At 70.2% G+C, this 57,347-nt stretch carries 53 protein-coding genes and 3 tRNA genes (1 of these 56 running past the window's edge); 15 read left to right on the top strand and 41 right to left on the bottom strand.

The window, feature by feature from the left end; genetic code table 11:
- The 18 genes from rplB to rpsL form a co-directional block, all read right to left on the bottom strand.
- Positions 1-331 carry the start of a 50S ribosomal protein L2 gene (rplB, locus tag AC5WRL_RS21080; RefSeq protein WP_019433417.1) on the bottom strand. The gene continues 506 nt to the left of window position 1, outside the view, so only the first 331 of its 837 coding nucleotides appear in the window; its start codon is at positions 329-331; its stop codon lies off the left edge, out of view.
- Positions 332-368: 37 nt separating this feature from the next.
- On the bottom strand, positions 369-701 hold the full coding sequence (gene rplW / locus AC5WRL_RS21075) for a 50S ribosomal protein L23 (RefSeq protein ID WP_496090184.1): 333 nt from the start codon (positions 699-701) through the stop codon (positions 369-371).
- A complete protein-coding gene (rplD, locus tag AC5WRL_RS21070; RefSeq protein WP_390125883.1) occupies positions 701-1,366 on the bottom strand; it encodes a 50S ribosomal protein L4 in 666 nt (221 codons plus the stop codon). The genes rplW and rplD overlap by 1 nt, the downstream gene beginning before the upstream one ends.
- A 9-nt stretch (positions 1,367-1,375) precedes the next feature.
- Complete coding sequence (rplC, locus tag AC5WRL_RS21065; RefSeq protein WP_453855660.1) at positions 1,376-2,020, bottom strand: 50S ribosomal protein L3; 645 nt, start codon at positions 2,018-2,020, stop codon at positions 1,376-1,378.
- Positions 2,021-2,034: 14 nt separating this feature from the next.
- A complete protein-coding gene (rpsJ, locus tag AC5WRL_RS21060; protein ID WP_016473429.1) occupies positions 2,035-2,343 on the bottom strand; it encodes a 30S ribosomal protein S10 in 309 nt (102 codons plus the stop codon).
- Between the two features lie 343 nt (positions 2,344-2,686).
- The gene (locus tag AC5WRL_RS21055; protein WP_496090183.1) at positions 2,687-4,162 is read right to left on the bottom strand and encodes a sodium/solute symporter; all 1,476 of its coding nucleotides are present in this window, start codon (positions 4,160-4,162) and stop codon (positions 2,687-2,689) included.
- Positions 4,159-4,500, bottom strand: a complete 342-nt coding sequence (locus tag AC5WRL_RS21050) for a hypothetical protein (protein WP_496090182.1) — start codon at positions 4,498-4,500, stop codon at positions 4,159-4,161. The genes AC5WRL_RS21055 and AC5WRL_RS21050 overlap by 4 nt, the downstream gene beginning before the upstream one ends.
- Positions 4,497-5,219: a LytR/AlgR family response regulator transcription factor gene (locus AC5WRL_RS21045; protein ID WP_496090181.1), complete on the bottom strand. Its 723-nt coding sequence runs from the start codon at positions 5,217-5,219 to the stop codon at positions 4,497-4,499. The genes AC5WRL_RS21050 and AC5WRL_RS21045 overlap by 4 nt, the downstream gene beginning before the upstream one ends.
- Positions 5,216-6,211 (bottom strand): sensor histidine kinase, encoded by a 996-nt coding sequence (locus AC5WRL_RS21040; RefSeq protein WP_496090180.1) that lies wholly within the window; start codon positions 6,209-6,211, stop codon positions 5,216-5,218. Before AC5WRL_RS21040 ends, AC5WRL_RS21045 begins: the two co-directional genes overlap by 4 nt.
- Before the next feature lie 164 nt (positions 6,212-6,375).
- Positions 6,376-7,773 carry an ABC transporter substrate-binding protein gene (locus AC5WRL_RS21035; protein WP_496090179.1) on the bottom strand — a complete coding sequence of 466 codons (1,398 nt, stop codon included), beginning with the start codon at positions 7,771-7,773 and terminating at the stop codon, positions 6,376-6,378.
- A gap of 29 nt (positions 7,774-7,802) precedes the next feature.
- A complete protein-coding gene (locus AC5WRL_RS21030; protein WP_496090178.1) occupies positions 7,803-8,627 on the bottom strand; it encodes a carbohydrate ABC transporter permease in 825 nt (274 codons plus the stop codon).
- Complete coding sequence (locus AC5WRL_RS21025) at positions 8,624-9,580, bottom strand: carbohydrate ABC transporter permease (protein WP_496090177.1); 957 nt, start codon at positions 9,578-9,580, stop codon at positions 8,624-8,626. The genes AC5WRL_RS21030 and AC5WRL_RS21025 overlap by 4 nt, the downstream gene beginning before the upstream one ends.
- 222 nt (positions 9,581-9,802) lie before the next feature.
- Entirely contained in the window at positions 9,803-11,503 is a 1,701-nt protein-coding gene (locus AC5WRL_RS21020) for a monocarboxylic acid transporter (protein ID WP_496090176.1), read from the bottom strand.
- Positions 11,500-11,868 (bottom strand): DUF485 domain-containing protein, encoded by a 369-nt coding sequence (locus AC5WRL_RS21015; protein WP_496090175.1) that lies wholly within the window; start codon positions 11,866-11,868, stop codon positions 11,500-11,502. Before AC5WRL_RS21015 ends, AC5WRL_RS21020 begins: the two co-directional genes overlap by 4 nt.
- A 206-nt stretch (positions 11,869-12,074) precedes the next feature.
- A complete protein-coding gene (tuf, locus tag AC5WRL_RS21010; RefSeq protein ID WP_496090174.1) occupies positions 12,075-13,268 on the bottom strand; it encodes an elongation factor Tu in 1,194 nt (397 codons plus the stop codon).
- Positions 13,269-13,436: 168 nt separating this feature from the next.
- Positions 13,437-15,557 (bottom strand): elongation factor G, encoded by a 2,121-nt coding sequence (gene fusA, locus AC5WRL_RS21005; RefSeq protein WP_496090173.1) that lies wholly within the window; start codon positions 15,555-15,557, stop codon positions 13,437-13,439.
- A 36-nt stretch (positions 15,558-15,593) separates the two neighbouring features.
- Positions 15,594-16,064 (bottom strand): 30S ribosomal protein S7, encoded by a 471-nt coding sequence (rpsG, locus tag AC5WRL_RS21000; RefSeq protein ID WP_496090172.1) that lies wholly within the window; start codon positions 16,062-16,064, stop codon positions 15,594-15,596.
- Between the two features lie 3 nt (positions 16,065-16,067).
- On the bottom strand, positions 16,068-16,439 hold the full coding sequence (rpsL, locus tag AC5WRL_RS20995; RefSeq protein WP_026047363.1) for a 30S ribosomal protein S12: 372 nt from the start codon (positions 16,437-16,439) through the stop codon (positions 16,068-16,070).
- A gap of 344 nt (positions 16,440-16,783) precedes the next feature.
- Here rpsL and AC5WRL_RS20990 point away from each other — a divergent pair, with 344 nt between their 5' ends.
- The 6 genes from AC5WRL_RS20990 (at position 16,784) to AC5WRL_RS20965 (ending at position 23,387) form a co-directional block, all read left to right on the top strand.
- Positions 16,784-17,491 carry a Crp/Fnr family transcriptional regulator gene (locus AC5WRL_RS20990; RefSeq protein WP_496090171.1) on the top strand — a complete coding sequence of 236 codons (708 nt, stop codon included), beginning with the start codon at positions 16,784-16,786 and terminating at the stop codon, positions 17,489-17,491.
- Between the two features lie 119 nt (positions 17,492-17,610).
- On the top strand, positions 17,611-18,378 hold the full coding sequence (locus AC5WRL_RS20985; protein ID WP_496090170.1) for a nucleotidyl cyclase domain-containing protein: 768 nt from the start codon (positions 17,611-17,613) through the stop codon (positions 18,376-18,378).
- Complete coding sequence (locus tag AC5WRL_RS20980) at positions 18,375-20,522, top strand: hypothetical protein (protein ID WP_496090169.1); 2,148 nt, start codon at positions 18,375-18,377, stop codon at positions 20,520-20,522. The genes AC5WRL_RS20985 and AC5WRL_RS20980 overlap by 4 nt, the downstream gene beginning before the upstream one ends.
- Positions 20,519-21,553, top strand: a complete 1,035-nt coding sequence (locus AC5WRL_RS20975; RefSeq protein WP_496090168.1) for a hypothetical protein — start codon at positions 20,519-20,521, stop codon at positions 21,551-21,553. Before AC5WRL_RS20980 ends, AC5WRL_RS20975 begins: the two co-directional genes overlap by 4 nt.
- A gap of 5 nt (positions 21,554-21,558) precedes the next feature.
- Positions 21,559-22,047: a Pycsar system effector family protein gene (locus AC5WRL_RS20970; protein ID WP_496090167.1), complete on the top strand. Its 489-nt coding sequence runs from the start codon at positions 21,559-21,561 to the stop codon at positions 22,045-22,047.
- A gap of 350 nt (positions 22,048-22,397) precedes the next feature.
- Complete coding sequence (locus AC5WRL_RS20965; RefSeq protein WP_496090166.1) at positions 22,398-23,387, top strand: M48 family metalloprotease; 990 nt, start codon at positions 22,398-22,400, stop codon at positions 23,385-23,387.
- Positions 23,388-23,450: 63 nt separating this feature from the next.
- Here the strand turns inward: AC5WRL_RS20965 and AC5WRL_RS20960 are convergent, their stop codons facing one another.
- From AC5WRL_RS20960 to dctA, 8 genes are all read right to left on the bottom strand, one after another.
- Positions 23,451-27,350, bottom strand: coding sequence for a DNA-directed RNA polymerase subunit beta' (locus AC5WRL_RS20960; protein WP_496090292.1), 3,900 nt, complete (start codon positions 27,348-27,350; stop codon positions 23,451-23,453).
- 101 nt (positions 27,351-27,451) lie between these two features.
- Positions 27,452-30,937, bottom strand: a complete 3,486-nt coding sequence (gene rpoB / locus AC5WRL_RS20955; RefSeq protein WP_496090165.1) for a DNA-directed RNA polymerase subunit beta — start codon at positions 30,935-30,937, stop codon at positions 27,452-27,454.
- Positions 30,938-31,421: 484 nt separating this feature from the next.
- Entirely contained in the window at positions 31,422-31,814 is a 393-nt protein-coding gene (gene rplL, locus AC5WRL_RS20950; RefSeq protein ID WP_496090164.1) for a 50S ribosomal protein L7/L12, read from the bottom strand.
- Positions 31,815-31,903: 89 nt separating this feature from the next.
- Complete coding sequence (rplJ, locus tag AC5WRL_RS20945; protein ID WP_496090163.1) at positions 31,904-32,464, bottom strand: 50S ribosomal protein L10; 561 nt, start codon at positions 32,462-32,464, stop codon at positions 31,904-31,906.
- 255 nt (positions 32,465-32,719) lie between these two features.
- Positions 32,720-33,643 (bottom strand): SCO4651 family lipoprotein, encoded by a 924-nt coding sequence (locus tag AC5WRL_RS20940; protein WP_496090162.1) that lies wholly within the window; start codon positions 33,641-33,643, stop codon positions 32,720-32,722.
- 119 nt (positions 33,644-33,762) lie between these two features.
- Complete coding sequence (rplA, locus tag AC5WRL_RS20935; protein WP_496090161.1) at positions 33,763-34,479, bottom strand: 50S ribosomal protein L1; 717 nt, start codon at positions 34,477-34,479, stop codon at positions 33,763-33,765.
- 78 nt (positions 34,480-34,557) lie between these two features.
- Positions 34,558-34,992, bottom strand: coding sequence for a 50S ribosomal protein L11 (gene rplK, locus AC5WRL_RS20930; protein ID WP_055570301.1), 435 nt, complete (start codon positions 34,990-34,992; stop codon positions 34,558-34,560).
- 209 nt (positions 34,993-35,201) lie between these two features.
- Positions 35,202-36,620, bottom strand: a complete 1,419-nt coding sequence (gene dctA / locus AC5WRL_RS20925; protein ID WP_496090160.1) for a C4-dicarboxylate transporter DctA — start codon at positions 36,618-36,620, stop codon at positions 35,202-35,204.
- Positions 36,621-36,723: 103 nt separating this feature from the next.
- Here dctA and AC5WRL_RS20920 point away from each other — a divergent pair, with 103 nt between their 5' ends.
- On the top strand, positions 36,724-37,653 hold the full coding sequence (locus AC5WRL_RS20920; protein WP_496090159.1) for a TAXI family TRAP transporter solute-binding subunit: 930 nt from the start codon (positions 36,724-36,726) through the stop codon (positions 37,651-37,653).
- Positions 37,654-38,224: 571 nt separating this feature from the next.
- Here AC5WRL_RS20920 and AC5WRL_RS20915 read toward each other — a convergent pair.
- The 5 genes from AC5WRL_RS20915 to AC5WRL_RS20895 form a co-directional block, all read right to left on the bottom strand.
- Positions 38,225-39,622 (bottom strand): HAMP domain-containing sensor histidine kinase, encoded by a 1,398-nt coding sequence (locus AC5WRL_RS20915; RefSeq protein WP_496090158.1) that lies wholly within the window; start codon positions 39,620-39,622, stop codon positions 38,225-38,227.
- Between the two features lie 6 nt (positions 39,623-39,628).
- Positions 39,629-40,342 carry a response regulator transcription factor gene (locus AC5WRL_RS20910; RefSeq protein ID WP_496090157.1) on the bottom strand — a complete coding sequence of 238 codons (714 nt, stop codon included), beginning with the start codon at positions 40,340-40,342 and terminating at the stop codon, positions 39,629-39,631.
- Positions 40,343-40,417: 75 nt separating this feature from the next.
- Entirely contained in the window at positions 40,418-41,308 is an 891-nt protein-coding gene (gene nusG, locus AC5WRL_RS20905; RefSeq protein WP_496090156.1) for a transcription termination/antitermination protein NusG, read from the bottom strand.
- A gap of 86 nt (positions 41,309-41,394) precedes the next feature.
- Positions 41,395-41,658, bottom strand: coding sequence for a preprotein translocase subunit SecE (secE, locus tag AC5WRL_RS20900; RefSeq protein WP_496090291.1), 264 nt, complete (start codon positions 41,656-41,658; stop codon positions 41,395-41,397).
- Positions 41,659-41,769: 111 nt separating this feature from the next.
- A tRNA-Trp gene (locus tag AC5WRL_RS20895) sits at positions 41,770-41,842 on the bottom strand.
- A gap of 136 nt (positions 41,843-41,978) precedes the next feature.
- Between AC5WRL_RS20895 and AC5WRL_RS20890 the strand changes: the two genes are divergently transcribed.
- From AC5WRL_RS20890 to AC5WRL_RS20880, 3 genes are all read left to right on the top strand, one after another.
- A complete protein-coding gene (locus AC5WRL_RS20890; protein WP_496090155.1) occupies positions 41,979-43,223 on the top strand; it encodes a pyridoxal phosphate-dependent aminotransferase in 1,245 nt (414 codons plus the stop codon).
- Between the two features lie 69 nt (positions 43,224-43,292).
- The gene (locus AC5WRL_RS20885) at positions 43,293-44,312 is read left to right on the top strand and encodes an adenosine deaminase (protein WP_496090154.1); all 1,020 of its coding nucleotides are present in this window, start codon (positions 43,293-43,295) and stop codon (positions 44,310-44,312) included.
- On the top strand, positions 44,297-44,836 hold the full coding sequence (locus tag AC5WRL_RS20880; protein WP_496090153.1) for a nucleoside deaminase: 540 nt from the start codon (positions 44,297-44,299) through the stop codon (positions 44,834-44,836). Before AC5WRL_RS20885 ends, AC5WRL_RS20880 begins: the two co-directional genes overlap by 16 nt.
- Positions 44,837-45,113: 277 nt before the next feature.
- On the opposite strand, the gene AC5WRL_RS20875 is transcribed toward AC5WRL_RS20880, so the two are convergent.
- From AC5WRL_RS20875 to AC5WRL_RS20840, 8 genes are all read right to left on the bottom strand, one after another.
- Positions 45,114-46,193 (bottom strand): UDP-N-acetylmuramate dehydrogenase, encoded by a 1,080-nt coding sequence (locus tag AC5WRL_RS20875; RefSeq protein WP_496090152.1) that lies wholly within the window; start codon positions 46,191-46,193, stop codon positions 45,114-45,116.
- A gap of 21 nt (positions 46,194-46,214) precedes the next feature.
- On the bottom strand, positions 46,215-47,705 hold the full coding sequence (locus tag AC5WRL_RS20870) for a DHA2 family efflux MFS transporter permease subunit (protein ID WP_496090151.1): 1,491 nt from the start codon (positions 47,703-47,705) through the stop codon (positions 46,215-46,217).
- A gap of 80 nt (positions 47,706-47,785) precedes the next feature.
- Positions 47,786-48,361 (bottom strand): TetR/AcrR family transcriptional regulator, encoded by a 576-nt coding sequence (locus AC5WRL_RS20865; RefSeq protein ID WP_496090150.1) that lies wholly within the window; start codon positions 48,359-48,361, stop codon positions 47,786-47,788.
- A gap of 43 nt (positions 48,362-48,404) precedes the next feature.
- Positions 48,405-48,839 (bottom strand): MaoC family dehydratase, encoded by a 435-nt coding sequence (locus tag AC5WRL_RS20860; protein WP_496090149.1) that lies wholly within the window; start codon positions 48,837-48,839, stop codon positions 48,405-48,407.
- Entirely contained in the window at positions 48,836-49,309 is a 474-nt protein-coding gene (locus AC5WRL_RS20855; protein ID WP_496090148.1) for an FAS1-like dehydratase domain-containing protein, read from the bottom strand. Before AC5WRL_RS20855 ends, AC5WRL_RS20860 begins: the two co-directional genes overlap by 4 nt.
- 74 nt (positions 49,310-49,383) lie before the next feature.
- The gene (gene rpmG, locus AC5WRL_RS20850; RefSeq protein ID WP_004571794.1) at positions 49,384-49,548 is read right to left on the bottom strand and encodes a 50S ribosomal protein L33; all 165 of its coding nucleotides are present in this window, start codon (positions 49,546-49,548) and stop codon (positions 49,384-49,386) included.
- Between the two features lie 89 nt (positions 49,549-49,637).
- A tRNA-Met gene (locus tag AC5WRL_RS20845) sits at positions 49,638-49,710 on the bottom strand.
- 46 nt (positions 49,711-49,756) lie between these two features.
- Positions 49,757-49,829, bottom strand: a tRNA-Thr gene (locus tag AC5WRL_RS20840).
- 156 nt (positions 49,830-49,985) lie between these two features.
- Here AC5WRL_RS20840 and AC5WRL_RS20835 point away from each other — a divergent pair.
- The gene (locus AC5WRL_RS20835; protein ID WP_496090147.1) at positions 49,986-51,221 is read left to right on the top strand and encodes an amidohydrolase family protein; all 1,236 of its coding nucleotides are present in this window, start codon (positions 49,986-49,988) and stop codon (positions 51,219-51,221) included.
- 45 nt (positions 51,222-51,266) lie between these two features.
- Here the strand turns inward: AC5WRL_RS20835 and AC5WRL_RS20830 are convergent, their stop codons facing one another.
- Entirely contained in the window at positions 51,267-52,106 is an 840-nt protein-coding gene (locus AC5WRL_RS20830) for an alpha/beta fold hydrolase (protein WP_496090146.1), read from the bottom strand.
- 26 nt (positions 52,107-52,132) lie between these two features.
- Between AC5WRL_RS20830 and AC5WRL_RS20825 the strand changes: the two genes are divergently transcribed.
- From AC5WRL_RS20825 to AC5WRL_RS20810, 4 genes are all read left to right on the top strand, one after another.
- The gene (locus AC5WRL_RS20825) at positions 52,133-52,798 is read left to right on the top strand and encodes an NAD(P)H-binding protein (RefSeq protein ID WP_496090145.1); all 666 of its coding nucleotides are present in this window, start codon (positions 52,133-52,135) and stop codon (positions 52,796-52,798) included.
- Positions 52,799-53,081: 283 nt separating this feature from the next.
- Complete coding sequence (locus AC5WRL_RS20820) at positions 53,082-53,696, top strand: helix-turn-helix transcriptional regulator (RefSeq protein ID WP_496090144.1); 615 nt, start codon at positions 53,082-53,084, stop codon at positions 53,694-53,696.
- Positions 53,697-53,872: 176 nt separating this feature from the next.
- The gene (locus AC5WRL_RS20815; RefSeq protein ID WP_496090143.1) at positions 53,873-54,568 is read left to right on the top strand and encodes a Pvc16 family protein; all 696 of its coding nucleotides are present in this window, start codon (positions 53,873-53,875) and stop codon (positions 54,566-54,568) included.
- A gap of 23 nt (positions 54,569-54,591) precedes the next feature.
- Positions 54,592-56,622 carry an ATP-binding protein gene (locus AC5WRL_RS20810; protein WP_496090290.1) on the top strand — a complete coding sequence of 677 codons (2,031 nt, stop codon included), beginning with the start codon at positions 54,592-54,594 and terminating at the stop codon, positions 56,620-56,622.
- Between the two features lie 34 nt (positions 56,623-56,656).
- On the opposite strand, the gene AC5WRL_RS20805 is transcribed toward AC5WRL_RS20810, so the two are convergent.
- Positions 56,657-57,347, bottom strand: a 691-nt coding sequence (locus AC5WRL_RS20805; protein WP_496090142.1) for an RICIN domain-containing protein, incomplete at its 5' end; no start/stop codon positions are given.

The following is a 57,347-nucleotide window of genomic DNA, read 5'->3' as shown; positions in this document are numbered from 1 at the left end:
GGTGCGCGGGGGCGATGATGTACCGCTTCTCGCCGTCCGCGTAGTGCAGGAGGGCGATACGGGCGGTGCGGTTGGGGTCGTACTCGATGTGCGCGACCTTGGCCGGCACACCGTCCTTGTCGTGCCGACGGAAGTCGATCAGGCGGTAGGCACGCTTGTGGCCGCCACCCTGGTGGCGGACGGTCACACGACCGGCGTTGTTACGGCCGCCCTTGCTGTGCAGCGGGCGGACCAGCGACTTCTCCGGCGTGGACCGCGTGATCTCGACGAAGTCGGCGACACTGGCGCCACGACGGCCCGGAGTCGTCGGCTTGTACTTGCGGATTCCCATTTCTCAGTCCTCGTCCGATATCGGACGACTCGGCCTCCTAGGAGACCGGGCCGCCGAAGATGTCGATGCTGTCGCCCTCGGCGAGGGTCACGATGGCGCGCTTGGTGTTGGCGCGCTTGCCGTAACCGGTGCGGGTGCGCTTGCGCTTGCCCTGCCGGTTGATCGTGTTGACCCCGGTGACCTTGACCGAGAAGACCTCTTCGACGGCCTGCTTGATCTGGGTCTTGTTGGCGCGCGGGTCGACGATGAACGTGTACTTGTTCTCGTCGAGGAGCGCGTAGCTCTTCTCCGACACCACCGGCTTGATCAGGAGGTCACGGGGGTCCGTGAACTCCTTGCTGCTGACCGGGGCGGCGATCGCGTCGCTCATCAGGCGTCGCTCCCTTCGAGCTGCTTGTCGAACGTCACCTTGGCCTCGCCGGCCACGAAACGGTCGAAGGCGGCCTTGGTGAAGACGACATCGTCGGAGTCGACCACGTCGTACGTGTTCAGCTGACCCGGGTCCAGGATGTGCACCTGGGGCAGGTTGCGGGCGGCCAGCCAGCCGGCCTCGTCCGAGCGCTCGATGACCAGCAGGACCTTCTTGCGGTCGCTGATCTTGCCGAGGAGGGTCTTGACCGCCTTGGTGGAGATCAGCCCCTCCGCGATCACGCCGGTGACGACGTGGATGCGCTCGTGGCGGGCCCGGTCGGAGAGGGCACCGCGCAGGGCGGCGGCCTTCATCTTCTTCGGGGTCCGCTGGCTGTAGTCACGCGGCACGGGGCCGTGGACGACGCCACCGCCGGCGAACTGCGGCGCACGGGTCGAACCCTGGCGGGCGCGGCCGGTGCCCTTCTGGCGGTACGGCTTCTTGCCACCGCCGCGGACTTCACCGCGGGTCTTGGTCTTGTGCGTACCCTGTCGGGCCGCGGCCTGCTGGGCGATGACGACCTGGTGGATCAGCGGAATGCTGACCTTGGCGTCGAAGATCTCCGCGGGGAGCTCGACGGTACCGGTCTTGTCGCCGGCGGGCGAAAGAATGTCAACGGTGCTCATTGGTTACCCTCAGGCCCCCTTGGCCGCGGTGCGGACCAGGACGAGGCCGCCGTTCGGACCGGGAACCGCGCCCTTGATGAGCAGCAGACCCTTCTCCGCGTCAACGGCGTGGACGGTCAGGTTCTGGGTGGTGACCCGCTCGTTGCCCATCCGGCCCGCCATGCGCAGGCCCTTGAAGACACGACCCGGGGTGGCGCAGCCACCGATGGAACCGGGCGAGCGGTGCTTGCGCTGCGTACCGTGCGAGGCGCCGAGACCGCCGAAGCCATGACGCTTCATGACACCGGCGAAGCCCTTGCCCTTGCTCTTGCCGGTCACATCGACCTTGACGCCGGAGTCGAACGCCTCGGCCGTGATCTCCTGGCCCAGGGTGTACTCGGCGGCGTCTGCGGTCCGCAGCTCGACCAGGTGGCGGCGCGGGGTGACATCGGCCTTGGCGAAGTGGCCCTTGAGGGGGCGGTTCACCTTGCGCGGGTCGATCTCGCCGAACGCGATCTGGACGGCTTCGTAGCCGTCCCTGTCGTTGGTGCGCACCTGGGTGACGATGCAGGGTCCGGCCTTGACGACGGTCACCGGGACGACACGGTTGTTCTCGTCCCAGACCTGGGTCATGCCGAGCTTCTCGCCCAGGACACCCTTGATCTGCTTGGTCATCTCTCCCGCGCCTCTCAGAGCTTGATCTCGATGTCGACGCCGGCCGGAAGGTCCAGGCGCATCAGCGAGTCAACGGTCTTGGGGGTCGGGTCGAGGATGTCGATCAGACGCTTGTGGGTGCGCATCTCGAAGTGCTCGCGCGAGTCCTTGTACTTGTGCGGCGACTTGATGACGCAGTACACGTTCTTCTCAGTGGGCAGCGGCACCGGGCCCGCGACCGACGCACCAGTGCGGGTCACCGTCTCGACGATCTTCTTCGCCGAGTTGTCGATGACCTCGTGGTCGTAGGCCTTGAGCCGGATGCGGATCTTCTGTCCCGCCATGGCTACTTCGTAGTCCTTCTCGATCGTTTAACGCCCTGGCATCCGGCTTCCGCATCCCCCCGCTCCGACCCACGCGGTCGGGCGTGTCGCGCTCCTCGCGGGAAACAACCTCGAAGGTTTCTCCAGGGAGGAGGGTGGGGATGACTTCCACCAGACGCCTGGCCGGACCCCCGCCCACGCTTCCCGGAAGATCCCGGTATTTCCGCACCACAGTTGGCGCGACGAATACAGTGGGACTCGCTTCCAGTCCTCCCGGCGGGAGGCGCGCGGCATCGGCTCCGGGCCGAGCAACCTGCTCAGTGTGCCATACCGGACACCGCCATCGCCAATCGCGCGGGGTCGCTCAACCGTCCCCGGCCGCCCGCTGTGGTATGTGCAGCCGCAGCACGGCGCGTTCGGCCCACTCGGGCGGCCTGGTCAGCAGCGAGACCCCGGCCATCACCGCGAAGGCCAGCGGTACGGCCCAGGCGGCCGGCTGCGCCAGCAGCACGGTCAGCCACCCCGGATGCGGCCCGGTGAGTACGGAGGCCAGCGCCGCTCCGGTGGCCGCGCACACCCCGGTGACCAGCCCGGCGGCGGCTCCCGGCACGGTGAGCCCGCGCCACCATATCCCCAGCACCAGCAGCGGGCAGAAGGTGGCGGCGGCCACCGCGAACGCCCAGCCCACCAGCACATTGATGTCGACGCTCTCGGCCGGCAGCGACAGCACCACCGCGACCAGCGCCCCGGCCGCCACCGCCAGCCGCAGCCGGGGCACCGAGGAGCGCGACAGATCGTGCGAGAGCCCGCCGGCCAGCGCCATCAGCAGCCCGGAGGAGGTGGACAGGAACGCGGCGAACGCCCCGGCGGCCACCAGCGCGGTGAGCACCGCGCCCCACCGCCCCGGGACCATCGCCCCCGGCAGGACGACGGTGACCTGATCGGTGTGCCCCTGGGTGATCAGTTCGGGGACGAAAACCCGCCCCAGCAGACCATAAACGGCCGGAAACAGATAGAAGAGCCCGAGCAGCACGATGACCCCGACCGCCACCCGCCGGGCCACCCGCGCGGTGGCACTGGTGTGGAACCGCATGATCACATGCGGTAGTCCGACCGCACCCAGCGTGGTGGCCAGCAGTACGGACCAGGTGGCGAGCAGCGGCTGCCCCGAGTTGTGGATGTCGAGCAGCGGCCGGGACCACTGCCCGGCGTCCACCCGCAGCGCCAGGTCCCGCCCCTGCTCCCCGGCCCGTACCAGCAGGAAGAGCGCCGGCACGGCGATGAACACGAGTTTGACCACGTAGTGGAACGCCTGCACATACGTGGCGGCCCGCATCCCGCCCACGGCGATGGAGGAGCTGACCACCACCCCCGCCAGTACCACCCCCACCCAGTACGGCGTCCCGCTCACCAGATGCAGCACCACCCCCGCGCCCTTGAACTGCGGGATCAGATACAGCCACATGATCACCAGCACGATCAGCGCGCACAGCTTGCGGATCGCCCGCGACCCGAGCCGGTAGTCGGCGAAGTCGGGCACGGTGTACGCGCCGGACCGCCGCATCGGCCCGGCCACCAGCGCGGCGACCGCCACATACCCGGCGGTGAACCCGACCGCCCACCACAGCGAGCCGACCCCGTTCTTCAGCATGAGCCCGGCCAGCCCCAGCACCGAGGCGGCCGAGACATACTCCCCGGCGATCGCCATGGCGTTCCAGCCGGGCCGGATCTGCTGCGAGGCGACCAGGAAGTCCGGGGTGCTGCGGGCCGCCCGCACCCCGTACACCCCGATGATCACGCTGCTGAGGAAGAGCAGCAGAATGGCGAGCAGCGAGATCAAGTGACCCGGTCCTCGATGCGCTCGGCGGCCCGCACATGAAGGAACGCGATCAGGAGCAGGAGGGGATAACTCCCTCCCATGAGCACCACCCAGGACAGCGGCGCGGGCAGCAGCCACAGCACCCCGGACAGCCCGGACAGCAGCGCGCCGAGCAGGGCCAGCGTCCGCAGGGCGAGCCGCCGCTGCCGCCGGAACAGCCGGCGCGCGGCCTCGGTGTCCGCCTCGCTCTCCGGGGACGGCAGCGGCAGCAGATGCTGCGCCGGCCGGTGCCGGCGGGCCAGGGCGACCCGGGTCTGCGGACTGGTGACCCGCACCCGCCCACCGCCGCCGCCGCTCATGAACGCTCCCGTACGGCGGCCAGCAGCCGCTCCTTCAGTGCGCGGGCGTGCCGGCGGCTGACCGGGACGTCCCCGGCCGGGGTGTGCGCGAGCAGCCCCGAGGAGGACCCGGCGCGCAGATCCCGCACCCAGCGGATCGCGACGAGATACCCCCGGTGCACCCGTACGAAGCCGGCCGGGCCCCACACCGTCTCCAGGTGGGACAGCGCCAGCCGGATCAGATGCACTCCGCTCTCGGTGTGCAACCGTACGTAGTCACCGTGGGCCTCGACGAAGTAGACGTCGTCCCGGCGTACGAAGAAGATGTGCCGCCCGGTGTCGATGCGCACCACGGCCAGCTCATCGGCGGGGGGCGCCGGCCGCCGGGCGGCGCCGACCCGGGCCACCGCCTCCGCCAGCCGCTCGTCGCGCACCGGCTTGAGCAGATAGTCGACGGCGCCCATCTCCGCGGCCTCCCCCCGGTGCGCCTCGGAGGCGGTGACGAAGACGATGGCGGGCGGATCGGACAGCATCCCGAGCACCCGGCCCACCTCCACCCCGCTGAGCCCGGGCATGGACACATCGAGAAAGACCACGTCGAAGGAGTCGGTCCCGAGCAGCCGCACGGCGCCCTCACCGCTGTCGGCGGCCCGGACGTCACCCACCCCCTCGATCCCCCGCAGGATCCGGACAATCTCCCGCCGGGTCACCCCCTCGTCCTCGACCACGAGCACTCTCATGCGGCCACCACCCCCCGCCGGAACCGGGGCACCCGCACCACGACCTTGGTGCCGCTGCCGGGCGCGGTCTCGATGACGAGTCCGTACTCGGCGCCGTAGACGGCCCGCAGCCGCTGATCGACATTTGCGAGCCCGACCCCGCGGGTGGCGGGCCCGGCCCCGGCCAGCACCCCCTGGGCGAACTCCGGGTCCATGCCCACTCCGTCGTCCTCCACCTCGATGACACACAGCGGCCCCTCCGCGAACCCGGACACCGCGATGTTCCCCTTGCCGGTCTTGGGTTCGAGCCCGTGCCGCACGGCGTTCTCGACCAGCGGCTGGATGACGAGAAAGGGGATGGCGACGGCGAGGATGTCGGGCGCCATCCGCACCATGAGCTCCATCCGGTCGTCGAACCGGGCGCGCTGGAGCTCCAGATAGGTCTGTACGGCCTGCAACTCGTCGGCGACGGTGGCGTAGTCCCCGCGCACGGCGAAGCTGTACCGCAGGTAGTCCGCGAAGTCGTGCAGCAGCTCCCGGGCCCGCTCCGGCTCGGTCCTGATCCGCGCCCCGATGACGGCCAGCGCGTTGTGGAGGAAGTGCGGCGAGATCTGCGCCCGCAGGGTCCGCAGATCGGCCTGGGCGATCCGCCCGCGCGCGCGGCGCAGCGCCGCGTGGTCGAGCGCGCGCGCCACCAGCGCGCCCACCGGCGCGAGCGCCTCCTCCGCACCCCCACGCATCACCAGCGCCCCGGTCAGCTCCCCGGCCACCAGCAGCGGCACCGCCGACCACGGCCCGCGCTGTACGGCGCCCCCCTGCTCGTACGCGAGCGCGAGCACCTCCCGTACGCCGTCCCCCGCCGTCCCGGCGGAGGCGACGGGCCCGTCGAGGTCGGCGAGGACCACCACCTCGGCCCCGAGCAGCCCGCGCAGCCGCCGCACGGCCCGCCCGGTCCCCCGCCCGTACAGTCCGTCCCGCAGCCCCGCCTCGACCCCCCGCACCCCCTCCAGCACGCGCACCACCTCACCCCCCACCCCCCGCCCCCGCCTGCCCCATCGCACCATGGCCCGCACGCTAACCCAGGCACACACACGGGTTGAAGGCTTGTGCAGCGATCAACCACCGGCGGCCCGGTCCCCCTGGGGGACCGGGCCGCCGCATGGCGTCGCCGAGGGCGTCAGCCGACCGAGGTGTTGTACTCGTCGATCTTCTTGCCGACCTTGTCCGTGGCCGCCTTCAGGGCGTCGGTGGCCGAGGTGTTGGTGACCAGGGCCTCTTCCCAGGCTTCCTCCGCCGCCACCCGGGCCTCCGACATGACGCCCATCATGCAGCCGGCGGTGTTGATGTTGGTCTCGGAGTTGGCCAGCTGTTCGGCCGCCACCGAGAACTGGGGGTACTGGGCCGCCCGCTCGCTGGCCTCCGGGCCGGCGTAGCCCTCGGTGTTCACCGACAGGTAGCCGGTGCCCGCGTGCCACTTGGACTGCGACTCGGGGGTGAGCAGGAACTGCACGAACTCCCACGAGGCGCGGGTCTCCGCGTCGCTGTGGCCCTGGCCGTTGATCCACAGCGAGGCGCCGCCGATGATGGAGCCGGCCGGGTCCTCGGCGTGGATCAGCGGGAAGTAGCCGGCGCCGACCTCGAAGGCGGACTGCTCCAGGAAGCCGCCCATGGCGCCGGTGGACTCCAGGGTCATCGCGGTGCGCCCGGCGGTGAAGGCGGCCTGGGCGTCGTCGGTGCCGCGGCCCAGCGGGGCGGCGAGACCGTCGTCGATCATGCCCTGCCACCACTCGACCATCTCGACGACGTTCGGGTCGTCGAAGAGCACCTCTTCGGCACGGCCCTCGCGGCCGTTGCCGTTGTCGCAGTACGGTACGGCGGCGCGCGCCATGAACTGTTCGATGAACCAGCCGTAGACGGCGGCGCCGAAGCCGTACTGCTCGACCTGGCCGTTGGAGCCCTTCACGGTCAGCGCCTCGGCGTACTCGCGGATCTGCGCGAGGTCCTTCGGCGGCTGCTCCGGGTCCAGGCCGGCCGCCTCGAAGGCGTCCTTGTTGATGTACATCAGCGGCGTGGAGTTGTTGAACGGGAAGGAGCGCAGCTGGCCGTCCACCGTGAAGTAGTTGAGCAGCGCGTCCTCGATCGGGCCGGTGTCGTAGCCGTCCTTGTCGACGAACGACTGGGCCGGCACCGTCTGACCGGAGTCGATCATGAACTGGGTGCCGAGGTCGAAGATCTGCACGATGTTGGCGGTGTTGCCCTGCTGGATCGCCGCCCGGTGCTGCGCCAGGGTGGTGTCGTAGTCGCCCTGGAACGACCCGGTGACCTTGATCTGGCCCTCGTGCTCGGCGTTGAACTCGTCGATCAGCCCGTTCAGCACCTGCCCGTTGGTGCTGTCCATGCTGTGCCAGAACTCGACCTGCACCGGGCCGTCCTGGCCCTCCAGCGCCTCGGGGCCGGGCGCCTCAAGGGCGCCGTTCGAGCCGCCGCCGTCGCCGCCGCACGCGGTGATGCCGAGACACAGCGCCGCGGCGCCGGCCACCAGCGCCGTACGGGTACGGGTACCGGTTCTTCTCATGATCTGTCCATTTCTCATCATCATCGTCATCATTTGACCGCGCCCGCGGTGAGTCCGCGGACGATGAAGCGCTGCCCGAAGAGCACCAGCGCCAGCGTGGGAAGCACCGAAAGGGCGGCGCCGGCCAGCCAGAGTCCGGGGTTCGCGGACTCGGCGTTACGCAGTGAGTTGAGGCCGATCTGCAAGGTCTGCATCTCGGTGGTGCGGGTCATGATCAGCGGCCAGAAGTACATGTTCCAGGAGGTGATGAACACGTACACCCCGACCGCGCTGAGCGTCGGCTTCGACAGCGGCAGCAGCACCGTCCAGATGAAGCGCAGATGCCCCATGCCGTCCACCCGGGCGGCGTCCCGCAGTTCGGTGGGGAACTGCCGGAAGCTCTGCCGCAGCAGGAACGTGCCGAACGCGTACGCCAGGAACGGCAGCACCAGGCCCGCGAACGTGTTGTGCAGCCCCCAGTCCGACAGCGTCAGATAGTTGGGGATGATCGTCGACTCGGACGGCACCATCAGCGTGGACAGGAACAGCGCGAACACCACCGCGCTGAACCGGAACCGCAGGAAGACGAAGGCGTACGCCGCCAGCGCCGAGGTGATCAGCTGCGCCAGCGTGATGATCCCGGCCATCAGCAGCGAGTTGCCGTACATCCGGGTCAGCGGGACGGCGTCCAGCACCCGCTGGATGTTGTCCAGATGGAACCCGGTGGGCACCAGCTGCGGCGGGAACGTCGCCAGCTCCTTCGGCTGCATGAACGTTCCGGCGAACACGTAGTACACCGGGAAGAGCACCGGCACCAGGGCCAGCAGCAGCACCGCGTACAGGGCGATCCGCCCCGCCACCACCCGCGCGCTCATGAGTAGTGCACCTTCCGCTCGATGACCCCGAACTGGAGCGCCGTGCAGCACAGCACCATCAGCAGCAGCACCAGCGCCTGCGCGCTGGCCCGCCCGAAGTCGCTGGTGCCGTACGCGAAGGCGTACTGGTAGATCGAGTAGACCAGCGTGGTCGTCGAGCCGGCCGGGCCGCCCTGGGTGAGGATGTGGATCTGGCCGAAGCTCTGGAGCGCGTTGATCGTGGAGATCACCGCGAGGAAGAACAGCTGCGGCCCCAGCAGCGGCACCGTGATGTGCCAGGCCCGCCGGCCGCCGGTGGCTCCGTCCAGCAGCGCGGCCTCGTTGACCTCGCGCGGAATGGAGCCGACCCCCGCGGCCAGCACCAGTACCCCGTAGCCGAGGTTCATCCACACCGTGGTGAGGGAGATGGAGATCAGCGACCACTCGGTGGAGTTCAGCCACATCACCTGGCCGAGCCCCAGCTCGTACAGGATGCCGTTGAGCACCCCGGAGGCCGGGTTGTAGAAGACCGCGAAGATGACGGAGGCGCTGGCCACCGAGAAGGCGAACGGCAGCGCGAAGGCGGAGCGGAAGAAGCGCTGCCCCCGGATGCCGGACTCCAGCAGCAGTACCACCGCCAGCGCGCCCAGCACCCCCGGTACCACCACCAGCAAGGTGAACAGGAGGGTGGTGACCAGCACCTTGCCGAAGTCGGCGGTGAGCAGTTCGGCGAAGTGATCGAAGCCGACAAAGCGGGTGGGCCGGCCGATGATGTCGTTGCCGTGCATCGACAGATAGACGGTACGGCCCAGTGGATAGATCAGGAACAGCGCGAAGACGATCAGCGACGGGGCGAGGAAACCCCAGGCCAGCAGCGTCTCCTTGCGGCGCTCGCGCAGCTGGGTGCGCGGTGGGCGGGCACGGGGCGGGGCCCCGCCGGATCTGCCGTCCTTGGTTGGGGAGGTTGTGGACACGCGAGGCAGCGTGGTCCCGGAAGGTGACGCCATCAGCACCTCAGGAGTAACAGAAGTTCAATTCGTTCACTGGATCGGATGAAAGATGCCCGGGGGTCCGAGGGTTAACTCGGACCCCCGGGCATCGGGGTGCCGGGGTTGTGGGGAAGTGCCCGGCTATCGGTGGAAAGTCAGGTACACGTCAGTGGACAAAAGGCCCCGCGCGGTCCGTCCCGGACCCGCTCAGTCCTTCACCGCCCGCTCCGCGCCGGCCCCGGTCAGGGCCCGCACCTGAAGCCGCGCGAACTTCTCCGGGTCCCGCTCCTTCGACACCAGCGTGCCGACGATCGCGCACAGCAGCCCGATCGGGATCGACACCAGCCCCGGGTTCTCCAGCGGGAACCACGAGAAGTCCACGCCCTTGGGGAACAGCGAGGCGCTCTCCCCGGCCGCGTTCACCTTCCCCGACACCACCGGCGAGAAGAACACCAGACCCACCGCGCTGATCAGCCCGCCATAGATGCCGGCCACCGCACCCGCCGTGTTGAACCGCTTCCAGAACAGGCTCAGTACGATCGTCGGCAGGTTCGCCGACGCCGCGATCGCGAACGCCAGCGCCACCAGGAACGCCACATTCAGGCTCTGCGCGAAGATCGCCAGCACAATGGCCACCACGCCGACCCCGATCGCGGCGAACCGCGCCACCCGCACCTCTTCCTGCTCGCTCGCCTTCCCGCGCCGCAGCACGCTGTTGTAGAAGTCGTGCGCCAGGGAGGACGAGGAGGCGATCGTCAGACCCGCCACCGTGGACAGGATCGTGGCGAACGCGACCGCCGCGATCAGGGCCAGCAGCACAGCGCCCAGGAAGTCGCCACCGAAGTGAATGCCCACTTCCTCCGCCAGTTGGGGCGCCGCCGCGTTGCCCGCCTTGTCCTGCGCGGTGATGGCCTCCTTGCCCACCAGCGCCGCCGCGCCGAAGCCCAGGATCAGGGTGAAGAGGTAGAAGGTACCGATCAGCCCGATGCCCCAGTTGACCGACTTACGCGCCGCCTTGGAGTCCGGCACCGTGTAGAAGCGGATCAGGATGTGCGGCAGGCCCGCCGTGCCCAGCACCAGCGCGAGCCCCAGGCTGATCAGATCCAGCTTGTTGACCATGGTCTGCCAGGCATCGCCCGCGACCTCCACCCCGTACCGCTGGCCGGGCTCCAGGAACGCGTCCCCGACCCCGCTCGCCTTCGCCGCGTCGTCCATCAGCGCGCCGAAGTTGAAGTTGTAGATCGACAGCACCAGCAGACACAGCATCGCCGCGCCCGTCATCAGCATGACGGCCTTGACGATCTGCACCCAGGTGGTGCCCTTCATCCCGCCGAAGGACACGTACACGATCATCAGCAGCCCGACCGTCACGATGCCGACGATCTTCGCCACGTCCGCGCTCATCCCCAGGTACGTCTCACCCGGGGAGATCCCCAGCAGCAGCGCCACCAGGGCGCCCGCCCCCACCATCTGCGCCAGCAGATAGAAGATCGACACGGTGAGCGTGGAGACCGAGGCGGCGGTCCGTACCGGACGCTGCTTCATCCGGTACGAGACGACGTCCGCCATCGTGAACCGGCCCGAGTTCCGCAGCAGCTCCGCCACCAGCAGCAGCGCCACCAGCCAGGCCACCAGGAAGCCGATCGAGTACAGAAAACCGTCGTACCCGTACAGCGCGATCATGCCGGCGATGCCGAGGAAGGAGGCGGCCGACATGTAGTCGCCGCCGATCGCGAAGCCGTTCTGGATACCGGAGAACCCACGGCCACCGGAGTGGAAGTCGGTCGCCGACTTCGTCTGCCGGCTGGCCCAGATGGTGATCCCCAGGGTGATGGCGATCAGCACCGTGAAGAGGATGACGGTGATCAGCCGGCCCTCGGCGGACACCTCGCGCGCCATCGTGATCATGACCGGCCCTCCGTCGTCTCCAGCTCGTCACGCAGCTCGTCCGCCAGCGGATCGAGCCGGCGGTTGGCGTACCGCGAGTAGAGGATGGCGATGCCGAACGTCGTCACAAACTGGAGCAGTCCGAAGACCAGCGCCACATTCGCGCTGCCGATCACCTTGGTCGACATCACGCCGCGGGCATAGCCGGACATCAGCACGTACAGCAGATACCAGGCGAGGAACGCGATGCTCGCCGGCACCACAAAGCGCAGCAACCGCCCGCGCAACTCCTGGAACCTGGGGTCGTCATGCATCGCGGCCGAGCGGGTCTCCAGATCCTCGCCCGGCGGATCGCCTGCGTCGGGAACGGGTTGCGTCGTCGTCATCGACGGGCTCCTGTGGGTCGGTTCGGGGCTGAGCCCCGCAAATGTAAGGAGAGTCACACTCACCCCACAGCGACCCGGAGCCGGACACTCGGCGAACGGTCGAAATACGCGCCGAACGGCTTACCCGTACCACCCGCCGCACACACGACCGGGGCCCGTCCCCACCCACAGGTGGAAACGGGCCCCGGTGACGCGGAAGCGTCAGGTCACTTCTTGATCTTGGTGACCTGGCCGGCGCCCACGGTCCGGCCACCCTCACGGATGGCGAACTTCAGGCCCTCCTCCATGGCGATCGGCTGAATCAGCGAAACGCTCATGTCGGTGTTGTCGCCCGGCATGACCATCTCGGTGCCCTCGGGGAGGGTCACCACACCGGTCACGTCGGTGGTACGGAAGTAGAACTGCGGACGGTAGTTGTTGAAGAACGGGGTGTGACGGCCACCCTCGTCCTTCGACAGGATGTACGCCGTCGCCTCGAACTCCGTGTGCGGGGTGACCGTGCCCGGCTTGATGATGACCTGGCCGCGCTCGACGTCCTCGCGCTTGATACCGCGAAGCAGCAGACCGACGTTCTCACCGGCCTGACCCTCGTCCAGCAGCTTCCGGAACATCTCGATACCGGTGACCGTGGTGGTGGTCTTCTCGGTCTTGATGCCGATGATGTCGACGGTCTCGTTGACCTTCAGGACACCACGCTCGATACGGCCGGTGACGACCGTACCGCGACCGGTGATCGTGAAGACGTCCTCGATGGGCATGAGGAACGGCTTCTCGACGTCACGCTCGGGCTGCGGGATGGACTCGTCCACCGCGGCCATGAGCTCCAGGACGGTCTTGCTCCACTCCGGGTCGCCCTCCAGCGCCTTCAGCGCGGAGACCTTGACGACCGGAACATCGTCGCCGGGGAACTCGTACTCGGTCAGCAGCTCGCGGACCTCCAGCTCCACCAGCTCCATGATCTCCTCGTCGTCCACCATGTCGGCCTTGTTCAGGGCGACAACGATGTACGGCACACCGACCTGGCGGGCCAGGAGCACGTGCTCCTTGGTCTGCGGCATCGGGCCGTCGGTGGCGGCCACGACCAGGATCGCGCCGTCCATCTGGGCGGCACCGGTGATCATGTTCTTGATGTAGTCGGCGTGACCCGGGCAGTCGACGTGAGCGTAGTGCCGGCTCTCCGTCTGGTACTCGACGTGCGCGATGGAGATGGTGATACCGCGCTGACGCTCTTCGGGAGCCTTGTCGATCTGGTCGAAGGCCGAGGCCTCGTTCAGGTCGGGGTACGCGTCGTGCAGCACCTTGGTGATCGCCGCGGTAAGAGTGGTCTTACCGTGGTCGATGTGACCGATGGTGCCGATGTTGACGTGCGGCTTAGTCCGCTCGAACTTCGCCTTCGCCACTGGGGTCCTCCTGTGGACTGATGCTGTACGCCCCCGCGGGATGCGGGGGTTCCAGGTGGTCGTACCGAACCGGCCAGGACCCCTAGGGGGACGCCCTAGACCGGTTCGCTTAAGGGGCAGGTGCGGGGGCGGGAATGCCCCCTGTACCGATTTGCTCCAGCTTAAGGGTTATTCGCCCTTGGCCTTCGCGATGATCTCCTCGGCGACGTTCCGCGGAACCTCACCGTAGGAATCGAACTGCATGCTGTAGCTCGCGCGACCAGAGGTCTTGCTGCGCAGGTCGCCGACGTACCCGAACATCTCCGACAGCGGAACCAGGGCCTTGACAACCTTGGCGCCACTACGGTCCTCCATGGCCTGGATCTGGCCACGGCGGGAGTTCAGGTCACCGATCACATCGCCCATGTAGTCCTCGGGCGTGGTGACCTCGACGGCCATCATCGGCTCCAGCAGCACCGGACCGGCCTTCCGCGCGGCCTCCTTGAACGCCTGGATACCGGCGGTCTTGAAGGCCATCTCGGAGGAGTCCACGTCGTGGTACGCACCGTCGAGCAGGATCATCTTGACGCCCGTCAGCGGGTAGCCGGCGAGCACGCCGAACTGCATCGCTTCCTGAGCGCCCGCGTCCACCGAGGGGATGTACTCCTTGGGGATGCGGCCACCGGTGACCTTGTTCTCGAACTCGTAGCCGTCGCCCTCAAGCGGCTCCAGACGGATCTGGACCTTGGCGAACTGGCCGGAGCCACCGGTCTGCTTCTTGTGCGTGTAGTCGTGCTTCTCGACGATCTTCCGCAGGGTCTCCCGGTAGGCGACCTGCGGCTTGCCGACGTTGGCCTCGACCTTGAACTCACGACGCATCCGGTCGACCAGCACATCGAGGTGGAGCTCGCCCATCCCCTTGATGATGGTCTGCCCGGTGTCCTCGTTGGTGGCGACCTGGAAGGACGGGTCCTCCTCGGCCAGCCGCTGGATGGCGACACCCAGCTTCTCCTGGTCACCCTTGGTCTTGGGCTCGATCGCGACCTCGATGACCGGGGCCGGGAAGTCCATCGACTCCAGGATGACCTGGTGGGTCGCGTCGGACAGCGTCTCACCGGTGGTGGTCTGCTTGAGACCCATCACCGCGACGATGTCGCCGGCGCCCACCCGCTCGATCTCCTCACGCTTGTTGGCGTGCATGCGGTAGATCTTGCCGATGCGCTCCTTGCGGCCCTTCACCGAGTTCAGCACCTGCGTGCCGGCGGTGAGCACCCCGGAGTACACCCGGATGAAGGTGAGCTTGCCCAGGTGCGGGTCGCTGGCGATCTTGAACGCCAGGGCGGCCAGCGGCTCGTCCTCCGAAGGCTTCCGGAGCACGACCTCCTCGGGGTCCTTCGGGGAGTGACCCTCGACGCCCTCGACGTCCAGCGGCGTGGGCAGGTAACGCACCACGGCGTCCAGCAGGGGCTGCACGCCCTTGTTCTTGAACGCGGTACCGCAGAACACCGGGGTGACGGTGATCGTCGAACCGCCCGTGGAGGCCAGGGTGATCCGGCGGATGGCGGCATACAGCTGCTCCTCGGTGGGCTCATTGCCCTCCAGGTACAGCTCCATGACCTCCTCGTCGTTCTCCGCGACGGCCTCGATGAGCTTGGCGCGGTACTCCTCCGCCTGCTCCTGGAGTTCGGCCGGGATGTCGACGGTGTCGTACATCTCGCCGAGCTTGGTCTCCTCGGACCAGACCAGGGCCTTGTTCTTGACAAGGTCGACAACGCCCTGGAAGTCCGCCTCGGCCCCGATGGGCAGCTGCATGACCAGCGGAACGGCACCGAGCCGGTCCTCGATCATCTCGACGCAGCGGAAGAAGTCCGCGCCGGTGCGGTCGAGCTTGTTGACGAAGCAGATCCGCGGCACGCCGTAGCGGTCCGCCTGCCGCCACACGGTCTCGGACTGGGGCTCCACACCCGCGACACCATCGAACACCGTGACCGCGCCGTCGAGCACGCGCAGCGAACGCTCCACCTCGATCGTGAAGTCGACGTGACCGGGGGTGTCGATGATGTTGATGGTGTGGTCGACGCCTTCGAGCGGCCAGTGACAGGTCGTCGCGGCAGACGTGATCGTGATGCCGCGTTCCTGCTCCTGCGCCATCCAGTCCATGGTGGCGGCACCGTCGTGAACTTCGCCGATCTTGTAGCTCACACCGGTGTAGTACAGGATGCGCTCGGTGGTCGTCGTCTTGCCCGCGTCGATGTGAGCCATGATCCCGATGTTGCGGACCGTGGTCAGGTCAAGTGAAGTGGTAGCCATAAGGCTTCAGTTCTCTCGGTCTCGATGGGGTAGCGACTACCAGCGGTAGTGCGCGAAGGCCTTGTTGGACTCGGCCATCTTGTGGGTGTCCTCGCGCTTCTTGACGGACGCGCCGAGGCCGTTGGAGGCGTCGAGCAGCTCGTTCATCAGGCGCTCGGTCATGGTCTTCTCACGGCGAGCCCGCGAGTAACCGACCAGCCAGCGCAGCGCGAGGGTGGAGGAACGGCCGGGGCGAACCTCGACCGGCACCTGGTAGGTGGCGCCACCGACCCGGCGGGAGCGGACCTCAAGGGTCGGCTTCACGTTCTCCAGGGCGCGCTTGAGGGTGATGACCGGGTCGCTCCCGGACTTCTCCCGCAGACCCTCCATGGCACCGTAGACGATGCGCTCGGCGGTGGAGCGCTTGCCGTTCAGCAGCACCTTGTTGATCAGGGAGGTCACCAGAGGAGAACCGTAGACCGGGTCGATGATGACCGGGCGCTTCGGGGCAGGGCCCTTACGAGGCATTGCTTACTTCTCCTTCTTGGCGCCGTAGCGGCTGCGGGCCTGCTTGCGGTTCCGCACGCCCTGCGTGTCGAGAGAACCACGGATGATCTTGTAACGGACACCCGGCAGGTCCTTCACACGACCACCGCGCACCAGCACGATGGAGTGCTCCTGAAGGTTGTGGTTCTCACCCGGGATGTAGGCCGTGACCTCGATCCCGCTGCTGAGCTTCACACGGGCCACCTTGCGCAGCGCCGAGTTCGGCTTCTTCGGGGTGGTGGTGAACACACGCGTGCAGACGCCACGGCGCTGGGGAGACCCATTCAGCGCGGGCGTCTTGTTCTTCTCGACCTTGTCCTGCCGGCCCTTTCGGACCAGCTGCTGGATCGTTGGCACCATTTCTCCAGTTCTGTGTGCCGACTGTGAAGCTAACCCGGAACACGGCGACCGACCCACGCGGTCGGGCGTGTCGAAGACTGCATGACCCCCACGAGCGCGGGAAGAGAAACGCAGATCCCGGAGTTCCAGCTGACGCCTCACAAAAAGAGCGCAGGGAACACCCCAGGCACAAGAACCGAGCGTACCTACCCCACGGCCAGCGGTCAAAACAACTGCCCCCGGCCCCCGCCACCCCGGGAAGCCACTGTGAGTTGCCACACAATGACTCCACGGACACCGGCTCGCCAGGGCACACCCGGCAGAGAATAATGGTCTATACATGCCAATTCGGGGGGGTAGTCATGGCTGACGCCGCGTGGCGGGACGGCGACGCGACATTCGCCGACCGGGTGCCGTTCCTGGCCCGGCTGGAACGCACCGAGCAGGAAGCACTGCGCAACCTCGGCCGACGGCTGCGCTTCCCGCCCCGCACCGCAGTCCTCCACCAGGACGAACCCTCCTCCCACGTGCTGTTACTGGAGAGCGGCTGGACAAAGGTGACCGCCCTCGCGGTCAACGGATACCAGTCACTGCTGGCGCTGCGCGGCCCCGGCGACATCGTCGGCGAGGGCGCCGCCCTCAGCGGCCGGCCCCGCTCGGCCACCGTCACCACCGTCGAAGAGGTCACCGCGGTGGCCATCGACAGCGAACGCTTCACCGACTACGTCGGCCGCACCCCGCAGATCGGCATGCGGCTGGCCGGACTCGCCTCCGACCGGATGCGCTCCAGCGACCGCCGCCGGCTCCAGCAGGCCGCCCTCGACGTACGCGAACGCCTCGCGGCAGTCCTCCTCGAACTCGGCCATCTGCACGGCCGCCGCACCACCGAGGGCCTGGAGATCACCGTGCCGCTCAGTCAGCAGGAACTCGCCGCCACCATCGGCTCCTCCCGCGAGGCCGTCGCCCGGATCTACCGGGAACTGCGCACCCGCCAGGTCATCAGAACCAGCCGCCGGACCACCGTCATCCTGCGCCCGGACATCCTGCGCCGCATCAGCACCGGCCACTGAACCCACCACCGGATGTGTGCACACGGTCACACTTCCGCTGCGTCATCCGTCCTCACACCCATCTCTCCCCTGCCGTCACAGTGGGCCCACACCGACAGGACGACGAGAGGCGGCACCCGGTGCCCGAGCCCCTGAATCGCACGATTCTGCTCTTCGACATCGAGAAGTTCGGCCGTCGCGGCGATGTCGAGAAGGCGTTCATGCGGCGCATGCTGTACTCCATCGTCGGCGACACCCTGGTCGCCGCCGGAGCGGACCCCGCCACCGCGCACCAGGAGGACCGGGGCGACTCCGTCATGGTGCTCATCAGCCCCGAACTCCCCAAGACCCGGCTGCTGCGGGCCCTGCTCACCGAGACCCCGGCCCTGCTGCGCTCCAACAACCGGCTGGCCGCCGGCAGCGCCCAGGTACGGGTACGCATCGTGCTGGCCTCCGGCGAAGTGGCCATGGACCCGCAGCCCGGCACCCTCGGCGGCGCCGTGGGCAGGGACCTGGACCAGGCGTTCCGGCTGCTGGACGCCGACGCCCTGCGCGAGGCCCTGGCAACCGGCCCCGGCCACAGCGCGCTGTGCCTGTCCGAGTCCGTCTACCGGGGCATCGCCGAACACGGCCATCTGGGCATGGACCCGGCCGAGTTCAGCGAGATCACCGTGCCGGCGAAGGAGGGCCCGGTCACCGCCTGGCTGCACGGCAGCGCCCCGGCCGGCCCCGAAGCCGCCCCGCGCCCGGCGGCGACACCCGGGGCACCGGCCCCCGCACCCGGCACCCCGCCCCGGCCCACCTTCGGCGGCAGCCTCGTCCTGGGCGACCAGCACGGCGTCTCCGGCGGCCAGGTCACCGGCGACGTGGTCCAGGGCACCAAGCACACCTACGGCGGTGGCCGGTGAAGCCCCCGGCGGCCGACCCGGCGGCCGACGAGCCCAAGGCCCCGCCGGCCGCCGAGCGCGCCGCACAGGAGCGGGGCGAGGACGGCGCCCCGCCCGAGCAGCCCCCTCCCCAGGAGACCTGGGCCGCGGCCCAGGAACTGCTCGACCACATCCCGGAGCTCTTCCTGCGCGGCCACACCCCCACCTTCGGCGGCGGGCTCACCGGCGGCGACCAGCACGGCGTCTCCGGCGGCCGGGTCACCGGCGACGTGGTGCAGGGCGGCAAGACGGTCATCCACCTCGGCGCGGCACCCGGCGATCCCGAACGCATGGCCTCCGGCGAGATCCCCCGCCAGGACCTGGAACGGACCGCAGCCGTCTTCCGGGAGCCCGGGGGGTTCGCGGGCGCGCTGTCCGAGTTACGGGCCAACCGCGCCGTGCTGCTGCGCGGCAGCGCCGGCACCGGCCGCCGCACCGCCGGCATGATGCTGCTGCACCGGCTGGACGCCACCGCGATCCGGATCCTGGACCCGGACACCCCGCTCACCGCACTGCGCGACGCGATCCGCCCCGGCACCGGCTACCTCCTGTGCGACCCGGAGACCTCCCGCCGCAAGCCGCTGCGCGACCAACTGCTGCTCAGCGTCCGCGAGCGACTGCGGGAACACGACAGCTGGCTGGTGATCACCGTCGAACACTCCGCCGTGCTCCACAAGGTGACCGCCACCGACTGGACTCCCCCCGACCCCACCGCCGTACTCCTCGCCCGGCTGACCGCCCGCACCGGCCCCCTCGACCCCGGGCGGACCAGCGCGCTGCTCGCCCTCGACCCCGTACGGGACTTCCTGGACCACGCACACCGCCCGCGCGAGATCGCCGAGTTCGCCGCCCGGCTCGCCGACTACCACGAGGGTACGGCGGGACTCACCGAGCTGAGCGGCTTCTCCGTCTCCGCCACCGAGGCCGTCGTCCAGGACTGGCTCGGCGACCCGCACCTCGATCTCTACAGCAAGGCGTTCCTCATCGCCCTGGCGGCCTTCGACAAGGCGCCCTACGGGGTGACCGCCGAGGTGTGCGACACCCTGTACGTCCTGCTGAAGAAGACCGAGCAGCCCGACGCACCGCCGGACATCCCGGTGTTCGGCAGCCCGATCGGCCGACGGCTCGAACTGGCCCGCGCCCACCAGTACGAGCAGCCGGAACCCACCGAATGGGGCCCGGTCCCCCAGCGGATGGCCGCCTTCCAGAACGAGGACACCGCCCCCCTGCTGCTTCGCGAGCTGTGGCGCGGCCACCCCTCGGCCCATCCGGCGCTGGTGCGCTGGGTCCGCTCCCTGACCAGGGACGGCCGGCCCCTGGTACGTACCCGGGCCGCCGCCACGGCCGCCACCCTCGCCCTCACCGATCTGCCGTCCGCCATGGCACTGCTGATCGAGCCCTGGGCCAACGCCCAGCGCTTCGAGGAACGGCTGATCGCGGCCAACGCGCTGACCCTGGCCGCATACGGCGGAGTTCCCGGCATCCCTCGGGTGCTGCACAGCTGGTGCACCGACACCGGCCGGCACCCCCAGCGCCGCTGGACGGCGCTGCGGGCCTACGCGCTGCTGAGCGAGCTGCTGCCGGCCGAAGCGCTGCGCGATCTGGCCGTGGTGGCCGGGGAAGAGCTGGGCGAGGCCGAGCGGTGGCAGCTGACCGAGACCGCCGAACTGCTGCTGATGACCCGTGGATCGGACGTCCTGGCCCGCTTCGTCCAGTGGCTGTCCGGCGGCGAGCGACTGCGCGAGCTGGCACTGACCGCGTTCCTCAGCGCCACCGGGCGCAGCGAGAGCCCGGGCTCCCCGCCGCTGATGATCGAGTGGTACACCACAGCCGGCGCCGACGCCGCCCAGTTGGCGACGCTGTGGCGCACCGCTCTGGCCGACCGCACACACACCACTGCCGCGCTGGCCGCCCTGCGGGCCTGGGTGGTGAGCGCCGAAGGGTCCCCGGCCACCGAACGCGCCCTGGTCACCCTGATCAACGCCCTCGTGGTCACCCCGGCCGACCACGCCAGGCTCCAGCATCTGCTGCGCGGGCTCGCCGGGAACGGCCGCGCACCCGGCGCCACCCCCCAGGCCGTCGCAGGACGGCTGCTGTCCGCTCTCGTCCCCAGGAGTGCCGCATGACCGACTTCCGTTATCAGCCCGAGTGGGAACAGAGCGGCGAGCGGCACGCACCGCTGGTCGATCCGATCCGCACCATCCGGCCGCTCGGCCGCCGCGACTTCTCCGGTGGCCGGCTGCCGGCCCGGGCGGACCACGCGCTGGTCCTCACCACCAGCAAGGACCGGTACGAAACGTTTCTGCCTCCGGACCGGCCGCACCGCAACCCGCGCACCGGCGGCCGGTACACCTGGCTGTACGAGGTGGACCTGGGCATGCACCCGGTACGTCTTGAGGAGACCGTGCCGGCGCTGGGGGACGCCTTCGAGTTCTCCGCCGTCATCGACTACACGTGGCAGGTCACCGATCCGGCCCGGGCGGTGGCCCGGCAGCTGAGAGACGTACCGGCGCTGCTGGAACCGCTCATCCAGCAGCGGGTGCGGGACATCACCCGGCAGTTCCCCGTCGAGGACAACGCGGACGCCGAGTACGCGGTGCGCAAGGACCTGGACGCCATCCCGCTGGCCGACGCGGAAGGGCTCCGGGTGGTCTGCTCGATCCGGCTCGGTCTCGACGAGACCGGCCGGGCGCACCAAGAGCGGCTGCGGGAGATCCGCCACAACACGGAGGCCGCCGTTCCCGAGCACGCCTACCGCATGCTGCTGGCCCGGCAGGAGCAGGAGTATCTGGCCGAGAAGGCCGCCTTCTATCAGGCGTATCTGGAACGCGGCGGGATCAGCCAGTGGGCCCTGCAACTGGCCCAGCACCCCGAGGACATCCCCCGGGCGCTGGAGATGCTGCGGAGCGATCAGCAGGAGACCGTGCGCCAGCAGCTCCAGGTGATCGACAAGATGATCGAGAACAACGCGGTCGAGGCGTACCAGTGGGAGGAAGTGTCCGGGCTCGCCATGCGGACGGTGCTCGATCTGCTGCGACAGCAGACGGCCATCGGTCAGGGCGACCCGGGCGAGGTCGCCGGGAGCCAGAACCCCTCGCAGGCCCTGCCGCCCCGGCCCGCGGACCCGCCGCCTCCCGCTGCCGGCGGGACGTCATGACGGTCATGACCAGCGATACGGGCCTGCGGCTGCTGGCCGAGTTACGGGCGGAGATCAGCAGGGCGGACGCCAAGGCGTCCGTACTGATGGCCGCCCAGGCCATGCTGGCCGGCGGGCTCAGCGGACTGCTGGCGGGGCAGGCATGGAACCCGGGCGAGCTGACCCTCCCCGGGGCGGTGGTGTGGTGGACGGGGGTCATCACACTCATCGCGGCGCTGGCGGCACTGCTGCTGGCCGTCCTGCCCCGCCATCGGCTCAGCCACTGGCTGCCGGGCCAGCCGCTCACCTACTTCGGTGACATCCGGCGGGCGGCCCGACTGGGCCGCCTGCCCCAGGCACTGACCGATACGGCGGCGCATCCGGAGCAGGCCCTGCTGCTCGCCCTGGCCCAGGCGGGCGAGATCGCCGACCGCAAGCATCTGTGGATCCAGGCCGGAGTCGTCGCCTTCAGCGGCGGTGCACTGCTCCTGCTGTGCGCCGTCCTGATCGGCTGACCGGCCACCCGCTCATCGACCGCTCTATTCAGGGACTCAAGGACATGACCGATCCCCAGCAGCCCACTCAACCCCCCACCCCCCAACCGCCACCACTACCCGTATACCCGCAGGCTCCCGAGATCCCGCGGCGCCCGCTCCCCAGCTATCCGCAGGCTCCGCAGACCGGCCCACCGCTTCCCGGCCACCCGCAACCGATACCCCAGGCGCCCCCGCAGACGCCCCCGCAGGCTCCGCCCCCATCGCCGCAGACCGCACACCCCCCGCTCCCCGCCTACCCGCGGGCCCCGCAGCCGATCGCTCCGGCTCACCCGGTGCCCCCGCAGGCCCCGCCCGCGCCTCCGCCCGCCGTGACCGCCCCGCCTGCCCCGGCCCCGGCCCCGGCCCCACAGCATGATCTGGCGTTCAGCAACGGCCGGGTCCACATCAGCGCCCAGCAGCGCAGCTCGGACTCCACCACGGTCGGTTCGCTGCTGCTCTCCCTGCCCAACCTGCTGCTCAGCCTCGGTGTCATCGGCCTGCTGGCGATTCCCCTGTCGGAGCCCACCGCTCTGCTGCTGATGACCGGCTGGCTGCTCTCCGGCGCGCTCGTCTTCCACCGCCCGACCGAGCGGTTCCTCGCCCGGCGGTTCATGGGCCTGCGTCCGCCGACCGCCGAGGAGTACGCCCGGCTGGCGCCGATCTGGAGGGAGATCACCGCGCGCGCCGGGGTGGACGCCGCGACCTACGACCTGTGGGTCGACGACAGCGAGGAGATCAACGCGTACGCCTCGGCCGGCCACATCGTCGGCGTCACCCGGTTCGCCATGGCACAGCTCTCCGACGCCCAGCTGGCTGCCGTGCTCGCCCACGAACTCGGCCACCATGTCGGGGGCCACAGCTGGTCCACGCTGCTGATCTGGTGGTACTCGGCCCCCGCCCGTATCGCCGGGCGGCTGCTGTTCGTCCTCGCCGTGGGGGCGGTGTCCCTGGCCTCGCACCTGTCGTGGCGGCTGACCGGATGCCTCGTCCTGATCATCGGCGCGTTCCTGGTGGCACTGCTCGCGGTGGCCTGGTTCCTGGTACTGCCGTTGCTGATCATCCCGTTCCTCCAGGCCGCGCTCTCCCGCAGCGCGGAATACCGGGCCGACCAGCAGGCGGCGGCGCTCGGCTTCGCACCACAACTGGCCGGTGTGCTGTACCACTTCGACCAAATGGAGCACGCGCGGGCAACTGCCGCCCAGGTGGCCGCCGGGCTGAACCCGGCGGCGCGCCCACGCCGCTCGCTGCGCGACCGGCTGCTGAGCTCGCACCCGGGCAACGAGCAGCGGATCAAGCGGCTGACGCCCTATCTGACCTGACAACGCCGCTGGGCGGCTGTCCCCAATTGGGGACAGCCGCCCAGCGAAGCGAACGACCGTGGATCAGCCCTGGTAGGGGCCGTAGTCGTAGTCCTCCAGCGGGACCGCCTGGCCGGAGCCCGTGCCGAAGGGGGAGTAGTCGATGTCGTCGTAGCCGACAGCCGAGTACATCGCCGCCTTCGCCTCCTCGGTCGGCTCCACCCGGATGTTGCGGTACCGGGCCAGGCCCGTACCCGCCGGGATGAGCTTACCGATGATCACGTTCTCCTTGAGGCCGATCAGGGAGTCCGACTTGGCGTTGATCGCCGCGTCGGTGAGCACCCGGGTCGTCTCCTGGAAGGACGCCGCCGACAGCCACGACTCGGTGGCCAGCGACGCCTTGGTGATACCCATCAGCTGCGGACGGCCGGAGGCGGGCTGGCCGCCCTCGGACACCACGCGGCGGTTCTCGCCCTCGAACTTCGAGCGCTCGACCAGCTCACCGGGCAGCAGTTCCGCGTCGCCCGACTCGATGATCGTCACCCGGCGCAGCATCTGCCGGACGATGATCTCGATGTGCTTGTCGTGGATCGCCACACCCTGCGAGTTGTAGACCTTCTGGACCTCGCCGACCAGGTAGATCTGGACGGCGCGCTGGCCCAGGATGCGCAGCACCTCGTGCGGGTTGGCGGCACCCAGGGTCAGCGGCTGGCCGACGACGACGTGGTCGCCCTCGCCCACCAGCAGCCGGGCCCGCTTGGAGACCGGGTAGGAGGTCTCGTCGGTGCCGTCGTCCGGCGTGACGATGACCTTCTTGGTCTTCTCGGTCTCGTCGATCCGCACCCGGCCGGCCGACTCGGAGATCGGCGCGACACCCTTGGGCTGCCGGGCCTCGAAGAGCTCGACCACACGCGGCAGACCCTGGGTGATGTCCTCACCCGCCACACCACCGGTGTGGAAGGTACGCATCGTCAGCTGGGTACCGGGCTCACCGATGGACTGGGCGGCGATGATGCCGACCGCCTCACCGATGTCCACCAGCTTGCCGGTGGCCAGCGAACGCCCGTAGCACATGGCACAGGTGCCGACCGCCGACTCACAGGTGAGCACGGAGCGGGTCTTGACCGTCTGCACACCGTGCCGCACGAGCTCGTCGATGAGCACATCGCCCAGGTCGGTGCCGGCCGGGGCCAGCACCTTGCCGTCGACGACGATCTCCTCGGCGAGGCAGCGCGCGTACACGCTCGACTCGACGTTGTCGGTCTTGCGCAGCACGCCGTCCGCGCCCACCACCGCGATGTCCAGCTTGAGGCCGCGCTCGGTGCCGCAGTCCTCCTCGCGGATGATGACGTCCTGCGAGACGTCCACCAGACGCCGGGTGAGGTACCCGGAGTCGGCGGTACGCAGGGCGGTGTCGGCCAGACCCTTACGGGCACCGTGGGTGGAGATGAAGTACTCCAGCACGGACAGACCCTCGCGGAAGGACGCCTTGATCGGCCGCGGGATGGTCTCGTTCTTCGCGTTGGACACCAGACCACGCATACCCGCGATCTGACGCATCTGCATCATGTTTCCGCGGGCCCCGGAGTCCACCATCATGAAGATGGGGTTGGTCTTCGGGAAGTTGTCGTTCATGGTCTCGGCGACCTCGTTGGTCGCCTTGGTCCAGATCGCGATGAGCTCCTGCGTGCGCTCGTCCTTGGTGATCAGACCGCGCTCGTACTGCTTCTGGACCTTCTCGTCCTGCGCCTCGTAGTTCGCGAGGATCTGCTTCTTGGCCTCGGGAACCACGATGTCGGACACGGCGACGGTGACCCCGGACCGGGTGGCCCAGTAGTAACCGGCGGCCTTGAGGTTGTCCAGGGTGGCCGCGACGACGACCTTGGGGTAGCGCTCCGCCAGGTCGTTGACGATCTGGGAGAGCTGCTTCTTGCCCACCGACTCGTCGACGAACGGGTAGTCCTCGGGCAGCAGCTCGTTGAAGAGCGCGCGGCCCAGGGTGGTGCGCATCCGGAAGCTGTCGCCCTGCTGCCACTCGCCCTCGCCCTCGGCGGGGGCCGGCGGGGTCCAGCCGCGGGGCGGCACCGAGCCGATCGGGAAGCGGATGTCGACCTTCGCCTGGAGCGACAGCTCCCCGGCGTCGAACGCCATGATCCCCTCGGCGGTGGAGGCGAAGGACCGGCCCTCGCCGCGCACCTCGCGCTCCTCCTCGTCGGTGGTGAGGAAGAACAGCCCGAGCACCATGTCCTGGGTGGGCATGGTCACCGGCCGGCCGTCGGCCGGCTTGAGGATGTTGTTCGAGGACAGCATCAGGATGCGGGCCTCGGCCTGTGCCTCGGCCGACAGCGGCAGATGGACGGCCATCTGGTCACCGTCGAAGTCCGCGTTGAAGGCGGTGCACACCAGGGGGTGGATCTGGATGGCCTTGCCCTCGACCAGCTGCGGCTCGAACGCCTGGATGCCCAGCCGGTGCAGGGTCGGGGCGCGGTTCAGCAGCACCGGGTGCTCGGCGATGACCTCTTCGAGGACGTCGTACACCACGGTGCGCTGGCGCTCGACCATGCGCTTGGCCGACTTGATGTTCTGCGCGTGGTTGAGGTCCACCAGGCGCTTCATCACGAACGGCTTGAAGAGTTCCAGCGCCATCGCCTTGGGCAGACCGCACTGGTGCAGCTTCAGCTGGGGGCCGACGACGATCACGGAACGGGCCGAGTAGTCGACGCGCTTGCCCAGCAGGTTCTGCCGGAAGCGGCCCTGCTTGCCCTTGAGCATGTCGGACAGCGACTTCAGCGGGCGGTTGCCCGGGCCGGTGACCGGCCGGCCGCGGCGGCCGTTGTCGAACAGCGCGTCGACGGCCTCCTGGAGCATCCGCTTCTCGTTGTTCACGATGATCTCGGGGGCGCCGAGGTCAAGGAGACGCTTGAGGCGGTTGTTGCGGTTGATGACCCTGCGGTACAGGTCGTTCAGGTCGGAGGTCGCGAAGCGGCCACCGTCCAGCTGCACCATCGGACGCAGGTCCGGCGGGATCACCGGGACGCAGTCCAGCACCATGCCCTTGGGGCTGTTGGAGGTCTGGAGGAACGCGGAGACGACCTTGAGCCGCTTGAGGGCGCGGGTCTTCTTCTGGCCCTTGCCGGTGCGGATGATCTCCCGCAGCCGGGCGGCCTCCTCGTCGAGGTCGAAGGTCTCCAGGCGCTTCTGGAGCGCCGCGGCACCCATCGAGCCGTCGAAGTACGTACCGAAGCGGTCGCGCAGCTCACGGTAGAGCAGCTCGTCGCCCTCCAGGTCCTGGACCTTGAGGTTCTTGAAGCGGTTCCACACCTCGTCCAGGCGGTCGATCTCGCGCTGGGCGCGGTCGCGCAGCTGCTTCATCTCGCGCTCGGCGCCTTCGCGCACCTTGCGCCGGACGTCCGCCTTGGCGCCCTCGGCCTCCAGCTCGGCGAGGTCGCTCTCCTGCTTCTTGGCGCGGGCTTCCAGGTCGGCGTCGCGGCGCTGCTCGATCTGCTGGCGCTCGACGGAGACGTGCGCCTCCAGCGAGGGCAGATCGCGGGTACGCCGCTCCTCGTCCACGTACGTGATCATGTACGCGGCGAAGTAGATGACCTTCTCCAGGTCCTTCGGCGCCAGGTCGAGCAGGTAGCCGAGCCGCGAGGGCACGCCCTTGAAGTACCAGATGTGGGTGACGGGCGCGGCCAGCTCGATGTGGCCCATCCGCTCGCGCCGCACCTTGGCGCGAGTGACCTCGACGCCGCAGCGCTCACAGATGATGCCCTTGAAGCGGACGCGCTTGTACTTGCCGCAGTAGCACTCCCAGTCCCGGGTCGGACCGAAGATCTTCTCGCAGAAGAGTCCGTCCTTTTCGGGCTTGAGCGTGCGGTAGTTGATGGTCTCCGGCTTCTTGACCTCGCCGTGAGACCACTGACGGATGTCGTCAGCGGTGGCCAGGCCGATCCGCAGTTCGTCGAAGAAGTTGACGTCGAGCACTCTCGTCAATCCCTCTCAGTGTCGTGAGTCAATGGTCTGATCGGGGTCCGGGTGGGGGGACCGGAAGGGCACACACCGTGCGGCCCTTCCGGTCGGGCCCGTCAGACCTCTTCGACGCTGCTCGGCTCGCGCCGGGACAGGTCGATGCCGAGCTCCTCCGCCGCGCGGAAGACGTCCTCATCGGTGTCACGCATCTCGATGGACATGCCGTCCGAGGACAGCACCTCCACATTGAGGCAGAGCGACTGCATTTCCTTGATGAGCACCTTGAAGGACTCGGGAATGCCGGGCTCGGGGATGTTCTCGCCCTTGACGATGGCCTCGTAGACCTTCACGCGGCCGGTCACGTCGTCGGACTTGATGGTCAGCAGCTCCTGGAGGGCGTAGGCAGCGCCGTACGCCTCCAGGGCCCACACCTCCATCTCACCGAAGCGCTGGCCACCGAACTGGGCCTTACCGCCGAGCGGCTGCTGGGTGATCATGGAGTACGGGCCGGTCGAGCGCGCGTGCAGCTTGTCGTCGACCAGGTGGTGGAGCTTGAGGATGTACATGTAGCCGACCGAGATCGGCTCCGGGAACGGCTCGCCGGAGCGGCCGTCGAACATCCGGGCCTTGCCGGTGGGCAGCACCATCCGGTCGCCGTCGCGGTTGGGGATGGTGGACTCGAAGAGCCCGGCCAGCTCGTCCTCGCGGGCACCGTCGAACACCGGGGTGGCGACGTTGGTGCGCGGGGCGACCTCGTCCGCGCCGATCGCGGCGAGCCGCTGCTTCCACTCCTCCTCGGTGCCCTCGACCTTCCAGCCCTGCGAGGCGAGCCACCCGAGGTGGATCTCCAGCACCTGGCCGGGGTTCATCCGGGAGGGGACACCCAGCGGGTTGAGGATGATGTCGACCGGGGTGCCGTCCTCCAGGAACGGCATGTCCTCGACCGGGAGGATCTTGGAGATGACGCCCTTGTTGCCGTGCCGGCCGGCCAGCTTGTCGCCGTCGGTGATCTTGCGCTTCTGCGCGACGTACACCCGGACCAGCTGGTTGACGCCCGGGGGCAGTTCGTCGCCCTCGTCGCGGTCGAAGACCCGCACCCCGATGACCTTGCCGGTCTCGCCGTGCGGCACCTTCAGCGAGGTGTCGCGCACCTCGCGGGCCTTCTCACCGAAGATCGCGCGCAGCAGCCGCTCCTCGGGGGTCAGCTCGGTCTCGCCCTTCGGGGTGACCTTGCCGACCAGGATGTCGCCGGCCTCGACCTCGGCACCGATACGGATGATGCCGCGGTCGTCCAGGTCGGCGAGCACCTCCTCGGAGACGTTCGGGATGTCCCGGGTGATCTCCTCGGGGCCCAGCTTGGTGTCGCGGGCGTCGACCTCGTGCTCCTCGATGTGGATCGAGGAGAGGACGTCGTCCTGCACCAGACGCTGGGAGAGGATGATCGCGTCCTCGTAGTTGTAGCCCTCCCACGGCATGAACGCGACCAGCAGGTTCTTGCCGAGCGCCATCTCACCGCGCTCGGTGGAGGGGCCGTCGGCGATGACCTGGCCGGCGATGACCCGCTCGTTCTCCTCGACCAGCACCTTCTGGTTGAAGGAGGTGCCCTGGTTGGAGCGGGAGAACTTGGCGAGCCGGTGGGTGACGTGGGTGCCGTCGTCGTTGGCGATCGAGACGTAGTCGGCGGAGACGTCGGAGACGACACCGTTCTGCTCGGCCTTGATGACGTCACCGGCGTCGGTGGCGCAGCGGTACTCCATGCCGGTGCCGACCAGCGGCGCCTCGGCGTTGAGCAGCGGCACCGCCTGGCGCATCATGTTCGATCCCATGAGCGCGCGATTGGCGTCGTCGTGCTCCAGGAACGGGATCATGGCGGTCGCGACCGACACCATCTGGCGCGGCGAGACGTCCATGTAGTCGACCTCGGAGCCGGGGATGTAGTCGATCTCCCCGCCACGGCGGCGGACCAGCACGCGGGCCTCCGCGAAGTGCAGGTCCTCGGTCAGCTTGGCGTTGGCCTGGGCGATGACGAAGCGGTCTTCCTCATCGGCGGTCAGGTAGTCCACGTCGTCGGTGACGATGCCGTCGACGACCTTGCGGTACGGGGTCTCCACGAAACCGAAGGCGTTGATCCGGCCGAAGGCGGCCAGCGAGCCGATCAGACCGATGTTGGGGCCTTCGGGCGTCTCGATCGGACACATCCGGCCGTAGTGCGAGGGGTGCACGTCACGGACCTCAAGACCGGCCCGCTCACGGCTCAGACCGCCGGGGCCCAGCGCGTTGAGCCGGCGCTTGTGGGTGAGCCCGGACAGCGGGTTGGTCTGGTCCATGAACTGCGACAGCTGGCTGGTGCCGAAGAACTCCTTGATGGAGGCGACGACCGGCCGGATGTTGATCAGCGTCTGCGGCGTGATGGCCTCGACGTCCTGCGTGGTCATGCGCTCGCGGACCACGCGCTCCATACGGGCCAGGCCGGTACGGATCTGGTTCTGGATCAGCTCGCCCACGTTGCGCAGCCGGCGGTTGCCGAAGTGGTCGATGTCGTCGGTCTCGACGATGATCGTCCGCCCGGACGGCGCGGTGGTCTCGGTCTCGCCGGCGTGCAGGCGCACCAGGTACTTGATCGTGGCGACGATGTCCTCGACCGTGAGCACACCGGCGTCCAGCGGCTCGTCGCCGCCCAGCTTCTTGTTGATCTTGTACCGGCCGACCTTGGCCAGGTCGTACCGCTTGGGGTTGAAGTAGAGGTTCTCCAGCAGGGTCTGCGCGGCCTCACGGGTCGGCGGCTCGCCCGGCCGGAGCTTGCGGTAGATGTCCAGCAGCGCGTCGTCCTGGCCCTGGGTGTGGTCCTTCTCCAGGGTGGCCCGCATCGACTCGTAGTCGCCGAACTCCTCCAGGATCTGGTCCGAGGTCCAGCCGAGCGCCTTCAGCAGTACGGTGACGGACTGCTTGCGCTTGCGGTCGATGCGCACACCGACCATGTCGCGCTTGTCGATCTCCATCTCCAGCCAGGCACCCCGGGACGGGATGATCTTGGCGGAGAACAGGTCCTTGTCCGACGTCTTGTCGATGGAGCTGTCGAAGTAGGCGCCGGGGGAACGGACCAGCTGGGTGACCACGACACGCTCGGTGCCGTTGATGCAGAAGGTGCCCTTGTCGGTCATGAGCGGGAAGTCGCCCATGAAGACCGTCTGGGACTTGATCTCGCCGGTCTCGTTGTTGGTGAACTCGGCGGTGACGAAGAGCGGCGCGGCGTACGTGAAGTCGCGCTCCTTGCACTCGTCGATCGAGTTCTTCGGCGGCTCGAACCGGTGATCACGGAAGGTCAGGGACATCGACCCGGAGAAGTCCTCGATCGGGGAGATCTCCTCGAAGATCTCCTCCAGACCGGACTTCCTGGGGACGTCCTGCCCACTCTCCAGCGCGGCCTCGACGCGACCCTTCCAGGCGTCATTGCCGAGCAGCCAGTCAAAGCTCTCGGTTTGCAGCGCCAGGAGGTTCGGAACCTCAAGAGGTTCCTTGATCTTCGCAAAAGAGACACGCAGTGGTGCGGTGCTGGTGCCATTATTCGTACTGGTTGTCGAGGCATTGCGCGAGGCGGCCAAGAGGGGGTCCTTCCGAGGGCTCGGACTCTCTGCGCGCATACCCGCCCCCCTGGTGACGGGCAGGAGGCAGCTAGGCAGCGCAAAGGGTCAGTGTAGTCACAAGACCCACTGATGTCCAATGCCTCCGCCACTGCAACAAGGTGCCACCCTCGCTGTGCTCGCGCCCGCCTCCGGCTGCCTCGGTCGCCGGGGGTGCGGACCCGTCTGCCGCAACCTTTCCCGCTTCGCCAGCGATCCATGCCTCGAATCAGGGACCGATGTGCGACGCGACCTGAGAATCGCGTGCCGGAAGCAGTTCGTCAAGGCCCCCGAAGGGCCTGTCGACAACCGAAGATCACCATACCTGCCGATCGCGTCAGGTGCCCAAGCCGTCACCACAACGCCCGAGGGCGACCACCCGACTGGGTGATCGCCCTCAGTTGAGTCGCGTGGACTCAGGGTGACCTTGTGAGATCAGAAGACCAAAGGTCGGTACGTCAGCAGGTCACTTGACCTCGACGGAGGCACCGGCGCCCTCAAGGGCCTCCTTGGCCTTCTCCGCGGCGTCCTTGGCAACCTTCTCGACGACGGCCTTCGGCGCGTTGTCGACGAGGTCCTTGGCCTCCTTCAGGCCCAGCGAGGTCAGCTCACGCACGACCTTGATGACCTGGATCTTCTTGTCGCCGGCACCGGTGAGGATGACGTCGAACTCGTCCTGCTCCTCGGCGGCCTCGGCGGCGCCACCGGCACCACCGGGGGCGGCGACGGCAACGGCGGCCGGGGCGGCAGCCTTGACGTCGAACTTCTCCTCGAACGCCGACACCAGCTCGGCCAGCTCGATGAGGGTCAGGTTCTCGAACTGCTCCAGCAGCTCGTCCTTGGTCAGCTTGGTCGCCATGATGGGCGGTCCTTCCACTAAGTCGGCAGGTGCCGGAATGATGTTTCTCGGCGGGCGTTCGCTGGCCCGCTGTGACCGAAAACGCCTCGTTACGCGGCGGAGTCGGCCTCGGCGGGAGCCGGCGTACCGGCACCGCCCTGCTCGTTCTTCTCACGCAGCGCGTCCACAGTGCGGACGAGCTTGGTGAGCGGGGCCTGGAAGGTCGCCGCGGCCTTGGCCATGGTCGCCTTCATGTTGCCGGCCAGCTTGGCGAGCAGCACCTCGCGGGACTCAAGGTCCGCGAGCTTGTTGATCTCGGCGGCGGTCAGCGCGTTGCCGTCGAGCACACCACCCTTGATGACCAGGGCGGGGTTGTTCTTGGCGAAGTCACGCAGACCCTTCGCCGCCTCCACCGGGTCCCCGGTGATGAAGGCGACGGCGGTCGAGCCCGTGAGGTGCTCGTCCAGCGCGGTGACCCCGGCCTCGTTGGCCGCGATCTTGGTCAGCGTGTTCTTCGTCACGTGGTACTGAGTGTTCTCACCGAGAGAACGGCGCAGGTCCTTGAGCTGCGCCACGGTGAGACCGGTGTACGCGGTGACAACCGCCGCGTTGGAGTTCTCAAACTTCTGCTTGATCTCCGCGACGGCTTCGACCTTGTCGGGGCTCGCCATGAACCTCGGCCCTCCTTCCGGGATGTCGGACCGCTCGGAAGGGGCTGTACACAACAAACGCCCCGGCGCAGGCGCACGGGGCAGACGTAAAACTCACGGTCTTCCACAGTCACCTGCGCAGGTCGCCCGCGATCAGCGGATCCTTCGGCCACCACACCCGGAGGGTACGGCGACAACCAGCGGTCTTTGGCTTCTGTGGAAGATTACGCGAACCTGCTCGGCTCAGGCAAATCGCCTGCCATGGACGGGCGTCCGTCAGATGCCGGCGCCCATCATGTCCATCATCTCCATGAAGTCGATCACCTGGTCGGCCGGCGGGGCCTCGGCGGTCACGTCGGCGCCGAGGTTGCTGTACGTGGTCGTCTGCTCGTACGGGCCCATCGCGGTGTCGTACGCCATGCCGACCTTGACCGGGAAGTCGTCCTCGTTGACCCACACATCGAGCTCGTAGGACTCGGTGCCCTGCTCCGCCAGCAGGTCGAGCAGCGAGGCGCGGTCCTCCTCGCTCAGCCCGTCGAAGGTGCCCTGGAGGGCGAGGACATCCTCAACGGCCAGGGTGCCGGCGTAATGGTTGACGGTGGCCCCGTCCAGCTCCTCCTCGGCGATCCACTCGACGTCCTCGGACTCCAGCAGCATCGCCATCTGGTCGGCGGGGCTCTGCGCGCCCTGGTCCATGGCGGAGGAGAGCACACTGCCCAGCGCGTCCTCGCCGGCCTCCTCCATGAGCGCGACCAGGTCCATGGCCATCCAGGGGCGGCCGTCCGTCTCGCTCGCGAAGTCCGGGCCCATGTTCATGTACATCACGCCGTCGACCCAGACCACCTCGATCTCGCCGGGGCCGCCGAGGGCCGCGTCGAAGTCGTCGCCGGTCATCACGGCGGACATCGCCAAGCCGTCGCCCCACGACAGCGAGCCGGTGAGGGTCACCTCGGTGCCGGCCTGCTGGGTGACCGAGACCACATCGGCCGAGGTGATCTGCTCGGTGGACTGCGCGGCGGCGGTCAGCGCCTCGAACGCGCCGCGCGCGGAGGTGTCGGAGCCGGTCTTCTTGTCCCCGGCGCTCTCGTTGCCCTTGGTGTCGGTGCTGTCGCTGCTACACGCCGCCGTGCCGACCAGCAGCACCGCCGTGGTCACGCCCAGCAGAGCCTTGCGAACGGGACGCATCTTCTCCCCCACCATCTTCCGGTTGGTACCAGCTGTTCCCAACGACAGTAACTCGTACGACAGTCACGAAAGAGGCCCGTCCCCGCTCTGTGACAGAGCTGGAACGGGCCTCCACCGCTGTACGGTCAGCCGGATCAGACGAGGGGCTCCTCGTCCAGAAGGTTGCGCGAGCGGTTCGGGTCGACGGGAACGCCGGGGCCCGTGGTGGTGCTGACGGTCGTCTTCTTGATGTAACGACCCTTGGCGGCGGCCGGCTTCAGCCGGGTGACCTCTTCGAGGGCCGCCGCGTAGTTCTCCACCAGCTTGGCGTCGTCGAAGGACGCCTTGCCGATGATGAAGTGGAGGTTCGCGTGCTTGTCCACGCGGAACTCGATCTTGCCGCCCTTGATCTCGGTGACGGCCTTGGCGACATCCGGGGTGACGGTGCCGGTCTTCGGGTTCGGCATCAGACCACGCGGACCGAGCACCCGGCCAAGCCGGCCGACCTTGCCCATCAGGTCCGGGGTCGCCACCACGGCGTCGAAGTCCAGGCGGCCCTTGGCGACCTCGTCGATCAGTTCGTCCGAGCCGACGATGTCGGCTCCGGCGGCCTCCGCGGCCGCGGCACGGTCACCGGTCGCGAAGACCAGGACCCGGGCGGTCTTGCCGGTGCCGTGCGGGAGGTTCACGGTGCCACGGACCATCTGGTCGGCCTTGCGGGGGTCGACACCCAGCCGCATGGCCACCTCGACGGTCGCGTCGAACTTCTGCGAAGAGGTCTCCTTGGCGAGACGGACGGCCTCCAGGGGCGCGTACAGCCGCTCCCGGTCGATCTTGGCCTCCGCGCCGCGGAAGTACTTGCTGCGCTTCACTGCTGCTCCTCAAATGGTGATGCTGTGGAGTCGTGGTCCGGACCAGCGCCTGGCCCTGCCACGGTGGTACGGGGCGGCTCAGCCCTCGACGGTGACACCCATGGAACGAGCGGTACCGGCGATGATCTTGGACGCGGCGTCCAGGTCATTGGCGTTGAGGTCGGGCAGCTTGGTGGTGGCGATCTCCCGCACCTGAGCCGCCGTGATCTTGGCGACCTTGGTCTTGTGGGGCTCGCCGGAGCCCTTCTCCACACCAGCGGCCTTGAGGATCATCTTCGCGGCCGGCGGAGTCTTGGTGATGAAGGTGAAGGAACGGTCCTCGTAGACCGTGATCTCCACCGGGATCACCCAGCCACGCTGCGACTCGGTCGCCGCGTTGTAGGCCTTGCAGAACTCCATGATGTTGACGCCGTGCTGGCCCAGCGCCGGACCGACCGGCGGCGCCGGGTTGGCGGCGCCGGCCTGGATCTGGAGCTTGATCAGCCCCGTGACCTTCTTCTTCTTGGGAGGCATGCTCTCTCCGGGTCATTGAGTGAGAGGTTGTGGCCCCCGCCGGCGGAGACGCCGGGCGATCGGAACGGGCCGATCGCAAGCATCATCCATACGGAGGCATACCGCACCACGATATCGGGTACGGCGATACCGCCAAAATCCGCCGGCGGGGGACGAGGGAAAGCGGGGTCGAGCGGGGGTCGAGCGGGGGTCGAGCGGGGTCGACCGGGTCAGGCGCCGCGGCCCGCTGTCACATCCTGCTGGGGCGCCGCGCTCTCCCCGGTCTCCTCAGTGGCGGGCCGCGCCGGCAGCCCCTGCGCCTCCTGCTTCATGAGCTCGTCCACATCCACCGAACCGGGGTTGTCCAGCACGTACGCGAGGCGCTCCCGGTCCAGGTCGCCGGTCCAGCGGGCGATGGCCAGGGTCCCGATGCCGTTGCCCGTGAGGTTGGTCAGCGCGCGGCCCTCGCTCATGAAGCGGTCGATGCCGACGATCAGCGCGATGCCCGCGACCGGGATCACCGAGTCGAAGGCCGCCAGCGACGCGGCCAGCGTGACCAGACCCGCACCGGAGACACCGGCGGCACCGTTCGAGGAGATCAGCATGAAGACCAGCAGCCCGATCTGCGTCCAGATGGACACATCCACGCCGAACGCCTGCGCGATGAACAGCGCGCCCATCGACATGTAGATCGCGGTGCCGTCCAGGTTGAACGAGTAGCCCGTCGGGATCGTCATGCCCACCACGTGCTTGGGCGTACCGGCCGCCTCCAGCTTCGTCAGCATGCGCGGCAGCACCGTCTCGGAAGACGAGGTGCCCAGCACGATCAGCAGCTCGTCCTTGATGAAGCGGACGTACTTGAGCAGGCTGAAGCCCGTCATCCGGCAGACCGCGCCCAGCACCAGGGTGATGAACAGCAGACACGTCACCCAGAACGAGATCATGAACGAGGCGAGCGAGCCCAGGATGGAGCTGCCGTGCTGGCCGATGGTGAAGGCCATGCCGCCCATCGCACCCAGCGGCGCGACCCACATGACCAGCTTGATGACGCCGAACATCGTCTTGGCGAAAGTGTCGAGACCGCGCACCATGCCCTCCGCGCGGGACCCCAGCATGCTCAGCGCGATGGCGAACAGGATGGCGAGCAGCAGCACCTGGAGCAGCTTGCCGTCGACGAACGCGCTGGCGAACGACGTCGGCACCAGGTCGAGGAGGAACCCGCTGAACCCGGTGTCGGTGGCCCCGGCGGACTCGATGGCCGCGTCGGCGGCGGAGGCGTCGAAGGACTCGATGTCATAGCCAAGACCGGAACCCGGCTGCCAGATGTTGATCACGACGAGGCCGATGGCCAGCGCGAAGACCGTGGTGATGTTGAAATACAGCACCGTTTTCAGGGCCAGGCCGCCCGCCTTGGCCAGATTGCCCATCCCGGCGATACCCACCACCACCGTCGCGAAGATCGTCGGGGCGATCACCACCTTGACCAGCTTGATGAAGAGATCAGCCAGCCACTTCATCTCGGCGCCCACCTCGGGCGCCGCCAGTCCTATGCCGATGCCGATGCTGATGCCCACCAGCACCCAGAAATAGAGGTGCTGGTAAATCCGCTTCTTCCGCTTCGTCGCGGGGGAAGCAGGGGAGTTCGTCATGGGTCGTCCATCCCTGTGACTGTTAATCTGTGGATCGCATCACAGTGCTGGCGGGCAGGCGTCGCGGCAACGCATCCGGAAAGAATTTGGGGTTGATCTGACATTGGGATCGCCTCGCGGGCTCACCCGCCGCGCGCTGCTGGTCGCCCCCCTGGGGCTGACCGCCGCGGCCTGCGGCTCCTCCCCCGACCTCGGCGTCCAGCAGCTCAAGCTGGCGACCGGCCCCGAGGGCGCCACCTACCGCGAATCCGGCGCGGCGCTCGCCGACCTGTGGAACGAGGCACTGGGCCGCGAGGCCGTGGAAGTCGTCTTCACCGAGGCGTCCGTCGACAATCTGCGGCTGCTGCTGGGCCGCGAGGTGGACCTCGCGTACGCCAACGTGGACGTGCTGCGCCCGCACGACGGTGAGACCGCCGCGCTGCTGCGGATCTTCGACTCGGTGGTGCACCTCGTCACCCTGCGGGACAGCGGGATACGCACCCTCGCCGACCTGGCCGGCCGGCCCGTCGCCTGCGGACTGCCCGGCTCCGGCACCCGCTTCACCGGGCAGCGGCTGATGGCCGCCGCCGGGGTCGGCGTCGAGGTCCGCGACCTGGGCCAGACGGCCGCCGCGCAGGCCCTGGTGGACGGCGTGGTGGACGCCGTCCTGTCCCTCACCGCGATGCCCACCCCCGCCATCACCTGGCTGCTGGAGAACGCCCCGCCGCTGCACTTCGTGGATCTGGCCGCCGAGGCGGAGACGATGCGGTACGCGCACCCCGGGGAGTACCTGCCGGTGACGATCTCCGGGGCGGTCTACCCGGAGGTGAGCACGACCACCGCGACCCTCGCCGTGCCGACCCTGATCGCGGTACGTGCCGACTTCCCGGCGGAGGCGGCCCGCTTCTTCACCGGCACCGCGGTGACCGGGGCCCACATCCTCACCAGGACCCGGCCCGAGGCGTACCAGATCAACCCCCGCACGGCCGCCGCCACCGCCCCCATCCCCCTCCACGAGGGCGCCGCCGACTGGTTCCGCGCGGCCAAGCCGTAGCGGCGGGGCCGCCGAAAGCCAAACCACCGACGGCCCCGGGGGCCGGGCCCCGGGGGCCGGGAGGCCCGCAGGCCGGCAGGCGGGGGGCCGGGAGGCCCGCAGGCCGGCAGGCGGGGGGCCGGGAGGCCGCAGGCCGACGGGGGGCCGGAGGCCGATCGGCAGGAAGGCCCGCAGGCCCGGAGGCCGCAGGCCGGCGGGGAGCCGCAGGCCGGCGGGGGGCCGCAGGCCGGCGGGGAGCCGGAGGCCCGGAGGCTCGGGCCGGAGGCCCGCAGGCCAGTCAGCGGGGGCCGGAGGCCGCAGGCCGGCAGGGAGCCGGAGGCCGACCGGCAGGGAGCCGGGGGCCCGGAGGCTCGGGCCGGAGGCCCGGAGGCTCAGGCCGGGAGGCCCGCAGGCCGGCCGGCGGGGGCCCGGGGCGGGCGGCCGGGCGCGACGGACGGGCCTGGGGGCCCTGACCGCACAGCAGCACCGATGCATACCGTCGCAGCCGGACCGTGGCCCCGGCATCACCCCGGCGGTCCGGGCCGGGCCGGGCCGTGAGCGGACAGCGCCGGCAACGCTCCCGTTGCCGGCGTCAGGCGTCGCCCTGGCGGACCACCGGGAGCCGGACGACTACGCTCAGGCCCTGCGGGGTGTTGGCTTCCAGGTGGACCTCGCCGCCGACGTCCTCCACCACGTCGTGGATGATCGCCAGGCCGAGGCCGGTGCCCCGGATGTTCTGGTGCCGCGCCGCCCGCCAGAATCGGCCGCGTGCCGCCTCGCGCTCCTGGGCCGACAGGCCCGTACCGTCGTCGGCCACCACCACCGTGCCCGCGAGCCCGTCGGCGTCCACCGAGGCGGACACCGTCACCATGCTGCCGCCGGACAGCCACGCCGCGTTGTCCACCAGCTCGTCCAGCACCGCGACCAGCCCGCCCGGCGGCTGCCGCAGCACCAGCTCCGGCTCCGGCTCCACCACCCGCAGCACCCGCCCGTGCTCGCCGGTGACCGCCTCCCAGTGCGGCCGGCCGGTCGCGAAGACCCGGCGCAGCGTCCACGCCTCCGCGTCCCGTACCCGCTCCCGGCTGGCCGCCGCCGTCGCCGCCAGCATCGCCTCGAACATCTCGCCCATCTGTACGGCGCCGTCCACCGCCTCCTCGACCGCCTCCCGGGCCGGCGGCTGCCGGGCGGCCCACGGCCGCAGGTTCTCCACCGAGAGCCGCAGCCCGGCCAGCGGATTGCGCAGCTGATGGGCCACATCGCCCACGAACATCCGCTGCCGCTCCAGCGACCGCTGCACGGTGTCCACCATCGCGTTGAACGAGGACGCCAGCCCGCGCAGCTCCGGCGGCCCGTGCTCCACCGGGGCGCGCGCCCCCAGCTCACCACCGCGCACATCCGCCGCGATCCGCTCCAGATCGCGCACCGGGCGCAGAATCCACCGGGTCAGCGGCCACAGGCCGCCCATCAGCGCCAGCACCGGAACCAGCAGCAGCGCCGCGCCCACCCCCCAGCGGCGGACCGTGGCCGCCCGCAGCCCGTCCGTCGGGGCCTCGATGATCACGACGGCGGTCACCTGGGAGTCCCGGCCCACCGGCTCCACCACCCGCAGCGGGACCCGCTGCCAGGGCCACACCGTGGCGGCCTCCGTCGCCCTGGCCCCGGCGAACGCCCGCTGGATGTCCTCGGCGACCGCCGCGCCGTCCGGGGCCGGCGGCCCCGGGTCGTGCACCAGTCCGCCGTCCAGGCCCAGCACCCACACGGGTGAGTCGTACAGCTTGTGGTACGCGTCGAGTTCCGCGTGCAGTCTGCTCCGCTCCCCCGAGGTGATCGCCGCCTCGGCGAGGTTGGCGAACCGTACGGCGTCCCCGCTGCGGTCGATGAACACCTGCTGCGTGGTCCGCTCGCTCACCACCGCGGCGTACGAGACGCCGATCCCCACCACGAGCAGGGCCAGCACGGGGAGCAGCGCGACGATGATCCGCCGGCGCACCCGCGGCTACCCGTCCGCCGCGTCGGCGGCGGCGGCCTGGGCGGCCGTCACCGCTTCGAGCCGGTAGCCGACGCCGCGCACCGTGGTGATGCGGGCGGCCGGGCCGAGCTTGGAGCGCAGCGAGGTCATATGGGTGTCCAGGGTGCGGCTGCTGCCCTCCCAGGCGGACTGCCAGACCTGGTCGAGGATGCGTTCGCGCTCCACCACCGCGCCGACGCTCCTGGCCAGCAGCACCAGGATCTCGAACTCCTTGCGGGTCAGCCGCAGGGGTTCGCCGTCCCGGGAGACCTCGTGCCGGTCCCGGTCGATCAGCAGGTCGCCGTGGCCGATGGTGCCGCGCGTGGCGGGCCCGCTCTGGAGTACCCGCAGCCGGCGGGTCACGGCCTCGATGCGGGCCAGCAGCTCGGCCACCCCGAAGGGTTTCACCAAATAGTCGTCGGCGCCGGCCCGCAGTCCCCGTACCCGGTCGGTCTGCTCGCCGCGCGCCGTGACGGCGATGACGCCGGTGGCGGCGCGGTCGCGCAGCAGCCGGATCACCTCGACGCCGTCGCCGTCGTCGAGGCCCAGATCGACCAGGGCGATCTCGAAGTCCGCGGCGCCGATCGCCTGCGCGGCCTCCCGCACGCTGCGGGCGCGTTCGACGTCGTACCCCTCGCCGCGCAGTGTCCGGCTGAGGGCGCGCGCCACCCGGTCATCGTTCTCGACTATGAGCGCGCGCATGGGCCCACACTAACGGCGCCCTGGTACCGAGGCGGAGCCCGGTACCAGGGCGAAACAGAACCGTTGTGCCGTCTGTCAGTTCTTCTGGATCTGGTCGAAGCTCAGCTCGACCGGGGTCTCGCGGCCGAAGATCTCGACCAGGCCCTTGACCTTCTTGGAGTCGGCGTTGATCTCGTTGATCGTCGCCTGAAGGGTCGCGAACGGGCCGTCGGTGACGGTGACGGAGTCGCCGACCTCGAAGTCCAGCACCTGGACCTCGACCCGGCGGCCCGGCGCCGGGGCGCCGCCCTCGGCCGCGGCCTGCTCGGCGGCCTTCTGCTCCGCCTCGGGCGCCAGCATCTTCACGATCTCGTCCAGCGTCAGCGGGTACGGGTCGTAGGCGTTGCCCACGAAGCCGGTGACGCCGGGGGTGTTCCGCACGACGCCCCAGGACTCGTTCGTCAGGTCCATGCGGACCAGCACATAGCTGGGGAGCTTGTTCTGCTTGATGGTGCGGCGGTCGCCGTTCTTGATCTGGACGACTTCTTCCTGCGGCACCTCGACCGCGAAGATGTAGTCCTCCACGTTCAGCGACACGGCGCGCTGCTCAAGGTTGGTCTTCACGCGGTTCTCGTAGCCCGCGTACGTGTGCACCACGTACCACTCGCCGGGCAGCACCCGCAGCTCCTCGCGCAGCTGCGCGACCGGGTCCACCGGCTCGGGCGCCTCCTCGGCCTCGGCCTCCGCGTCCGCCTCGGCCTCCGCCTCCTCGGCGGTCTCGTCCCCGTCCTCCTCGTGGAGGGCGGCGGACTCGGCGGGCTCGCCCGCCGCGGCGTCGGCAGCCTCGGTCTGGTCGACGGTGTCCGCTGCCTCGACGATGTCGCGCGCGGTGTCGTCGCCCTCGGCGGCGTCGTCGGTCAGATTCGGGTCAGACTTCGGGTCAGACACGGTGGCTGCTTCTTCCTGCTTCACATTGACGTGGAACATCCGGACGGGATCGCCACGGCCGGTCCGGGGGCACGTACGCCCTGCGCCGTACGCCCCGAGCCCGCCGCGCTCCGTCCGGAGCGGGGTCAGCCGAAGACGTAATCGACGACCCGGCTGAATCCCCAGTCAAGCACGGTGAGGATGCCGATGACGATCAGAACGAAAACGATCACCGCGGAGGTGTAGGTGGTCAGCTGGCGCCGCGAGGGCCAGACGACCTTGCGGAGCTCGGCGATGACCTGCCGGTAGAAGAGCGCCAGCTTGCCCAGCGGACCCCGCTTGGCACGCCGCCCGCGTCCTCGGCCGGCTCCGTCCCCCCGGGGCTCCGGCGTTTCGACGGAGTCCGTGATCCCAGCCACTCGCCCTCACCTGATCCCGGTCATGGTCGTAAGCCGCCCGGTCCCCCGGACGGCTTGCATTGCGGTACGTGCCTACTACCACTACTGCCTGCTGCTGTGTAGCAGGGCCGGAGGGACTTGAACCCCCAACCGCTGGTTTTGGAGACCAGTGCTCTACCAATTGAGCTACGACCCTTTGCTGGCAGCTCCGGAAAACCTACATCACCCGGCGCCACTGGGTGGAGAGTGTACGTGCTCAATCGGCCCCCGTCGAACGGACAACCGCCGCAACCCTGGTGCCACGGCCCACCCCGGTCTGCGACGATGCCCTTATGAGCGCAGCGACACCCACCGCACAGTCCGCAGAAGCAGCCGCCGGGCGCCGGGTCTCCGCCCGCGTCGGGGCGATCTCCGAGTCCGCGACCCTGGCCGTCGATGCCAAGGCGAAGGCCCTCAAGGCGGCCGGCCGCCCGGTGATCGGCTTCGGCGCCGGTGAACCCGACTTCCCCACCCCCGGCTACATCGTGGACGCCGCGGTGGCCGCGTGCCGGGAGCCGAGGTTCCACCGCTACACCCCGGCCGGCGGTCTCCCGGAGCTGAAGGAGGCCATCGCCGCCAAGACGCTGCGCGACTCCGGCTACGCGGTCAAGCCCTCCCAGGTGCTGGTGACCAACGGTGGCAAGCAGGCGATCTACGAGGCGTTCGCGGCGCTGCTCGACCCGGGCGACGAGGTCATCGTGCCGGCGCCGTACTGGACCACCTACCCCGAGTCGATCCGGCTGGCCGGCGGCGTCCCGGTGGACGTGGTCGCGGACGAGACCACCGGCTACCGGGTGAGCGTGGAGCAGCTGGAGGCGGCCCGCACCGAGCGCACCAAGGTGCTGCTGTTCGTCTCCCCGTCCAACCCGACCGGCGCGGTCTACCCGCGCGAGCAGGTCGAGGCGATCGGCCGCTGGGCACTGGAGCACGGGCTGTGGGTGCTCACCGACGAGATCTACGAACATCTGGTCTACGGGGACGCCGAGTTCTCCTCGCTGCCGGTGGTGGTCCCGGAGCTGGCCGACCGCACCGTGATCGTCAACGGGGTGGCCAAGACGTACGCCATGACCGGCTGGCGGGTGGGCTGGCTGATCGGCCCGCAGGATGTGGTGAAGGCCGCCACCAACCTCCAGTCGCACGCCACCTCCAACGTCAGCAATGTCGCGCAGGCGGCGGCGCTGGCCGCGGTCTCCGGGGACCTGGACGCGGTGGCCGAGATGGGCGAGGCGTTCGACCGGCGGCGGCGCACGATCGTGCGGATGCTGAACGAGATCGATGGCGTGGTCTGCCCGGAGCCGGAGGGCGCGTTCTACGTGTACCCCTCGGTGAAGGCGCTGCTGGGCAGGGAGCTGCGCGGCCGGCGGCCCGCCACCTCGGTGGAGCTGGCCGAGGTGATCCTGGAGGAGGCCGAGGTGGCCGTGGTGCCGGGTGAGGCGTTCGGCACCCCCGGCTATCTGCGGCTGTCCTACGCGCTGGGCGACGACGACCTGGTGGAGGGCGTCTCGCGGCTCCAGAAGCTGCTGGCGGAGGCGAGCTGAGCGCAGCTCAGGCTCACGTTCGGGTGACGCGGCTACCGGCCGGACGGCGCAATGCGGCAAGATTCGTAGATGGATCGTGTACGTGACGTCCGGCTGCTGCCGAAGGCCCACCTGCATCTGCACTTCACCGGCTCGATGCGGCCCGGCACTCTGCTGGAACTGGCGGACAAGTACGGCGTGCATCTGCCGGAGGCGCTGCGCGGCGGGGAGCCCCCGCGGCTGCGCGCCACCGATGAGCGCGGCTGGTTCCGCTTCCAGCGGCTGTACGACATGGCCCGCTCCTGTCTGCGGGAGCCGGAGGACATCCAGCGGCTGGTGCGCGAGGCCGCCGAGGAGGACGCCAGGGACGGGGCGCGCTGGCTGGAGATCCAGGTGGACCCCACCTCGTACGCGCCCCGGCTCGGCGGGCTGATCCCGGCGCTGGAGATCATCCTGGACGCGGTGCGGGTCACCTCCCGGGAGACCGGGGTGGGGATGCGGGTGCTGGTGGCGGCGAACCGGATGAAGCATCCGCTGGACGCCCGCACCCTGGCCCGGCTCGCGGTCCGCTACCGGGACCAGGGTGTGGTCGGTTTCGGCCTGTCCAACGATGAGCGGCGCGGCTTCGCCCGGGACTTCGACCGGGCGTTCGCGATCGCGCGGGAGGGCGGGCTGCTGGCGGCGCCGCACGGCGGGGAGCTGTCCGGGCCGGCGAGTGTCCGGGACTGCCTGGATGACCTGCGGGCCTCCCGGGTGGGGCACGGGGTGCGGGCGGCGGAGGACCCGTGGCTGCTGGAGCGGCTCGCCCGGGACCGGGTGACGTGTGAGGTGTGCCCGGCGTCCAATGTGGCGCTGGGGGTGTACGAGCGGCTGCCGGATGTTCCGTTGCGGACGCTGTGGGACGCGGGTGTGCCGATGGCCCTGGGGGCCGATGATCCGCTGCTGTTCGGCTCGCGGCTGGCGGCGCAGTACGAGATCGCGCGTACGCATCATGGCTTCGGCGACCGGGAGCTGGCGGAGCTGGCGCGCCAGTCGGTGCGGGGCTCGGCGGCGCCGCAGGACATCCAGGAGAAGATCATGGTGGAGATCGACGAATGGCTGTCGCTGTGACCGGTGCGGGGGACCTGACGGATGTGACGAGGGTGACGGACGCCGATCTGCCGTATCTGAAGCGCTGCGTGGAGCTGGCGGCGCGGGCGGTGGATGTGGGCGACGAGCCCTTCGGCTCGGTGCTGGTGGGCGCGGACGGCACGGTGCTGGCCGAGGACCACAACCGGATCTCGGGCGGGGACGGCACCCGGCACCCGGAGTTCGCGCACGCCCGCTGGGCGGCGGAGCAGTTGCCGCCGGCCGAGCGGGCGGCGGCGACGGTCTACACGTCGGGCGAGCACTGCCCGATGTGCGCGGCGGCCCACGCGTGGGTGGGACTGGGCCGGATCGTGTATGTGGCCTCGTCCCGGCACCTGGTGGAGTGGCTGACCGAACTGGGGGTGCCGGCGGCACCCGTGGCACCGCTGCCGATCCAGCAGGTGGCGCCTGGCGTACCGGTGGCGGGCCCGGCCCCCGGGCTGCTGGCGGCGATCCGGGCCCAGCACGTGCGCTACCACACGGGCGGCGGGGCGACCCCCGGGTGAGCCGGGGGCCGGGGCCGCCAGGCACTCTCGCCGGGCGCGATGAGGTGTCCTGCCGTGTCATGGGGCGAACCGCAGGGGCTCCACCGGCCGCCCGGACGTGCCGCAGAACCAGCCGTACTCCACGCAGGCCGGATGCTTGACCCACCCCGAGCAGGCCGCTGCCCGAGGGCACCGGCGGCCGGCGGCCGGCTGAGGGTGGCGTCGTCGAGCCCCTCCGGCTTCCACAGCACGGCGGCCCGGAGGCTTTCCTTCGCACCGCCGGTGCAGGGCACTGCCGTCAGAGGCTGACGCCCACCGTCACCGGTTCGTTGACCAGGGTGACGCCGAAGGCGGCCTGTACGCCGTCCCGGACCTCGCGGGCCAGGGTCAGCAGGTCGGCGGTGGTCGCGCCGCCGCGGTTGGTCAGGGCCAGGGTGTGTTTGCCGGAGATGCGGGCCGGGCCGGTGCCGTAGCCCTTGGTGAAGCCGGCCTTGTCGATCAGCCAGGCGGCGGAGGTCTTGGTGTGGCCGTCGGCCGCCGGGAAGGCGGGGGGTTCCACGCCGGGGCCCAGCCGGTCCGCGGCCCGCTCGCGGAAGGCCGTGAACGCGGCCTCGCTCAGCAGCGGGTTGGTGAAGAAGGAGCCGGCCGACCAGGTGTCGTGGTCCTCGGGGTCCAGCACCATGCCCTTGCCGGCCCGCAGCTTGAGCACGGTCTCCCGGGCGGTGGCCGCCGCCACCCGCTCGCCCGGGGCGACGCCCAGCGTACGGGCGGTCTCGGCGTACGCGATCGGCGCCGAGAGCCCGCCCGCGTCCTCCAGGAGGCACCGCACCCGCAGTACCACGTACCGCTGCGGCTCGTCCTTGAAGCGGCTGTGCCGGTAGCCGAAGCCGCAGTCGGCGGCCGGGATGGTGACCGTACGGCGCGCGGTGCGGTCGTAGGCGATGACCTCGGTGATGACGGAGGCGACTTCCTGGCCGTAGGCGCCGACGTTCTGGATGGGGGTGGCGCCGGCCGAGCCGGGGATGCCGGCCAGGCATTCGACGCCGGCCAGGCCGGCCTCCACGGTGCGGGCCACGGCCGCCGACCAGTTCTCGCCGGCGGCCAGCTCCAGCCGGGTGCCGTCCAGGCCGAAGCCGGTGGTGGCGATCCGCAGGGCGGTGCCCCGGAAGCCCTCGTCCGCGATCACCAGATTGCTGCCGCCGCCGATGACCAGCAGCGGGGTGCCGGCGCCGTCCGCCTCCTGGACGGCGGCGATCACCTCGGCGTCGGTGCGCGCGGTGATCAGCCGGTCGGCGGGGCCGCCGAGCCGGAGGGTGGTCAGTTCGGCGAGCGGCGCGGAGGCGTCGGCGGCACCGGCGGGATCTGAGGTTTCGAGCACCCACCCACCATAAGGGGCCGCTCAGACCAGGGCCTTCTCCCGTGGCTGCCGCTCCGGCGCGCTCGCCGTACTCCGCCTCGGCTCGCGTTCCGGCAGCCGGGCGATGACCACCGCGGCGATCAGCAGCAGGGCCACGGCCAGCCACAGGGCCGGGAGCAGGCCGTCGGTGTACGCCTGCGGCGAAGCGTAGCTGCCGTGGGCCGCGAAAACCGAGGCGAGGATGGCGACGCCGAGCGCGCCGCCGACCTCGCGGGCGGAGTTGTTGACGCCGGAGGCGACGCCCTGGTGCCCCTCCGGGACCGAGCTCATCGCGATCGCCCCGGACGGGGCGAAGAACATGGCCATGCCGATCCCGCACAGCACGAAGGCCGGCACCATGCCGCCGTACCCGACGCCGGGGCCGGCGTACAGCGCGAACCAGCCCATGCCGCCGGCCATCAGCACCAGCCCGGCCGCGACGATCGGCCGGCCGCCGATCCGGTCGGTGAACGCGCCGGCGATCGGGGCCACGATCATCGGCATGGCGGTCCACGGCAGCATCCGGACCCCGGCCTCCATGGGCGAGTAGTCCATGATCAGCTGGAGGAACTGGGTCAGCAGGAAGATCGAGCCGAACATCCCCGCGTACATCAGCAGGCTGGTGATGTTGATCGCGGTGAAGGTACGGGAGCGGAAGAAGCCCATCGGCAGCAGCGGCTCGGGGGCGCGCAGTTCCCAGCGGACGAACGCGTACAGCAGCGCGGCGCCGAGCGCGAAGCCGGCCAGCACCGGGCCCGAGGTCCAGCCGTGTTCGTGGCCGCGCACGATGGACAGCACCGTGCTGAAGAGTCCGGCGCTGACCAGCACCGTACCGACCAGGTCGAGCCGCTTGACCGGGCCGCGGCTCTCGGGGAGCCGCAGATACACCAGGGGCAGCACGAGGATGCCGATGGGGATGTTGAGCCAGAAGATCCAGTGCCAGGACAGATGTTCGGTGATGGTGCCGCCGACGAGCGGTCCGGCGGCGATGGCCAGGCCGTTGACGGCGCCCCAGATGCCGAAGGCGGTGCCACGCCGCTCGGGCGGGACGACGGCGGAGATCAGGGTGATGCTGAGCGGTATGAGGGCCGCGGCGGCGGCGCCCTGGACGGCGCGGGCGGCGATGAGCGTGTCGGTGGAGCCGGCCAGCGCGGCGCCGGCGGAGGCGAGGGTGAACAGGGCGATGGCGGCGCCGAAGACCAGGCGGCGGCCGTAGCGGTCACCGAGGGCGGAGGCGAACAGCAGCAGGCAGGCGAAGGGGAGGGTGTAGCCGTTGACGATCCACTCCAGGGCGGCGAGGTCGCCGCCGAGTTCTTCGCGGATCACGGGCAGGGCGGTGACGACGACGAGGTTGTCGAGGCTGGCCATGAAGGTGGCGGCGCCGGTGAGCAGCAGGGTCCAGACGATGGCGGCGCGCCGTTGGCTGTCGGTCGTGGTGTGGGTGTCGGTGTGGGTGTCGGTGTGGGTGTCGGTGTGGGTGTCGGTGTGGGGCATGGCCCCTCCCCCTAAAGTAGTGATTGGTCAATAACTTTCAAGGGCATACGTATGCCCGGGCCGGTCGTCGGTCCGTAGGGTTATCCGTACCGCTTCCGGCTCGGGCAGTGCGACGTGCAGGCGCCCCACAGCGGGTGATCCGCCGGGAAGCCGAGCGCCAGCAGCACATTGATGAGCATCCCGTTGCCGAGGAAGTCGGCGGTCTCCGCGCCGTCCGACCCCAGCCGCTCGTGCACCGTCTCGAACAGCTCGTTCCAGTACGAGCGGATCCGGGCGGCGAACTCCGTGTCGCCGCCCTCCTCGGCGGTGTGCACCGCGACATACATCTGCATCTGGAACATGAGCTTGTCGCGGTCGGCGGTCAGCTCGGCGTACGCGTCCGCCATCGCGTCGTGCGCCCCCTGGGGGCCCAGCCCCTGGGTGACGCGTTCGAAGGCGCGCCGGATCTCGCCCGTGCCGTGCTCGGCGGCGGCCAGGAAGATCGCCCGCTTGTCGGGGAACAGCCGGAAGAGATACGGCTGCGAGACCCCGACCCGGCGGGCGATCGCCGCGGTCGAGGTCCCCGCGTATCCGCCCCTGGCGAATTCGGTGACGGCGGCGCGGATGACGGCCGTACGCCGCTCCTCCGCCGTCATCCTGCCGCTGTCACTGGCCATGGGGATAAGTTATTGACCAATCACTATCTTTGTCAATGGGTGCTCAGCCCAGCCGGACCACGGCCCGGGACAGACCGAGCACCTTGACGCCCGCGCTGCGCGCCACCAGGTCCACCCGGACCGTACGCGCCTCGTCGTCCAGCTTGGCGGCGACCTTCGCCGTCACCTCGATGACGGCCCCGGTGTCGTCGTTCGGCACCACCACGGGGTTGGTGAACCGCACCCCGTACTCGATCACCGCCGCCGGATCCCCGGCCCAGTCGGTGACCACCCGGGCGGCCTCGGCCATCGTGAACATGCCGTGCGCGATCACATCCGGCAGCCCGACACCCTTGGCGAAGCGCTCGTTCCAGTGGATGGGGTTGAAGTCCCCGGAGGCCCCCGCGTACCGCACCAGATCGGCGCGGGTCACCGGGAACGTACGGGCCGGCAGCTCCGTACCCACCTCGACATCGGCGTACGCGATCCGCGCGGTCACCGGCCCTCCCCCTCACTCTGCTCCGGCTCCGGGGCGCGGGCCACCAGCTTGGTGTACGCGGTCACCACGTGCTCCCCGGCGGCGTCGTGCACATCACCCCGGATGTCCAGGATGTCGTTGCCCGCCATCGACTTGACGGACTCGATCACCGAGGTCACCGTCAGCACGTCCCCGGCCACCACCGGCCGGCTGTAGCGGAACTTCTGATCGCCGTGCACCACCCGGGTGTAGTCCAGACCCAGCTTCGGGTCCTGGATCACCGTCTGGGCGGCGCCGAAGGAGATCGCGAAGACGAACGTCGGCGGGGCGATCACATCCGGGTGCCCCAGCGCCCGCGCGGCGGCCGGGTCGGTGTACGCCGGGTGCTCGTCACCGATCGCGACGGCGAACTCGCGGATCTTCTCGCGTCCCACCTCGTACGGCGCGGTGGGCGGATACGTCCGCCCGGTGAAGGACTGATCCAGGGCCATCGGCCGTCAAACCTCCCGGAATGACGGTGAGGCCGCCCCCAACGATCGGGGACGGCCTCACCACAAGTGACAAGTCAGCGGGTCTCGCGGTGCGCCGTGTGGGCGTTGCAGCGCGGGCAGTGCTTCTTCATCTCAAGACGGTCCGGGTCATTACGCCGGTTCTTCTTGGTGATGTAGTTCCGCTCCTTGCACTCCACGCAGGCCAGCGTGATCTTCGGGCGGACGTCGGTGGCAGCCACGTGAGTGCTCCTTGACGGATGGACGGATTAAACACAGGAAGAGTAGCCGATTGGAGGACCGACCTCGCAATCGGCTACTCGGAGTGAAGTAGCGGCGACCGGACTTGAACCGGTGACACAACGATTATGAGCCGTTTGCTCTACCGACTGAGCTACGCCGCTGCGAGCTGCGCGGCCCCCGCCAGCAGGAGGAGACCTCACATCTCAGAGCCCCAAAACGGAATCGAACCGTTGACCTTCTCCTTACCATGGAGACGCTCTGCCGACTGAGCTATTGGGGCGAGCGAGAGAGAGATTACACGCTCCGGGGCCGAAGACGAAATCCGTAACCGGCCGCATCCCGCGCCGTCAACACCGCCCAAGTCACCGGAAACCACAGCAGTACGACTAATGCCGTCTTCCCCACCCAACCCCCCGTGGCGCCGTAGCCTCGCCTCGTGCCCGACCACCGCGATGCCGCCGCCGCGACCGCACTGCTGCTGGGCGGTGCCCGGCTCGCCGACGGCCGGACCGTCGACGTCCGGCTGGGCGGTGACCGGGTCGAGGCCGTCGGCACCCCCGGCAGCCTGGCCCCCGCCGCCGCGCCCGGCGTCCAGCGCCTCGACCTCACCGGCTATCTGCTGCTGCCCGCCCCCGCCGAGCCGCACGCCCACCACGACACGGCGCTCACCAGCGGCGGCTCCGGGCCGCCGTCCGAGGACCCCGACCAACTGCGGCGGCGGATCATCGAGGCGGCGCTGCTCCAGCTCAGCCACGGCGCCACCGCCCAGCGCAGCCAGATCAGGATCGGCGACGTGCTGGGGCTGCGGGCGCTGGAGGCGGCGCAGGCCGCGCGGCGCGCGCTGCTGGGGCTCGCCGAGCTCCAGCCGGTGGCCGCGCCCCGGCTGCTGACCGGTCTGGCCGGCGCCGACAACCGCGCGCAGCTCGCGGAGGCGGCCCAGCTCGGCGGTACGGCGCTGGGCGGCTGCCCGGATCTGGACCCGGATCCGGCGGGGTACGCGGACATCGTGCTGTCCATCGCCGACGCACAGGGGTGCGCCATCGATCTGCACACCGAGGCGGACGATCCGGCGCGCTTCACCCGGCTGGTCACGGCGGCGGGGGCGTGCCGTACGGCGGTCACGCTGGGGCCGTGCGCCGGGCTCTCCCTGCTGCCCGCGGAGACCGCGGCGCGCGCCGCCGATCAGCTGGCGGCGGCCGGGGTGGCGGTGAGCTGTCTGCCGCAGTCCCCGTGCGCGGCACTGCCCGCGCGGCGCCCGGCCTGGCCGCCGACGCCGCCGGTGCGCACCCTGCTGGCGGCCGGGGTCACGGTGGCGGCGGGCAGCGGCGCGGTACGGGACGCGGGTAACCCGGTGGGGCGCGGCGATCCGCTGGAGGCCGCGTATCTGCTGGCGGTGCGCGGGGCGTGCGACTCGGCCGGCGCGTACCGGGCGGTCAGCTCGGCGGCGCGTACCGTGCTGGGGCTGCCGAAGGTCCGGATCGAGCCCGGCTTCCCGGCCGAACTCCTCGCGGTGCGCGGCGAGAACCTGCCGGGCGCGCTGTCGCTCGCGTACAGCCGGCTGGTCATCCACCGGGGGCGGGTGGTGGCCAGGACCAGCGCCGTACGGGAGTACTGCGGCTCGCCGGCGGCACCGCTGGCGGAGCTGCCCCGTCAGCCCGCGCCCAGGAGCTGACCGGCGGGGCGGGTGGTGGCCGGACCGGTGCCGTACCGCCCCTCGTCAGCCGGCCGGATCGTCGAGGAACCGCGCCACGGCGTCCAGCCAGGGGCCCGGCTGGTCGATGTGGGCCATGTGCGCGGCGTCGGGCAGGACGACGGCCCGGGCGCCGGGGATCAACGGCAGCGTCTGGTGGACGAGTTCGGCGGGAAAGGTGCGGTCGTGCCCGCCGTGCAGGAGGAGAACGGGAAGACCGGTCGCGGCGAGGCGGCGGGCGGCGTCGGGGAACCGGGGCGAGGGGACGACGCCGGCCCGGAAGGGGCGCAGCCACTCGGCGGAGAACCGCACCCGGTGCAGGAGTTCGCGGTACGCGGCGCGCCGGTCGGCGCGCCAGACGTCCTGGTCGGCGCCGGCCAGGGCGGCGGCGCGGGTGAGTTCGGGCCCGGTGAGCGAGGGGTCGTCGGGGAAGTTCGGCCCGCTGCCGCTGCCGGGCGGGACCGGCAGCACGCTGCTGGAGGCGATGACGAGCCGGCGTACGCGGTCGGGCGCGGTGAGGGCCAGCCTCTGTGCCAGCAGTCCGCCGTAAGAGAAACCGAGCACATCCACCGGGGTACGTGGGGCCAGCCGGTCCAGCAGGGCGAGGAGATCAAGGACGACGGCGTCCGGCGTGTACTGATCGTCCGGCAGCCCCTGGGTGGAGCGCCCGCAGCCGCGCAGATCGGGCATCAGCAGCCGGTGCCGGCCCGCCAGTTGGCACAGCGGGTCGCGCAGATAGCTGTGGTCCCAGTCGGGGCCGCCGTGGATGACCAGCAGCGTCCGTTCCGCGGGTCCCGCGGTGGTGGCGACGTTCAGCTCGACGGGCGGCGGGCCGGCCGCCACCGGCAGGAGGGTTTCCGTAAACATCGGCACAGTGTGCCAAGCTCGTGGGTATGCGTACCGTTATCGCCGGAGGACACGGTCAGATCGCCCGACGCCTGGAGCGGCTGCTGGCCGCGCGCGGTGACCGGCCCGTGGGGCTGATCCGCAAACCGGAACAGGCGGCGGCCCTGCTGGCGGCCGGCGCCGAACCGGTCGTCTGCGACCTGGAGTCGGTGCCGGTCGCGGAGCTGGCGAGGCATCTGGAGGGCGCCGACGCCGTGGTGTTCGCGGCCGGCGCCGGCCCGGGCTCGGGGGCGGCCCGCAAGGAGACGGTGGACCGGGCGGCGGCGGCACTGTTCGCCGACGCGGCCGAGGCGGCCGGGGTGCGGCGCTATGTGATGGTGTCCGCGATCGATGTGGACAAGGAGCCGCCGGCCGGCACGGACCCAGTCTTCGCCGCCTATCTGCTGGCGAAGCGCGCGGCGGACGCGGACCTGCGGGCCCGTACCGCCCTGGAGTGGACGGTCCTGCGCCCCGGCCGGCTGACCGACGCCCCCGGCACCGGCCTGGTGGAGCTCTCGCCCGACGCCCCGCGCGGCGAGATCACCCGGGACGATGTGGCGGCGGTCCTGCTGGCGCTGCTGGACACCCCGGCGACGGCCGGCCTGACCCTCAATCTGACGAACGGCGCCACGGCGATCGACGCGGCGGTGATCCGCACGACGAACGGCCGGTAGGCCGCGCACCGGGTACGGGGGCTCGGGGCGAACCGGCGGCATCGCGCCACGTTTTCTGTTGGGGCGCAATGGCTGTGGTGTGATGCCCCGCAACAATTCGGCTCTGTTGAACCGTCATATAAACAGAGCGCCTTCCAGTGCTCCCATCCCCCGCTCGCGAGCCACCTTAGGGAAGACGTTGCCCAGTAGACTCCCGACCTCAGAGCTCAGCCAGGTCACGTCCGGACACCACGCCGCCACCAGCCGACCGGCGCCGGACGAACACCAGGGCCCCCGGGTCCCCGTGACGGTCCATACCGCCGAACCCCTCTCCCGGGAGGGCGCGGTCAGCCTGCTCGGCCGGCACCCCGAGATCGAGCTCCGCGAGGAGCCCGCGCTCGGCGCCGGGGCGGGCACCGTGGTCCTGCTCATCACCGACAGCCTCGACGGCGCCACCCTCACCCTGCTGCGGCGGATCGCGCGCAGCGACGGCGCCCGCGCCGTCCTCGTCGTGGGCTCGCTGCGCGAGGCCGAACTCCTCGACGTGGTGGCCTGCGGGATCAGCGCCATCGTCTGGCGCCGCGAGGCCACCGAGAAGCGCCTGGTGCAGGCCGTCCTGGCGGCGGCCCGTGGCGACGGCGCCCTGCCGGGCGATCTGCTCGGCCGGCTGATCAACCAGGTCGGTGTGCTGCACCGCTCCGCCGGCAACCGGGACGGGGCGCCCGCCTCCGGGCTGACCCCGCGCGAGGTGGAGGTGCTGCGGCTGGCGGCCGACGGTCTCGACACCGGGGAGATAGCCGCCAAGCTCGCCTACTCCGAACGCACCATAAAGAACGTCATGCACGGGCTCACCACCCGCTTCCACCTGCGCAACCGGGCGCACGCCGTGGCCTACGCCTTCCGCGAGGGCTATCTGTGACCGGCCCGGTGGCCGGACGACCGCCGGGCACCGGACGCGTTGCCTCCCGGGGCAGCGGGTCTGCCCGGTGTCCGGCCCCTGCGCACCTGGTCAGCCGGGGTGCCCACCAGGCATGATCGGCCGCCTCCAGGCGGGACACGGCACGATGTGTCACGCGAAAGGGCGGGAGTACGACGGTGATCCACGAGGCGGACGAGGTCCTCAAGGGACTGCTCGGCGGGGGCGGGCTGTCCGGCTCGGGCGTCGACGTCTCGTTCGATGTCCCGAACACCGACTGGGCGGCCCGGCGCAACGGGCCGGTGATCAACGCGTACCTGTACGACATCCGCGAGGACGTGACCCGGCGCGGACGCGGGGAGCTCGCCGTGCGCGACGAGCGCGGCGTGACCAGGAAGTACCGGGAGCCACCGCGCTGGCTCCGGCTGTCCTATCTGGTCACCGCGTGGACCAAGCAGCCGCAGGACGAACACCGGCTGCTTTCGGCCGTACTGGCCAGACTGCTGCCGATCGACCAACTGCCGCCGGGCGACCTGCCGCCCACCCTGCGCGCGATGGGCCTGGCCGTGCCGCTGACGGTGGCCGGGCCGCACGGGGAATCCCGTTCGCTCGCGGAGATCTGGTCGGCGCTGGGCGGCGAGCTCAAGCCGTCCGTCGATGTGACGCTCACCGCGCCCTTCCCGGTGTACCCGGAGTACGACGCCGCACCGCCGATCACCGAGGGCGTGATCCGGGTGACGACGGTCGGCGAGTCCGCCATGAAGGAGGAACGCGCCCTGCGGCCCGAGCGGCTGACGGCGATCCGTAACGGCCCGCGCCCGCAGGCCGGGCCCATCCGACGGCAGCGCATCGTCCGGCGGAAGCGACAGCCGTGACGGACGTGACGGAGGTGACGGAGGTGACGGACACCACGGACACCCGGCCGCGTACCGGGCCCGGCGGCGACGCCGCGCCCCCCGATCCGGCCGACGGGCTCCTCGAACGGCTGACACGGCTGCGTGCCCAGGTCGCCCTGCTGGTCGACCGGCGGTCCCCCGGCGACCCGACGGCCGGCGATCCGATGCGCGGGCTCTATCTCCCGGACGAGGCCGTACGGTTTCTGCTGCGCCGTCCGACCGGGCCGGGGCCGGCCCCGGAACCCGGCCCCGGGTCCTGGGTGGACGGGGACCGGCTGGACGAACTGGCCACCCGGTTCGCGCTGACGGAGGTGGACACCGCCGTCCTGCTCATCGCGCTCGCCCCGGACGTGGACCGCACCTTCGAGCCGCTGTACGGCTACCTCAACGACGACGTCAGCCAGCACCGCGCCACCGTCGGGCTCGCCCTCGACCTGTGCGGACTGCCCGCCCACGACGCCGCGGCCCGGGCCAGGCTGCGCCCGTCCGCCCCGCTGGCCACCCTCGGACTGCTCACCGTCGAGGAACCGGAACGCCCCCTGCTCAGCCGCGCGTTGCGGGTACCGGACCGGGTGGTGGCGCACCTGTTGGGTGACGACACCCCCGACCCGCAACTCGCCGGCCGACTGCGCGCCGCGCCCCTCCCCCGACTCCCGGCCGGCGACGACGGCGAGTTGACCCGCCGGCTGGCCGGCCGGCTGGCGCGCGGCCAGGCCACCGTCTACGTACGCGAACACCGCGAGGGCGATGGGCTCGCCTGTGTGGCCGCCGCGCTGCGCGCCGCCGGCACCGAGGCGCTGTACTGCACCGGCTCGCCGGAGAGCATCCCCGACCTGCTCCGCGAGGCCCGGCTCAGCGCCCGCGCGATCGCCCTCTGCGGCCTTCCCGAACAACCCGGCCCCGTACTGCGGACCCTGACCGAGCAGCACGACGTCACCGTGCTCGTCACCGACCGCCGCCCGTACGACCCGCACTGGTGCAGGCGTGACCCGCTCGTGCTCGACGCGCCCCGGCTCCAGTCCGAAGCCGTCCGCGCCTGGTCGGCCGCGCTCGGTCTCGGGGACGAGGAGCCCGGCTTCGACCTGGCGGCGACGGTCGCCCCGTACCACCTGGGCGGCGACCAGATCAGCCGGGCCGCCGGCACCGCCCGCGACCTGGCCGGCCTCGACGGCGGCCCGCTCGGCGCCGTCCATCTGCGGCGCGCCGCCCAGCAGCAGTCCGCGTCCGGGCTTGAGAAGCACGCCCGGCGGATCAGGCCCGACGTCGACTGGGGCGATCTGGTCCTCCCCGCACAGCCGCTGACCCAGCTGCGGGAACTGGCGCAGCGCGCCCGGCACCGTGATCTGGTGCTCGGTGACTGGCGGTTGAGCGCGGGCGGCGGACGGGGGCGGGGCGTACTGGGGCTGTTCGCGGGCGAGTCGGGCACCGGGAAGACGCTGTCGGCGGAGGTGGTGGCGGCCGAACTCGGCCTCGATCTCTATGTGGTCCAGCTGTCGTCGGTGGTGGACAAGTACGTCGGCGAGACCGAGAAGAACCTGGAGCGGATCTTCACCGAGGCCGACCGTACCGACGCGGTGCTGCTCTTCGACGAGGCCGACGCCGTCTTCGGCAAGCGGTCGGCGGTGAAGGACTCCCACGACAGGTACGCCAACATGGAGAGCGCCTACCTGCTGCAACGCCTGGAGTCATTCAGCGGCATCGCCCTGCTGACCACCAATCTGCGCTCCAACGTGGATGAGGCGTTCACCCGGCGGCTCGACCTGGTCATCGACTTCCCGTTCCCGGACCGGGAGCAGCGGCTGTCCCTGTGGCGGCACGGCCTCACCCACGTACCGCACGCCGACGGCATCGAACTCACCCCGCTGGCCGAGGCGTTCGAACTGGCCGGCGGCTCCATCCGGAGCGCGGTGGTGACCGCCGCCTATCTGGCCGCCGGGCGCGGCGGGTCGGTCACCCCGGAGGACCTGCTGGAGGGGGCCCGCCGGGAGTACCGCAAGGCGGGCCGGCTGGTGCCGGGCGAGGGCTCCTGGTGACGGCGGCCCCCGCCCGGGAATCCGGCGCCACCGGTCACAGGACCTTGTCGTTGTCCAGGTCCCAGATCGCCCACTTGTAGTAGTAGCCGCTGTCGCACTCGGCCATCCGCAGCGGTGCGCCCACCGCGCCCGGGTCCTCCTGATCGACGCCCAGGCACAGGTGGTTACTGGCGAAGTTGCGGATCAGCCAGAGATCGCTGTCCGTCTTCTCCAGCCACCACAGCTGGTTGTCCTCCAGCACGGGGATGCAGCGGTACTGGAAGACGCCCGTCGCCACCTTCCCCGGGCCCTCCCCCGGCAGGTCGAAGCAGAGTCCGGAGTCGGCGTGCTTGATCACGAACAGCGGCTGCTTGCCGGGGGCGTGGGTGGGGAAGACCACCTCCAGGTTCCACCGCTGCTGCGTGCGGTCCCCGTTGCACTCACCCTGCACCACCCGGTTGCTCTGCTTGGGCTCGTCGCCCGGGATGTCCGCGCAGCGCCAGGAGTTGGCGTTGATGAGGACGATGTTGTCGATCGGCAGGAAGGGGTGGCTGTTCACTTCCTGGGTCTCCTCCTCACCGCCTCCGCCGCCGCCACCTCCGCCGCTGCTACTGGTGCTGCTGTCGTCACCGGCGCCGTCGTCGGGGCTGTCGTCCTCGAACTCGTCATCGATCGGCAGACCGGGATCCAGAAGCACCGGGTCGTCCTGCACCGGCGGGAGCGGCGGGTCGGTGGGGGCCGGGAGT

The sequence above is a fragment of the Streptomyces sp. NTD107 genome (genome assembly GCF_059510435.1).
This window is presented reverse-complemented; position numbering and strand designations above follow the sequence as displayed.

Coding starts and splice junctions, on each gene's coding strand:
- rplW (WP_496090184.1), bottom strand. CDS start 701: ATGAGCGACGCGATCGCCGCCCCGGTCAGCAGCAAGGAGTTCACGGAC.
- rplD (WP_390125883.1), bottom strand. CDS start 1,366: ATGAGCACCGTTGACATTCTTTCGCCCGCCGGCGACAAGACCGGTACC.
- rplC (WP_453855660.1), bottom strand. CDS start 2,020: ATGACCAAGCAGATCAAGGGTGTCCTGGGCGAGAAGCTCGGCATGACC.
- rpsJ (WP_016473429.1), bottom strand. CDS start 2,343: ATGGCGGGACAGAAGATCCGCATCCGGCTCAAGGCCTACGACCACGAG.
- AC5WRL_RS21050 (WP_496090182.1), bottom strand. CDS start 4,500: ATGAGCGGCGGCGGCGGTGGGCGGGTGCGGGTCACCAGTCCGCAGACC.
- AC5WRL_RS21045 (WP_496090181.1), bottom strand. CDS start 5,219: ATGAGAGTGCTCGTGGTCGAGGACGAGGGGGTGACCCGGCGGGAGATT.
- AC5WRL_RS21035 (WP_496090179.1), bottom strand. CDS start 7,773: ATGAGAAGAACCGGTACCCGTACCCGTACGGCGCTGGTGGCCGGCGCC.
- AC5WRL_RS21030 (WP_496090178.1), bottom strand. CDS start 8,627: ATGAGCGCGCGGGTGGTGGCGGGGCGGATCGCCCTGTACGCGGTGCTG.
- AC5WRL_RS21020 (WP_496090176.1), bottom strand. CDS start 11,503: ATGATCACGATGGCGCGCGAGGTGTCCGCCGAGGGCCGGCTGATCACC.
- AC5WRL_RS21015 (WP_496090175.1), bottom strand. CDS start 11,868: ATGACGACGACGCAACCCGTTCCCGACGCAGGCGATCCGCCGGGCGAG.
- fusA (WP_496090173.1), bottom strand. CDS start 15,557: ATGGCTACCACTTCACTTGACCTGACCACGGTCCGCAACATCGGGATC.
- rpsG (WP_496090172.1), bottom strand. CDS start 16,064: ATGCCTCGTAAGGGCCCTGCCCCGAAGCGCCCGGTCATCATCGACCCG.
- AC5WRL_RS20990 (WP_496090171.1), top strand. CDS start 16,784: ATGGCTGACGCCGCGTGGCGGGACGGCGACGCGACATTCGCCGACCGG.
- AC5WRL_RS20975 (WP_496090168.1), top strand. CDS start 20,519: ATGACCGACTTCCGTTATCAGCCCGAGTGGGAACAGAGCGGCGAGCGG.
- AC5WRL_RS20970 (WP_496090167.1), top strand. CDS start 21,559: ATGACCAGCGATACGGGCCTGCGGCTGCTGGCCGAGTTACGGGCGGAG.
- rplL (WP_496090164.1), bottom strand. CDS start 31,814: ATGGCGACCAAGCTGACCAAGGACGAGCTGCTGGAGCAGTTCGAGAAC.
- rplJ (WP_496090163.1), bottom strand. CDS start 32,464: ATGGCGAGCCCCGACAAGGTCGAAGCCGTCGCGGAGATCAAGCAGAAG.
- AC5WRL_RS20940 (WP_496090162.1), bottom strand. CDS start 33,643: ATGGTGGGGGAGAAGATGCGTCCCGTTCGCAAGGCTCTGCTGGGCGTG.
- rplK (WP_055570301.1), bottom strand. CDS start 34,992: ATGCCTCCCAAGAAGAAGAAGGTCACGGGGCTGATCAAGCTCCAGATC.
- dctA (WP_496090160.1), bottom strand. CDS start 36,620: ATGACGAACTCCCCTGCTTCCCCCGCGACGAAGCGGAAGAAGCGGATT.
- AC5WRL_RS20910 (WP_496090157.1), bottom strand. CDS start 40,342: ATGCGCGCGCTCATAGTCGAGAACGATGACCGGGTGGCGCGCGCCCTC.
- nusG (WP_496090156.1), bottom strand. CDS start 41,308: ATGTTCCACGTCAATGTGAAGCAGGAAGAAGCAGCCACCGTGTCTGAC.
- AC5WRL_RS20890 (WP_496090155.1), top strand. CDS start 41,979: ATGAGCGCAGCGACACCCACCGCACAGTCCGCAGAAGCAGCCGCCGGG.
- AC5WRL_RS20885 (WP_496090154.1), top strand. CDS start 43,293: ATGGATCGTGTACGTGACGTCCGGCTGCTGCCGAAGGCCCACCTGCAT.
- AC5WRL_RS20880 (WP_496090153.1), top strand. CDS start 44,297: ATGGCTGTCGCTGTGACCGGTGCGGGGGACCTGACGGATGTGACGAGG.
- AC5WRL_RS20870 (WP_496090151.1), bottom strand. CDS start 47,705: ATGCCCCACACCGACACCCACACCGACACCCACACCGACACCCACACC.
- AC5WRL_RS20865 (WP_496090150.1), bottom strand. CDS start 48,361: ATGGCCAGTGACAGCGGCAGGATGACGGCGGAGGAGCGGCGTACGGCC.
- AC5WRL_RS20855 (WP_496090148.1), bottom strand. CDS start 49,309: ATGGCCCTGGATCAGTCCTTCACCGGGCGGACGTATCCGCCCACCGCG.
- AC5WRL_RS20830 (WP_496090146.1), bottom strand. CDS start 52,106: ATGTTTACGGAAACCCTCCTGCCGGTGGCGGCCGGCCCGCCGCCCGTC.
- AC5WRL_RS20825 (WP_496090145.1), top strand. CDS start 52,133: ATGCGTACCGTTATCGCCGGAGGACACGGTCAGATCGCCCGACGCCTG.